69 protein-coding genes are annotated in these 53,217 nt (G+C 69.4%); 57 read left to right on the forward strand and 12 right to left on the reverse strand.

The features are described from left to right. Window positions 1-92 precede the first annotated feature (92 nt). From AB8A24_RS22825 to glmM, 38 genes are all read left to right on the forward strand, one after another. Entirely contained in the window at window positions 93-656 is a 564-nt protein-coding gene (locus tag AB8A24_RS22825) for a glycosyltransferase family 2 protein (protein WP_328962059.1), read from the forward strand. A 284-nt stretch (window positions 657-940) separates the two neighbouring features. Next, window positions 941-1,066 carry a hypothetical protein gene (locus AB8A24_RS22830; protein WP_328962058.1) on the forward strand — a complete coding sequence of 42 codons (126 nt, stop codon included), beginning with the start codon at window positions 941-943 and terminating at the stop codon, window positions 1,064-1,066. A gap of 562 nt (window positions 1,067-1,628) precedes the next feature. Continuing rightward, complete coding sequence (gene rpsJ, locus AB8A24_RS22835) at window positions 1,629-1,937, forward strand: 30S ribosomal protein S10 (protein WP_003948644.1); 309 nt, start codon at window positions 1,629-1,631, stop codon at window positions 1,935-1,937. 14 nt (window positions 1,938-1,951) lie between these two features. Next, window positions 1,952-2,596: a 50S ribosomal protein L3 gene (gene rplC, locus AB8A24_RS22840; protein WP_007265899.1), complete on the forward strand. Its 645-nt coding sequence runs from the start codon at window positions 1,952-1,954 to the stop codon at window positions 2,594-2,596. A 4-nt stretch (window positions 2,597-2,600) separates the two neighbouring features. After that, window positions 2,601-3,251, forward strand: coding sequence for a 50S ribosomal protein L4 (gene rplD, locus AB8A24_RS22845; RefSeq protein WP_030725940.1), 651 nt, complete (start codon window positions 2,601-2,603; stop codon window positions 3,249-3,251). Beyond that, window positions 3,251-3,574, forward strand: a complete 324-nt coding sequence (rplW, locus tag AB8A24_RS22850) for a 50S ribosomal protein L23 (RefSeq protein WP_030154694.1) — start codon at window positions 3,251-3,253, stop codon at window positions 3,572-3,574. The genes rplD and rplW overlap by 1 nt, the downstream gene beginning before the upstream one ends. Window positions 3,575-3,613: 39 nt before the next feature. Then, window positions 3,614-4,450 (forward strand): 50S ribosomal protein L2, encoded by an 837-nt coding sequence (rplB, locus tag AB8A24_RS22855; protein ID WP_008739715.1) that lies wholly within the window; start codon window positions 3,614-3,616, stop codon window positions 4,448-4,450. A gap of 12 nt (window positions 4,451-4,462) precedes the next feature. Next, window positions 4,463-4,744: a 30S ribosomal protein S19 gene (rpsS, locus tag AB8A24_RS22860; protein ID WP_008739713.1), complete on the forward strand. Its 282-nt coding sequence runs from the start codon at window positions 4,463-4,465 to the stop codon at window positions 4,742-4,744. A gap of 43 nt (window positions 4,745-4,787) precedes the next feature. Further along, window positions 4,788-5,135 (forward strand): 50S ribosomal protein L22, encoded by a 348-nt coding sequence (gene rplV, locus AB8A24_RS22865; RefSeq protein ID WP_007265904.1) that lies wholly within the window; start codon window positions 4,788-4,790, stop codon window positions 5,133-5,135. Then, window positions 5,135-5,977 carry a 30S ribosomal protein S3 gene (gene rpsC, locus AB8A24_RS22870; protein ID WP_008739710.1) on the forward strand — a complete coding sequence of 281 codons (843 nt, stop codon included), beginning with the start codon at window positions 5,135-5,137 and terminating at the stop codon, window positions 5,975-5,977. The genes rplV and rpsC overlap by 1 nt, the downstream gene beginning before the upstream one ends. Before the next feature lie 5 nt (window positions 5,978-5,982). Continuing rightward, entirely contained in the window at window positions 5,983-6,402 is a 420-nt protein-coding gene (gene rplP / locus AB8A24_RS22875; protein ID WP_008739704.1) for a 50S ribosomal protein L16, read from the forward strand. Further along, window positions 6,402-6,626: a 50S ribosomal protein L29 gene (gene rpmC, locus AB8A24_RS22880; RefSeq protein ID WP_008739703.1), complete on the forward strand. Its 225-nt coding sequence runs from the start codon at window positions 6,402-6,404 to the stop codon at window positions 6,624-6,626. Before rplP ends, rpmC begins: the two co-directional genes overlap by 1 nt. Further along, on the forward strand, window positions 6,626-6,907 hold the full coding sequence (rpsQ, locus tag AB8A24_RS22885) for a 30S ribosomal protein S17 (RefSeq protein ID WP_030008467.1): 282 nt from the start codon (window positions 6,626-6,628) through the stop codon (window positions 6,905-6,907). The genes rpmC and rpsQ overlap by 1 nt, the downstream gene beginning before the upstream one ends. A gap of 105 nt (window positions 6,908-7,012) precedes the next feature. Further along, on the forward strand, window positions 7,013-7,381 hold the full coding sequence (rplN, locus tag AB8A24_RS22890) for a 50S ribosomal protein L14 (RefSeq protein WP_008739701.1): 369 nt from the start codon (window positions 7,013-7,015) through the stop codon (window positions 7,379-7,381). Window positions 7,382-7,383: 2 nt separating this feature from the next. Then, the gene (rplX, locus tag AB8A24_RS22895; RefSeq protein WP_030008468.1) at window positions 7,384-7,695 is read left to right on the forward strand and encodes a 50S ribosomal protein L24; all 312 of its coding nucleotides are present in this window, start codon (window positions 7,384-7,386) and stop codon (window positions 7,693-7,695) included. Next, window positions 7,695-8,246: a 50S ribosomal protein L5 gene (gene rplE / locus AB8A24_RS22900; protein ID WP_030154702.1), complete on the forward strand. Its 552-nt coding sequence runs from the start codon at window positions 7,695-7,697 to the stop codon at window positions 8,244-8,246. Before rplX ends, rplE begins: the two co-directional genes overlap by 1 nt. 5 nt (window positions 8,247-8,251) lie before the next feature. Then, window positions 8,252-8,437, forward strand: a complete 186-nt coding sequence (locus AB8A24_RS22905) for a type Z 30S ribosomal protein S14 (protein ID WP_003956452.1) — start codon at window positions 8,252-8,254, stop codon at window positions 8,435-8,437. Between the two features lie 223 nt (window positions 8,438-8,660). Next, window positions 8,661-9,059: a 30S ribosomal protein S8 gene (gene rpsH / locus AB8A24_RS22910; protein WP_008739698.1), complete on the forward strand. Its 399-nt coding sequence runs from the start codon at window positions 8,661-8,663 to the stop codon at window positions 9,057-9,059. 20 nt (window positions 9,060-9,079) lie between these two features. Next, window positions 9,080-9,619 carry a 50S ribosomal protein L6 gene (rplF, locus tag AB8A24_RS22915; protein WP_109778528.1) on the forward strand — a complete coding sequence of 180 codons (540 nt, stop codon included), beginning with the start codon at window positions 9,080-9,082 and terminating at the stop codon, window positions 9,617-9,619. 2 nt (window positions 9,620-9,621) lie between these two features. Continuing rightward, on the forward strand, window positions 9,622-10,005 hold the full coding sequence (gene rplR, locus AB8A24_RS22920; RefSeq protein ID WP_189970613.1) for a 50S ribosomal protein L18: 384 nt from the start codon (window positions 9,622-9,624) through the stop codon (window positions 10,003-10,005). Between the two features lie 45 nt (window positions 10,006-10,050). Next, window positions 10,051-10,653 (forward strand): 30S ribosomal protein S5, encoded by a 603-nt coding sequence (rpsE, locus tag AB8A24_RS22925; RefSeq protein ID WP_073912880.1) that lies wholly within the window; start codon window positions 10,051-10,053, stop codon window positions 10,651-10,653. Beyond that, on the forward strand, window positions 10,653-10,835 hold the full coding sequence (gene rpmD, locus AB8A24_RS22930) for a 50S ribosomal protein L30 (protein WP_005313525.1): 183 nt from the start codon (window positions 10,653-10,655) through the stop codon (window positions 10,833-10,835). The genes rpsE and rpmD overlap by 1 nt, the downstream gene beginning before the upstream one ends. A gap of 2 nt (window positions 10,836-10,837) precedes the next feature. Continuing rightward, window positions 10,838-11,293, forward strand: coding sequence for a 50S ribosomal protein L15 (gene rplO, locus AB8A24_RS22935; protein ID WP_030008473.1), 456 nt, complete (start codon window positions 10,838-10,840; stop codon window positions 11,291-11,293). 187 nt (window positions 11,294-11,480) lie between these two features. Beyond that, a complete protein-coding gene (gene secY / locus AB8A24_RS22940) occupies window positions 11,481-12,794 on the forward strand; it encodes a preprotein translocase subunit SecY (RefSeq protein WP_266381428.1) in 1,314 nt (437 codons plus the stop codon). After that, on the forward strand, window positions 12,794-13,441 hold the full coding sequence (locus AB8A24_RS22945) for an adenylate kinase (RefSeq protein WP_030767309.1): 648 nt from the start codon (window positions 12,794-12,796) through the stop codon (window positions 13,439-13,441). The genes secY and AB8A24_RS22945 overlap by 1 nt, the downstream gene beginning before the upstream one ends. Before the next feature lie 103 nt (window positions 13,442-13,544). Beyond that, entirely contained in the window at window positions 13,545-14,396 is an 852-nt protein-coding gene (gene map, locus AB8A24_RS22950; RefSeq protein WP_161289540.1) for a type I methionyl aminopeptidase, read from the forward strand. Between the two features lie 138 nt (window positions 14,397-14,534). Then, on the forward strand, window positions 14,535-14,756 hold the full coding sequence (gene infA / locus AB8A24_RS22955) for a translation initiation factor IF-1 (RefSeq protein ID WP_003956442.1): 222 nt from the start codon (window positions 14,535-14,537) through the stop codon (window positions 14,754-14,756). Between the two features lie 73 nt (window positions 14,757-14,829). Further along, complete coding sequence (gene rpmJ / locus AB8A24_RS22960; protein ID WP_003956441.1) at window positions 14,830-14,943, forward strand: 50S ribosomal protein L36; 114 nt, start codon at window positions 14,830-14,832, stop codon at window positions 14,941-14,943. A 200-nt stretch (window positions 14,944-15,143) separates the two neighbouring features. Next, window positions 15,144-15,524: a 30S ribosomal protein S13 gene (rpsM, locus tag AB8A24_RS22965; RefSeq protein WP_007265919.1), complete on the forward strand. Its 381-nt coding sequence runs from the start codon at window positions 15,144-15,146 to the stop codon at window positions 15,522-15,524. A 54-nt stretch (window positions 15,525-15,578) separates the two neighbouring features. Next, a complete protein-coding gene (gene rpsK, locus AB8A24_RS22970) occupies window positions 15,579-15,983 on the forward strand; it encodes a 30S ribosomal protein S11 (protein ID WP_003956432.1) in 405 nt (134 codons plus the stop codon). 151 nt (window positions 15,984-16,134) lie between these two features. Then, window positions 16,135-17,157: a DNA-directed RNA polymerase subunit alpha gene (locus AB8A24_RS22975; RefSeq protein WP_008739666.1), complete on the forward strand. Its 1,023-nt coding sequence runs from the start codon at window positions 16,135-16,137 to the stop codon at window positions 17,155-17,157. A 141-nt stretch (window positions 17,158-17,298) separates the two neighbouring features. Further along, the gene (gene rplQ / locus AB8A24_RS22980; protein WP_030154710.1) at window positions 17,299-17,760 is read left to right on the forward strand and encodes a 50S ribosomal protein L17; all 462 of its coding nucleotides are present in this window, start codon (window positions 17,299-17,301) and stop codon (window positions 17,758-17,760) included. Window positions 17,761-17,859: 99 nt separating this feature from the next. After that, window positions 17,860-18,711, forward strand: a complete 852-nt coding sequence (gene truA / locus AB8A24_RS22985; RefSeq protein ID WP_328962057.1) for a tRNA pseudouridine(38-40) synthase TruA — start codon at window positions 17,860-17,862, stop codon at window positions 18,709-18,711. 57 nt (window positions 18,712-18,768) lie between these two features. Next, window positions 18,769-20,397 carry an ABC-F family ATP-binding cassette domain-containing protein gene (locus tag AB8A24_RS22990; RefSeq protein ID WP_369477406.1) on the forward strand — a complete coding sequence of 543 codons (1,629 nt, stop codon included), beginning with the start codon at window positions 18,769-18,771 and terminating at the stop codon, window positions 20,395-20,397. 74 nt (window positions 20,398-20,471) lie between these two features. Beyond that, window positions 20,472-21,782: a glycosyltransferase family 87 protein gene (locus AB8A24_RS22995; protein WP_369477408.1), complete on the forward strand. Its 1,311-nt coding sequence runs from the start codon at window positions 20,472-20,474 to the stop codon at window positions 21,780-21,782. 232 nt (window positions 21,783-22,014) lie between these two features. Beyond that, window positions 22,015-22,458, forward strand: coding sequence for a 50S ribosomal protein L13 (gene rplM / locus AB8A24_RS23000; RefSeq protein WP_030725911.1), 444 nt, complete (start codon window positions 22,015-22,017; stop codon window positions 22,456-22,458). Window positions 22,459-22,500: 42 nt separating this feature from the next. Then, a complete protein-coding gene (gene rpsI / locus AB8A24_RS23005; RefSeq protein WP_266381411.1) occupies window positions 22,501-23,022 on the forward strand; it encodes a 30S ribosomal protein S9 in 522 nt (173 codons plus the stop codon). Window positions 23,023-23,157: 135 nt separating this feature from the next. Continuing rightward, window positions 23,158-24,516, forward strand: coding sequence for a phosphoglucosamine mutase (glmM, locus tag AB8A24_RS23010; protein WP_328962055.1), 1,359 nt, complete (start codon window positions 23,158-23,160; stop codon window positions 24,514-24,516). Window positions 24,517-24,522: 6 nt separating this feature from the next. On the opposite strand, the gene AB8A24_RS23015 is transcribed toward glmM, so the two are convergent. Both AB8A24_RS23015 and coaA read right to left on the reverse strand, forming a co-directional pair. Then, the gene (locus tag AB8A24_RS23015; protein WP_328962054.1) at window positions 24,523-25,494 is read right to left on the reverse strand and encodes a DUF389 domain-containing protein; all 972 of its coding nucleotides are present in this window, start codon (window positions 25,492-25,494) and stop codon (window positions 24,523-24,525) included. A gap of 23 nt (window positions 25,495-25,517) precedes the next feature. Continuing rightward, window positions 25,518-26,567: a type I pantothenate kinase gene (gene coaA, locus AB8A24_RS23020; protein WP_030725900.1), complete on the reverse strand. Its 1,050-nt coding sequence runs from the start codon at window positions 26,565-26,567 to the stop codon at window positions 25,518-25,520. A gap of 299 nt (window positions 26,568-26,866) precedes the next feature. On the opposite strand from coaA, the gene AB8A24_RS23025 reads away from it, so the two are divergent. The 8 genes from AB8A24_RS23025 to AB8A24_RS23060 all read left to right on the forward strand — a co-directional run bounded on the left by AB8A24_RS23025 (window position 26,867) and on the right by AB8A24_RS23060 (window position 34,728). Continuing rightward, a complete protein-coding gene (locus tag AB8A24_RS23025; RefSeq protein ID WP_369477412.1) occupies window positions 26,867-27,640 on the forward strand; it encodes a hypothetical protein in 774 nt (257 codons plus the stop codon). 107 nt (window positions 27,641-27,747) lie between these two features. Beyond that, the gene (gene glmS, locus AB8A24_RS23030; protein WP_266381394.1) at window positions 27,748-29,595 is read left to right on the forward strand and encodes a glutamine--fructose-6-phosphate transaminase (isomerizing); all 1,848 of its coding nucleotides are present in this window, start codon (window positions 27,748-27,750) and stop codon (window positions 29,593-29,595) included. 21 nt (window positions 29,596-29,616) lie between these two features. After that, window positions 29,617-29,985 (forward strand): holo-ACP synthase, encoded by a 369-nt coding sequence (locus AB8A24_RS23035; RefSeq protein ID WP_328962051.1) that lies wholly within the window; start codon window positions 29,617-29,619, stop codon window positions 29,983-29,985. A 9-nt stretch (window positions 29,986-29,994) separates the two neighbouring features. Continuing rightward, window positions 29,995-31,404, forward strand: a complete 1,410-nt coding sequence (locus tag AB8A24_RS23040; RefSeq protein WP_369477415.1) for an NAD(P)H-hydrate dehydratase — start codon at window positions 29,995-29,997, stop codon at window positions 31,402-31,404. A gap of 165 nt (window positions 31,405-31,569) precedes the next feature. Next, window positions 31,570-32,706, forward strand: coding sequence for an alanine racemase (gene alr / locus AB8A24_RS23045; RefSeq protein WP_369477417.1), 1,137 nt, complete (start codon window positions 31,570-31,572; stop codon window positions 32,704-32,706). Between the two features lie 19 nt (window positions 32,707-32,725). Continuing rightward, the gene (locus tag AB8A24_RS23050) at window positions 32,726-33,910 is read left to right on the forward strand and encodes an alpha/beta hydrolase (protein ID WP_328962048.1); all 1,185 of its coding nucleotides are present in this window, start codon (window positions 32,726-32,728) and stop codon (window positions 33,908-33,910) included. Continuing rightward, entirely contained in the window at window positions 33,861-34,427 is a 567-nt protein-coding gene (gene tsaE / locus AB8A24_RS23055; RefSeq protein ID WP_328962047.1) for a tRNA (adenosine(37)-N6)-threonylcarbamoyltransferase complex ATPase subunit type 1 TsaE, read from the forward strand. Before AB8A24_RS23050 ends, tsaE begins: the two co-directional genes overlap by 50 nt. 115 nt (window positions 34,428-34,542) lie before the next feature. Then, window positions 34,543-34,728, forward strand: coding sequence for a hypothetical protein (locus tag AB8A24_RS23060; RefSeq protein ID WP_369477420.1), 186 nt, complete (start codon window positions 34,543-34,545; stop codon window positions 34,726-34,728). Between the two features lie 100 nt (window positions 34,729-34,828). Here AB8A24_RS23060 and AB8A24_RS23065 read toward each other — a convergent pair whose 3' ends face one another. Further along, window positions 34,829-35,383, reverse strand: a complete 555-nt coding sequence (locus tag AB8A24_RS23065; RefSeq protein WP_266381375.1) for a hypothetical protein — start codon at window positions 35,381-35,383, stop codon at window positions 34,829-34,831. Window positions 35,384-35,502: 119 nt separating this feature from the next. On the opposite strand from AB8A24_RS23065, the gene tsaB reads away from it, so the two are divergent. Genes tsaB through AB8A24_RS23085 form a run of 4 tightly spaced genes read left to right on the forward strand, consistent with a single transcriptional unit; the run spans window position 35,503 to window position 38,081 of the window. Beyond that, entirely contained in the window at window positions 35,503-36,165 is a 663-nt protein-coding gene (gene tsaB, locus AB8A24_RS23070) for a tRNA (adenosine(37)-N6)-threonylcarbamoyltransferase complex dimerization subunit type 1 TsaB (RefSeq protein ID WP_266381372.1), read from the forward strand. A 29-nt stretch (window positions 36,166-36,194) separates the two neighbouring features. Beyond that, on the forward strand, window positions 36,195-36,674 hold the full coding sequence (gene rimI / locus AB8A24_RS23075; protein WP_030725871.1) for a ribosomal protein S18-alanine N-acetyltransferase: 480 nt from the start codon (window positions 36,195-36,197) through the stop codon (window positions 36,672-36,674). Beyond that, window positions 36,667-37,812 carry a tRNA (adenosine(37)-N6)-threonylcarbamoyltransferase complex transferase subunit TsaD gene (gene tsaD / locus AB8A24_RS23080; RefSeq protein WP_328962046.1) on the forward strand — a complete coding sequence of 382 codons (1,146 nt, stop codon included), beginning with the start codon at window positions 36,667-36,669 and terminating at the stop codon, window positions 37,810-37,812. The genes rimI and tsaD overlap by 8 nt, the downstream gene beginning before the upstream one ends. Next, entirely contained in the window at window positions 37,809-38,081 is a 273-nt protein-coding gene (locus tag AB8A24_RS23085; protein WP_030725866.1) for a hypothetical protein, read from the forward strand. The genes tsaD and AB8A24_RS23085 overlap by 4 nt, the downstream gene beginning before the upstream one ends. Window positions 38,082-38,242: 161 nt before the next feature. Here AB8A24_RS23085 and AB8A24_RS23090 read toward each other — a convergent pair whose 3' ends face one another. Continuing rightward, a complete protein-coding gene (locus AB8A24_RS23090) occupies window positions 38,243-39,451 on the reverse strand; it encodes a methyltransferase domain-containing protein (protein ID WP_369477422.1) in 1,209 nt (402 codons plus the stop codon). A gap of 195 nt (window positions 39,452-39,646) precedes the next feature. On the opposite strand from AB8A24_RS23090, the gene AB8A24_RS23095 reads away from it, so the two are divergent. After that, entirely contained in the window at window positions 39,647-40,516 is an 870-nt protein-coding gene (locus AB8A24_RS23095) for a polysaccharide deacetylase family protein (protein ID WP_030725860.1), read from the forward strand. Then, window positions 40,513-41,400, forward strand: coding sequence for a polysaccharide deacetylase family protein (locus AB8A24_RS23100; protein ID WP_328962044.1), 888 nt, complete (start codon window positions 40,513-40,515; stop codon window positions 41,398-41,400). Before AB8A24_RS23095 ends, AB8A24_RS23100 begins: the two co-directional genes overlap by 4 nt. Window positions 41,401-41,667: 267 nt before the next feature. On the opposite strand, the gene AB8A24_RS23105 is transcribed toward AB8A24_RS23100, so the two are convergent. Beyond that, window positions 41,668-41,952, reverse strand: a complete 285-nt coding sequence (locus AB8A24_RS23105; protein WP_369477424.1) for a hypothetical protein — start codon at window positions 41,950-41,952, stop codon at window positions 41,668-41,670. Between the two features lie 66 nt (window positions 41,953-42,018). Between AB8A24_RS23105 and AB8A24_RS23110 the strand changes: the two genes are divergently transcribed. Further along, complete coding sequence (locus AB8A24_RS23110) at window positions 42,019-42,471, forward strand: hypothetical protein (protein WP_369477425.1); 453 nt, start codon at window positions 42,019-42,021, stop codon at window positions 42,469-42,471. A gap of 59 nt (window positions 42,472-42,530) precedes the next feature. Here AB8A24_RS23110 and AB8A24_RS23115 read toward each other — a convergent pair whose 3' ends face one another. Beyond that, window positions 42,531-43,289, reverse strand: coding sequence for a GntR family transcriptional regulator (locus tag AB8A24_RS23115; protein ID WP_328962041.1), 759 nt, complete (start codon window positions 43,287-43,289; stop codon window positions 42,531-42,533). A gap of 328 nt (window positions 43,290-43,617) precedes the next feature. On the opposite strand from AB8A24_RS23115, the gene AB8A24_RS23120 reads away from it, so the two are divergent. Further along, window positions 43,618-43,824 carry a hypothetical protein gene (locus tag AB8A24_RS23120; RefSeq protein WP_328962040.1) on the forward strand — a complete coding sequence of 69 codons (207 nt, stop codon included), beginning with the start codon at window positions 43,618-43,620 and terminating at the stop codon, window positions 43,822-43,824. Between the two features lie 292 nt (window positions 43,825-44,116). On the opposite strand, the gene AB8A24_RS23125 is transcribed toward AB8A24_RS23120, so the two are convergent. Beyond that, complete coding sequence (locus AB8A24_RS23125; protein WP_328962039.1) at window positions 44,117-45,556, reverse strand: FtsW/RodA/SpoVE family cell cycle protein; 1,440 nt, start codon at window positions 45,554-45,556, stop codon at window positions 44,117-44,119. Window positions 45,557-45,946: 390 nt separating this feature from the next. Then, entirely contained in the window at window positions 45,947-46,948 is a 1,002-nt protein-coding gene (locus AB8A24_RS23130) for a hypothetical protein (RefSeq protein WP_328962038.1), read from the reverse strand. 256 nt (window positions 46,949-47,204) lie between these two features. On the opposite strand from AB8A24_RS23130, the gene groES reads away from it, so the two are divergent. Together groES and groL are read left to right on the forward strand one after the other, a co-directional pair. After that, on the forward strand, window positions 47,205-47,513 hold the full coding sequence (gene groES / locus AB8A24_RS23135; RefSeq protein WP_030389102.1) for a co-chaperone GroES: 309 nt from the start codon (window positions 47,205-47,207) through the stop codon (window positions 47,511-47,513). Between the two features lie 112 nt (window positions 47,514-47,625). Continuing rightward, a complete protein-coding gene (gene groL / locus AB8A24_RS23140) occupies window positions 47,626-49,254 on the forward strand; it encodes a chaperonin GroEL (RefSeq protein ID WP_030712856.1) in 1,629 nt (542 codons plus the stop codon). Between the two features lie 103 nt (window positions 49,255-49,357). Here the strand turns inward: groL and AB8A24_RS23145 are convergent, their stop codons facing one another. From AB8A24_RS23145 to AB8A24_RS23155, 3 genes are all read right to left on the reverse strand, one after another. Then, the gene (locus AB8A24_RS23145) at window positions 49,358-50,068 is read right to left on the reverse strand and encodes an ester cyclase (protein WP_328962037.1); all 711 of its coding nucleotides are present in this window, start codon (window positions 50,066-50,068) and stop codon (window positions 49,358-49,360) included. A 96-nt stretch (window positions 50,069-50,164) separates the two neighbouring features. Beyond that, window positions 50,165-50,938 carry an SDR family oxidoreductase gene (locus AB8A24_RS23150; RefSeq protein WP_328962036.1) on the reverse strand — a complete coding sequence of 258 codons (774 nt, stop codon included), beginning with the start codon at window positions 50,936-50,938 and terminating at the stop codon, window positions 50,165-50,167. A 31-nt stretch (window positions 50,939-50,969) separates the two neighbouring features. Next, window positions 50,970-51,656 carry an MOSC domain-containing protein gene (locus tag AB8A24_RS23155; RefSeq protein WP_369477453.1) on the reverse strand — a complete coding sequence of 229 codons (687 nt, stop codon included), beginning with the start codon at window positions 51,654-51,656 and terminating at the stop codon, window positions 50,970-50,972. A gap of 90 nt (window positions 51,657-51,746) precedes the next feature. Here AB8A24_RS23155 and AB8A24_RS23160 point away from each other — a divergent pair, with 90 nt between their 5' ends. After that, on the forward strand, window positions 51,747-52,646 hold the full coding sequence (locus tag AB8A24_RS23160) for a LysR family transcriptional regulator (protein ID WP_369477429.1): 900 nt from the start codon (window positions 51,747-51,749) through the stop codon (window positions 52,644-52,646). 144 nt (window positions 52,647-52,790) lie between these two features. Here the strand turns inward: AB8A24_RS23160 and AB8A24_RS23165 are convergent, their stop codons facing one another. Further along, window positions 52,791-53,117, reverse strand: coding sequence for a WhiB family transcriptional regulator (locus tag AB8A24_RS23165; protein WP_030011164.1), 327 nt, complete (start codon window positions 53,115-53,117; stop codon window positions 52,791-52,793). Between the last annotated feature and the right edge of the window lie 100 nt (window positions 53,118-53,217).

Consider the following 53,217-nt stretch of genomic DNA (forward strand, 5'->3'; position numbering starts at 1 on the left):
GTACACGGGCGCCCCTCCGCCTTGCGAGGCACCGCACCGGACGACCCGGGCCCACCCGACAAGATCCGAAAGAGACGACCTAGGCGAAGAACATGTCGCGTTTCGAGATCCTCCTGCCGTACTACGGCGATGTCGCGCTGATGCAGGACGCCGTCCGCAGCGTCCTGGTCCAGGACGGCGACGACTGGCGCCTGACCGTCGTCGACGACGGCACCGAGCCGGGTGTCCCCGAGTGGTTCGAGCAGCTCGCCGACCCCCGGGTCCGCTACCTGCGCAACGAGCGCGACCTCGGTGTCACCGGCAACTTCAACCGCTGCGTCGAGCTCGCCGAGTACGAGTACCTGGTGCTCATGGGCTGCGACGACCTCATGCACCCGAACTACCTCCAGGTCGTGCGGGCGACCGCCGACCGCGAGCCGACCGCCGCGGTGATCCAGCCCGGCGTCCAGGTGATCGGCACCGACGGCCTGCCCTTCGACACCCTGGGCGACCGGACCAAGCGCAAGCTCTACGCGCCCAAGGGACCGGCCGCGCCCTGCTGGGCGGTGAGGAGCTGGCCACCAGCCTGCTGCGCGGGAACTGGCTGTACTTCCCGTCGATCTGCTGGCGCACCGAGGCGGTCAAGCGCTTCGGCTTCCGCACCGACCTCGGTGTGATCCAGGACCTCGCCCTGGTCGTGGACCTGCTCGTGGCGGGGGAGTCCCTGGCCACCACGCCGTCGTCCTCAAGCAGTTCATGACCACCTGGATGATCTCCCAGATCGACGGCGCCGCTCCGAGCCAGGTCGGCAACGCCGTGTTCGAGACGCTGGAGAACACCCGCCTGCTGCGCCGCACCATCATGCGGATGATCGGCCACCTGTGGTACTTCATGACCTCCACGTGGGGCCTGGGCGCGCTGGCCCTGGTGGAAGGACGACAGCCCTCCGGCCGATGCCGACGTGGCCGTGCTCGCCCTCAAGGACAAGAAGGCCGACGCCACCGAGAGCTGGCGCAACGCCCCGGCCGGCCGGCACGTCGACCGGGACGTCCGCGAGCACGAGTACGTGATCTGGCGCCGCGGCTGATCCCCGCGCCGCGGGGAACCGAGAACGGGTGGACCCCGGCCGCACCGGCCGGGGTCCACCCGTTCTCCGTCCGCGTGTTCCACGGCCACCTGACCTGGGGAGGGCCCGGCCGGGGGAAGCGCGTGGTGCGGTTTGACCACTCAGCGTGGCGGGGTATTCTCTTCGGCCCGATTGGCCAGGTACGTGCCTCGTATGGCAGACTACTCAAGTTGCTCGGCTGAGTGCCGATGCTGCGCGCCTCCCGCCGGGAGGACCGGAAGCGAGTCCCACAGTACTCGTCGTCCTTAATCTGCCTCTCGGGGCAGCAATGGGGGCGGACGTACGGGAATCTTCTGGGAAGTGTCAGCACGGTGCCCACCAGGCACTCGGTGGGTGTTTCTCCCCCGAATCGCGGTCACTGGGACCGTACCCCCTTGGACGAGGGAATTTCCGTATGGGAATTTTCTGTAGAGGGAGTGCGACACGCCCGACCGCGTGGGTCGGAGGAGAGGCCGCGGGATCCGTCCCGCAGCCGACCGAGAGCCAGAGCGTTTCCACATACAGACAGGACTACGGAGTAGCCATGGCGGGACAGAAGATCCGCATCCGGCTCAAGGCCTACGACCACGAGGTCATCGATTCCTCGGCGAAGAAGATCGTCGAGACGGTGACGCGCACTGGTGCGTCGGTCGCGGGCCCGGTGCCGCTGCCCACTGAGAAGAACGTGTACTGCGTCATCAAGTCGCCGCACAAGTACAAGGACTCGCGCGAGCACTTCGAGATGCGCACGCACAAGCGCCTGATCGACATCCTCGACCCGACTCCCAAGACCGTTGACTCGCTGATGCGCCTGGACCTTCCGGCCGGCGTTGACATCGAGATCAAGCTCTGAGAGGCGTCGAGAAGATGGCAAAGCAGATCAAGGGCGTCCTGGGCGAGAAGCTCGGCATGACCCAGGTCTGGGACGAGAACAACCGTGTCGTCCCGGTGACCGTGGTCAAGGCCGGACCCTGCGTCGTTACCCAGGTCCGTACGAACGACATCGACGGCTACGAGTCGGTCCAGATCGCCTTCGGCGAGATCGACCCGCGCAAGGTGAACAAGCCCCTCAAGGGCCACTTCGCCAAGGCCGACGTGACCCCCCGCCGCCACCTGGTGGAGCTCCGCACCTCCGACGCCAGCGAGTACACGCTCGGCCAGGAGATCACTGCTGAGGTGTTCGAGTCCGGCGTCAAGGTTGACGTCACGGGCAACAGCAAGGGCAAGGGCTTCGCCGGTGTCATGAAGCGGCACAACTTCCGGGGCCTCGGCGCCGGTCACGGTGTGCAGCGCAAGCACCGCTCCCCCGGTTCGATCGGTGGCTGCGCCACCCCTGGGCGTGTCTTCAAGGGCATGCGCATGGCCGGTCGTATGGGTAACGAGCGCGTCACCACCCAGAACCTGACCATCCACGCGGTTGACGCGGAGAAGGGTCTGCTCCTCATCAAGGGCGCAGTCCCCGGTCCGAACGGCGGCCTCGTCCTGGTCCGTACCGCGGCCAAGGGGGCTTGAGGTAATGAGCACCATTGACATCCTTTCGCCGGCAGGCGACAAGGCCGGTACCGTCGAGCTCCCCGCGGAGATCTTCGACGCGAAGACCAGCGTTCCGCTGATCCACCAGGTCGTTGTCGCTCAGCTGGCTGCTGCCCGTCAGGGCACGCACAAGACCAAGCGTCGTGGCGAAGTCCGTGGTGGTGGCCGCAAGCCGTACCGCCAGAAGGGCACCGGCCGCGCGCGCCAGGGTTCGACCCGCGCTCCGCAGTTCGTCGGCGGTGGCGTCGTCCACGGCCCGCAGCCGCGTGACTACTCCCAGCGGACCCCGAAGAAGATGAAGGCCGCCGCCCTCCGCGGTGCCCTCTCGGACCGTGCGCGTCACTCCCGCATCCACGTCATCACCGGCGTGGTCGAGGGTGCCGCCTCCACGAAGGCCGCCAAGACGCTGTTCGGCAAGATCTCGGAGCGCAAGAACCTGCTCCTGGTCGTCGACCGCGCCGACGAGGCCGCGTGGCTGTCCGCCCGCAACCTGCCCCAGGTTCACATCCTGGAGCCGGGCCAGCTGAACACGTACGACGTGATCGTCTCTGACGACGTGGTCTTCACTCAGGCCGCTTTCGAGTCCTTCGTGTCTGGCCCCAAGGCCGATGAGACCGAAGGGAGCGACGCCTGATGTCTGAGGCGACCGTTACCAGCAAGACCTTCACCGACCCGCGCGACCTGCTGATCAAGCCGGTTGTCTCGGAGAAGAGCTACGCGCTGCTGGACGAGAACAAGTACACGTTCATCGTCGCGCCCGGCTCCAACAAGACCCAGATCAAGCAGGCCGTGGAAGCGGTCTTCGGGGTCAAGGTCACCGGGGTCAACACGATCAACCGTCAGGGTAAGCGCAAGCGCACCAAGACCGGTTTCGGCAAGCGCGCTGACACCAAGCGCGCCATCGTGACCCTCGCTGAGGGCGACCGAATCGACATCTTCGGCGGCCAGGCCTCCTAACGGAGGTCTAGTCGTCCGGAATCGGACGAGGACTGAGAAATGGGTATCCGCAAGTACAAGCCGACGACCCCGGGCCGTCGTGGCTCCAGCGTCGCCGACTTTGTCGAGATCACGCGGTCCACGCCGGAGAAGTCGCTGGTTCGCCCCCTGCACAGCAAGGGCGGCCGTAACAACACCGGTCGGATCACCGTTCGCCACCAGGGTGGTGGACACAAGCGCGCCTACCGCGTGATCGACTTCCGTCGTCACGACAAGGACGGCGTGCCGGCCAAGGTCGCGCACATCGAGTACGACCCCAACCGCACCGCGCGCATCGCGCTCCTGCACTACGCGGACGGCGAGAAGCGTTACATCATCGCGCCGAAGGCTCTGAAGCAGGGCGACCGGATTGAGAACGGCCCCACTGCCGACATCAAGCCCGGTAACAACCTCGCGCTTCGCAACATCCCGGTCGGTACCACGATCCACGCGATCGAGCTCCGTCCCGGTGGTGGCGCCAAGTTCGCCCGTTCCGCGGGTGCCTCCGTGCAGCTGCTGGCGAAGGAGGGCACCATGGCCCACCTTCGTATGCCGTCCGGTGAGATCCGTCTCGTCGACGCGCGCTGCCGCGCCACGGTCGGCGAGGTCGGCAACGCCGAGCAGTCGAACATCAACTGGGGCAAGGCCGGCCGTATGCGCTGGAAGGGCGTTCGCCCGTCCGTCCGCGGTGTCGCGATGAACCCGGTTGACCACCCGCACGGTGGTGGTGAGGGCAAGACCAGTGGTGGTCGCCACCCGGTCTCCCCGTGGGGTCAGAAGGAGGGTCGTACTCGCTCGCCGAAGAAGGCTTCGAGCAAGTACATCGTCCGCCGCCGCAAGACGAACAAGAAGCGCTAGGAGCGGGTTTAGATGCCGCGCAGTCTCAAGAAGGGGCCCTTCGTCGACGACCACCTCGTAAAGAAGGTGGACGTCCAGAACGAAGCCGGCACCAAGAACGTCATCAAGACCTGGTCCCGTCGCTCGATGATCATCCCCAGCATGCTGGGTCACACCATCGCGGTGCACAACGGCAAGACCCACGTCCCGGTGTTCGTCACCGAGTCGATGGTCGGCCACAAGCTCGGCGAGTTCTCGCCGACTCGCACCTTCCGCGGCCACGTCAAGGACGACCGGAAGTCGAAGCGCCGCTAAAGGCGGGGTGGTTATGACTATGACTTACACCGAAGGGACAACCATGGAAGCCAGGGCCCAGGCGCGGTACATCCGCGTCACGCCCATGAAGGCCCGCCGAGTGGTGGACCTTATCCGTGGCATGGATGCCACGGAGGCTCAGGCGGTCCTGCGTTTCGCCCCGCAGGCCGCGAGCGTGCCGGTCGGCAAGGTGCTGGACAGCGCCATTGCCAACGCCGCACACAACTACAACCACCCGGACGCCTCCACGCTGGTCATCAGCGAGGCGTACGTGGACGAGGGCCCGACCCTGAAGCGGTTCCGTCCGCGTGCCCAGGGCCGTGCCTACCGGATCCGCAAGCGGACCAGCCACATCACCGTGGTCGTCAGCAGCAAGGAAGGTTCCCGGTAATGGGCCAGAAGGTAAACCCGCACGGGTTCCGGCTCGGCATCACCACCGACTTCAAGTCGCGTTGGTACGCCGACAAGCTGTACAAGGACTACGTCAAGGAAGACGTCGCCATCCGCAGGATGATGACGTCCGGCATGGAGCGCGCCGGCATCTCGAAGGTTGAGATCGAGCGCACCCGTGACCGCGTGCGTGTGGACATCCACACCGCTCGTCCGGGCATCGTCATCGGCCGCCGTGGCGCCGAGGCCGACCGCATCCGCGGTGACCTCGAGAAGCTCACGGGCAAGCAGGTCCAGCTGAACATCCTCGAGGTCAAGAACCCCGAGCTCGATGCCCAGCTGGTCGCCCAGGCCGTTGCCGAGCAGCTCTCCTCCCGCGTCTCCTTCCGTCGCGCCATGCGTAAGAGCATGCAGGGCACGATGAAGGCCGGCGCCAAGGGCATCAAGATCCAGTGTGGCGGCCGTCTCGGCGGCGCCGAGATGTCCCGCTCCGAGTTCTACCGCGAGGGTCGTGTGCCGCTGCACACGCTGCGCGCGAACGTGGACTACGGCTTCTTCGAGGCCAAGACCACCTTCGGCCGTATCGGTGTGAAGGTCTGGATCTACAAGGGCGACGTCAAGAACATCGCCGAGGTTCGCGCCGAGAACGCTGCAGCCCGTGCGGGTAACCGCCCGGCCCGTGGCGCGCAGGGCGCTGGCGACCGTCCCGCCGGCCGTGGTGGCCGTGGTGGCGAGCGCGGCGGCCGTGGTGGCCGCAAGCCGCAGCAGGCTGCTGGTGCCGAGGCCCCCAAGGCCGACGCTCCCGCCGCCGCTCCGGCCGAGAGCACCGGAACGGAGGCCTGACCGACATGCTGATCCCTCGTAGGGTCAAGCACCGCAAGCAGCACCACCCGAAGCGCAGCGGTATGGCCAAGGGCGGTACTGAGGTCACGTTCGGCGAGTACGGTATCCAGGCGCTGACCCCGGCGTATGTGACGAACCGTCAGATCGAGGCGGCTCGTATTGCGATGACCCGCCACATCAAGCGTGGCGGCAAGGTCTGGATCAACATCTACCCGGACCGCCCGCTGACGAAGAAGCCTGCCGAGACCCGCATGGGTTCCGGTAAGGGTTCTCCTGAGTGGTGGATCGCCAACGTGCACCCGGGCCGGGTCATGTTCGAGCTGTCCTACCCGAACGAGAAGATTGCTCGTGAGGCGCTCACCCGCGCTGCTCACAAGCTTCCGATGAAGTGCCGGATTGTTCGGCGCGAGGCAGGTGAGTCGTGATGGCGACGGGAACCAAGGCGTCCGAGCTGCGTGAGCTCGGCAACGAGGAGCTCGTTGGCAAGCTGCGCGAGGCCAAGGAGGAGCTGTTCAAGCTCCGCTTCCAGGCGGCCACGGGTCAGCTGGAGAACAACGGCCGGCTCAAGTCCGTCCGTAAGGACATCGCTCGCATCTACACCCTGATGCACGAGCGTGAGCTCGGTATCGAGACGGTGGAGAGCGCCTGATGAGCGAGAACAACGTGACTGAGAAGACCGAGCGCGGTTTCCGCAAGACCCGTGAGGGTCTGGTCGTCAGCGACAAGATGGACAAGACCGTCGTCGTCGCCGTCGAGGACCGCGTGAAGCACGCCCTGTACGGCAAGGTCATCCGCCGTACGAACAAGCTCAAGGCTCACGACGAGCAGAACGCTGCCGGCGTCGGCGACCGCGTCCTCATCATGGAGACGCGTCCGCTGTCGGCGAGCAAGCGCTGGCGCATCGTCGAGATCCTCGAGAAGGCCAAGTAATTATCTGAGGGGTTTCCCTCAGGTTCGTTCCGCCAGGCTCGGTGGGGGCGACGCTCTCCGGAGTGAAGCCCCCGCCGGGAACCGGCAGACAAACAGGAGATACACGTGATCCAGCAGGAGTCGCGACTGCGTATCGCCGACAACACTGGTGCCAAGGAAATCCTTTGCATCCGTGTTCTCGGTGGTTCCGGTCGCCGCTACGCGGGCATCGGTGACGTCATCGTCGCCACCGTCAAGGACGCGATCCCCGGTGGCAACGTGAAGAAGGGTGACGTCGTCAAGGCGGTCATCGTTCGCACCGTCAAGGAGCGTCGCCGCCAGGACGGCTCGTACATCCGCTTTGACGAGAACGCCGCCGTCATTCTGAAGAACGACGGCGACCCTCGCGGCACCCGTATCTTCGGCCCGGTGGGCCGTGAGCTGCGCGAGAAGAAGTTCATGAAGATCATCTCGCTCGCGCCGGAGGTGCTGTAAGCATGAAGATCAAGAAGGGCGACCTGGTCCAGGTCATCACCGGTAAGGACAAGGGCAAGCAGGGCAAGGTCATCGTTGCCTTCCCCGCCGACAACCGTGTCCTCGTCGAGGGTGTCAACCGGGTCAAGAAGCACACCAAGGCTGCGCAGAACCAGGCCGGTGGCATTGTGATCACCGAGGCCCCGGTCCACGTCAGCAACGTTCAGCTGGTTGTGGAGAAGGACGGCAAGAAGGTCGTCACCCGCGTCGGCTACCGCTTCGACGACGAGGGCAACAAGATCCGCGTTGCCAAGCGGACGGGTGAGGACATCTGATGGCTACCACTCCGCGTCTCAAGACGAAGTACCGCGAGGACATCGCGGGCAAGCTGCGTGAAGAGTTCTCCTACGAGAACGTCATGCAGATCCCCGGCCTCGTGAAGATCGTGGTCAACATGGGTGTGGGCGACGCCGCCCGCGACTCCAAGCTGATCGACGGCGCCATCCGCGACCTGACGACGATCACCGGTCAGAAGCCGGCCGTCACGAAGGCCCGCAAGTCCATCGCGCAGTTCAAGCTGCGTGAGGGTCAGCCGATCGGCTGCCACGTCACCCTCCGTGGTGACCGCATGTGGGAGTTCCTGGACCGTACGCTGTCGCTCGCGCTGCCGCGTATCCGTGACTTCCGTGGTCTGTCGCCGAAGCAGTTCGACGGCCGCGGTAACTACACCTTCGGTCTCACGGAGCAGGTCATGTTCCACGAGATCGACCAGGACAAGATCGACCGTACCCGGGGTATGGACATCACCGTGGTCACCACGGCGACCAACGACGCTGAGGGCCGCGCGCTCCTTCGTCACCTCGGCTTCCCCTTCAAGGAGGCGTAAGCGAGATGGCGAAGAAGGCTCTCATCGCGAAGGCTGCCCGCAAGCCCAAGTTCGGTGTGCGTGCGTACACCCGCTGCCAGCGCTGCGGTCGCCCCCACTCCGTGTACCGCAAGTTCGGCCTGTGCCGCGTGTGCCTTCGTGAGATGGCTCACCGTGGCGAGCTGCCGGGCGTGACCAAGAGCTCCTGGTAATTCCCTTCCGTCCGTAAGGACTTGGGGAGCACCAGGCACTCTCGGTAAGCATCTGGACGGTGGGTGCCCAGCCGCGCATGCCTTAGGCTTGTGTGGTTGGGCGTCCGCCGCCCATAACGACTTACTACGCCGTAGGTCCCCGCACCGCACCCGTCCCGCCACTGAGTGGGGAGAGGGATGGTGCATACAGGAAACCCCGGCGAGAGAGGCCGAAGGCCACTTCATGACCATGACTGACCCGATCGCAGACATGCTCACGCGTCTGCGTAACGCTAACTCGGCGTACCACGACTCCGTCGTGATGCCGCACAGCAAGATCAAGTCGCACATCGCAGAGATCCTCAAGCAGGAGGGTTTCATCACCGGCTGGAAGGTCGAGGACGCCGAGGTCGGCAAGAACCTCGTCCTCGAGCTGAAGTTCGGGCCGAACCGCGAGCGCTCCATTGCGGGCATCAAGCGGATCTCGAAGCCCGGTCTGCGCGTGTACGCGAAGTCCACCAACCTGCCGAAGGTGCTCGGCGGCCTGGGCGTGGCGATCATCTCCACGTCGCACGGTCTGCTCACCGGCCAGCAGGCAGGCAAGAAGGGCGTAGGTGGGGAAGTCCTCGCCTACGTCTGGTAGTCGGGAACGGAGGAAAAGCAATGTCGCGAATCGGCAAGCTCCCCATCCAGGTTCCCGCCGGTGTGGACGTCACCATCGATGGCCAGACGGTCGCTGTGAAGGGCCCCAAGGGTTCCCTCGCGCACACCGTCAAGGCGCCCATCGCAATCGTCAAGGGTGAGGACGGCGTTCTGAACGTCACCCGCCCGAACGACGAGCGTCAGAACAAGGCCCTGCACGGCCTGTCCCGCACGCTGGTGGCGAACATGATCACCGGTGTGACCACGGGGTACGTCAAGGCTCTCGAGATCAGCGGTGTCGGTTACCGTGTCCTGGCGAAGGGCTCCAACCTGGAGTTCCAGCTGGGTTACAGCCACCCGATCCTGGTGGAGGCGCCCGAGGGCATCTCCTTCAAGGTCGAGTCGCCGACCAAGTTCTCGGTCGAGGGCATCGACAAGCAGAAGGTCGGCGAGGTCGCCGCCAACATCCGCAAGCTGCGGAAGCCCGACCCGTACAAGGCCAAGGGTGTCAAGTACGCCGGCGAAGTCATCCGCCGCAAGGTCGGAAAGGCTGGTAAGTAGCCATGGCATACGGTGTGAAGATCGCCAAGGGCGACGCGTACAAGCGCGCTGCCAAGGCACGCCGCCACATCCGCATCCGCAAGAACGTCTCGGGTACGGCGGAGCGTCCGCGCCTCGTCGTGACGCGTTCCAACCGCAACATCGTTGCTCAGGTCATCGACGACCTCCAGGGTCACACCCTGGCGTCGGCGTCGACCCTGGACGCTTCGATCCGCGGTGTGGAAGGCGACAAGAGCGCCCACGCCCAGGCTGTCGGCGCGCTCGTCGCCGAGCGTGCCAAGGCTGCGGGTGTCGAGACCGTCGTGTTCGACCGCGGTGGCAACCGATACGCCGGGCGCATTGCCGCTCTGGCTGACGCCGCCCGCGAAGCCGGGCTGAAGTTCTAAGCCCCGGTTCCGGGACTCACGGACGTAACAGAGAGAGGTAATCCAATGGCTGGACCCCAGCGCCGCGGAAGCGGTGCCGGTGGCGGCGAGCGGCGGGACCGGAAGGGTCGCGACGGTGGCCCTGCCGCCGAGAAGACCGCTTACGTTGAGCGCGTTGTCGCGATCAACCGCGTCGCCAAGGTTGTCAAGGGTGGTCGCCGCTTCAGCTTCACCGCGCTGGTCGTGGTGGGCGACGGTGACGGCACTGTAGGTGTCGGATACGGCAAGGCCAAGGAAGTTCCCGCGGCCATCGCCAAGGGTGTCGAGGAAGCCAAGAAGAGCTTCTTCAAGGTTCCGCGCATCCAGGGCACCATCCCTCACCCGATCACGGGCGAGCGTGCCGCGGGCGTCGTGCTCCTGAAGCCGGCTTCCCCCGGTACCGGTGTTATCGCCGGTGGCCCGGTGCGCGCCGTTCTGGAGTGCGCCGGCGTTCACGACATCCTGTCGAAGTCGCTCGGCTCGTCGAACGCGATCAACATCGTGCACGCGACCGTGGCAGCGCTCAAGGGCCTGCAGCGTCCCGAGGAGATCGCGGCTCGCCGTGGTCTGCCCCTCGAGGACGTCGCCCCCGCGGCTCTGCTTCGTGCACGTGCCGGGGCGGGTGCGTAATGGCTCGCCTCAAGATCACGCAGACGAAGTCGTACATCGGCAGCAAGCAGAACCACCGCGACACGCTGCGTTCGCTCGGGCTCAAGCGCCTGAACGACGTCGTCGTCAAGGAGGACCGCCCCGAGTTCCGCGGAATGGTGCACACCGTCCGCCACCTCGTGACGGTTGAGGAGGTTGACTAATCATGGCTGAGAACAGCCCGCTGAAGGCTCACAACCTCCGTCCCGCCCCCGGCGCCAAGACCGCGAAGACCCGTGTCGGTCGTGGTGAGGCGTCGAAGGGTAAGACGGCTGGTCGTGGTACGAAGGGCCAGAAGGCCCGTTACCAGATCCCGCAGCGCTTCGAGGGTGGGCAGATGCCCCTCCACATGCGTCTGCCGAAGCTCAAGGGCTTCAAGAACCCGTTCCGCACCGAGTTCCAGGTTGTCAACCTGGACAAGCTCGGCGCTCTCTACCCCGAGGGTGGAGAAGTCACGGTGGCCGACCTGGTCGCCAAGGGCGCGGTTCGCAAGAACAGCCTCGTCAAGGTCCTGGGCCAGGGCGAGATCTCCGTGGCGCTGCAGGTTTCGGTTGACGCCGTCTCCGCCTCCGCCAAGGAGAAGATCGCCGCTGCCGGCGGCACCGTCACCGAGCTCGTCTAAGACGATTTCAGTGGCTGAATAGCTCGAAACCCGACCGGGGATGCCTCACATATGGGGCATCCCCGGTCGGTCGTTCCACGGAAGGCACACTCGCCGGTAAGGTGGCGTGCACCTTTGCTTTGTCGTATTCGTCGATCCCTCAGACCGTCACCTCTGACGCAGTAGCGCGGGGGTCGCAGGAGGCACCGTGCTCACCGCGTTCGCCCGGGCGTTCAAGACGCCCGACCTGCGCAAGAAGCTGCTCTTCACGCTCGGCATCATCGTGCTGTTCCGGCTCGGGTCCCACGTCCCGGTACCCGGCGTGAGCTACAAGAACGTTCAGATCTGTGTGGAGCAGGCAGGCAGCAGCAATGGGCTGTTCGGCCTGGTCAACATGTTCAGCGGCGGTGCGCTGCTGCAGATCACGATCTTCGCGCTCGGCATCATGCCCTACATCACGGCGAGCATCATTCTGCAGCTGCTGACCGTGGTCATCCCGAAGCTGGAGGCCCTCAAGAAAGAGGGCCAGGCCGGTACGGCGAAGATCACTCAGTACACGCGCTATTTGACGGTCGCCCTCGCGATTCTGCAGGGCACCGGCCTTGTCGCCACCGCTCGCACGGGTGCTCTTTTCGGGACCTGTCAGGTCGGTCGCGAGATCGTCCCGGACCGCTCGATCTTCACCACGGTCGTCATGGTGATCACCATGACCGCCGGTACCTGCGTCGTCATGTGGCTCGGTGAGCTCATCACCGACCGCGGCATCGGCAACGGCATGTCGATCCTCATGTTCATCTCGATCGCCGCCGGCTTCATCGGCGCCCTCTGGCAGATCAAGCTCCAGGGCAAGATCGCGGACGGCTGGGTCGAGTTCGGTGTCGTGATGCTCGTCGGCCTCGCGATGGTGGGCCTGGTGGTCTTCGTCGAGCAGGCGCAGCGCCGGATCCCGGTCCAGTACGCGAAGCGCATGATCGGCCGCCGTGCGTACGGCGGTACCTCGACCTACATCCCGCTCAAGGTGAACCAGGCGGGCATCATCCCCGTCATCTTCGCCTCGTCGCTGCTCTACATCCCGGCGCTGGTCGTGCAGTTCAGCGGGTCCCAGGCCGGCTGGGCCACCTGGATCCAGAAGCACTTCGTCAAGGGCGACCACCCGTACTACATCGCCGCCTACTTCCTCCTGATCGTTTTCTTCGCGTTCTTCTACGTGGCGATCTCGTTCAACCCCGAGGAAGTTGCAGACAACATGAAGAAGTATGGTGGGTTCATCCCGGGCATCCGCGCCGGTCGGCCCACCGCCGAGTACCTCAGCTACGTACTCAACCGGATCACCTGGCCGGGGTCGCTGTACCTGGGTCTCATCGCTCTTGTGCCGACGATGGCGTTGGCCGGCTTCGGAGCGAACCAGAACTTCCCGTTCGGCGGGACGAGCATCCTGATCATCGTGGGTGTGGGTCTGGAAACCGTGAAGCAGATCGAGAGCCAGCTCCAGCAGCGTAATTACGAAGGGTTCCTCCGCTGATGCGAATCGTCCTCGTTGGACCGCCCGGTGCGGGCAAGGGAACGCAGGCCGCGTTCCTTGCCAAGAACCTGTCGATTCCGCACATCTCCACGGGCGACCTGTTCCGGGCCAACATCAGCCAGGGCACCGACCTGGGCAAGCAGGCGAAGGCGTACATGGACGCCGGCGACCTGGTGCCCGACGAGGTGACCATCGGCATGGCGAAGGACCGTATGGAGCAGCCGGACGCCGTGAACGGCTTCCTGCTCGACGGATTCCCGCGCAACGTCTCGCAGGCCGAGGCGCTCGACGTGATGCTCCAGGCCGAGGGCATGAAGCTCGACGCCGTCCTCGACCTGGAGGTCGAGGAGGACGAGGTCGTCAAGCGGATCGCCGGTCGGCGCATCTGCCGCAACGACTCCTCGCACGTCTTCCACGTGACGTACGCCCCGCCGAAGGCCGAGGGTGTCTGCGACACCTGCGGTGGCGAGCTGTACCAGCGCGGCGACGACTCCGAGGCCACGGTGCGCAACCGGCTCGAGGTCTACCACACGCAGACCGAGCCGATCATCGACTACTACAAGGCCCAGGGCCTGCTGGTGACCATCCCGGCCCTCGGTGAGGTCGCGGACGTCACGAAGCGCGCGATGGACGCCCTCAAGAAGTAGTAACCCTTTGTGTGCAGGTACGGCCGCGGTGTCCCCAGGGCATCGCGGCCGTACTGTTGAGAAGACCTGAACAACGCAGATCCGAAGGTGGAAGGCATTTCCCATGGTCCAGATCAAGACCCCCGAGCAGATCGCGAAGATGCGCGAGGCAGGGCTGGTCGTCGCCGCGATCCACGCTGCGACCCGTGAGGCGGCCGTGCCGGGCGCCACGACGCGGGATCTGGACATGGTGGCCCGCAAGGTCATCGCCGACGCCGGTGCCAAGTCGAACTTCCTCGGCTACGGCGGCTTCCCCGCGACGATCTGCACCTCGGTGAACGAGGTCGTCGTCCACGGCATCCCGGACGACAAGACGGTCCTCAAGGACGGCGACATCATCTCGATCGACGCCGGCGCGATCGTCGACGGCTGGCACGGCGACGCCGCGTACACCGCCTTCGTCGGCACCGGGCACGCCCCTGAGCTCGTGGAGCTGTCCCGGGTGACCGAGGAGTCCATGTGGGCCGGTATCGCCGCCATGAAGCTCGGCAACCGCCTCGTGGACATCTCCAAGGCGATCGAGACGTACATCAAGCGCCAGCCCCGCCCGTCCACCGGTGAGCACAGCCTCGGCAAGTTCGGGATCATCGAGGACTACGGCGGCCACGGCATCGGGACCGAGATGCACATGGATCCCCACCTGCTGAACTACGTCTCGCGCAAGCGGGGCAAGGGGATCAAGCTCGTGCCGGGCATCTGCCTGGCGATCGAGCCCATGGTCTCCCTGGGCACCGCCCAGACGGAGGTCCTTTCGGACGACTGGACGGTCATCACGACGGACGGCACCTGGTCCTCGCACTGGGAACACTCCATCGCACTGACGGAGGCCGGGCCCATCGTCCTGACCAGCCCGGACTGCGGCAAGGCGAAGCTGGCGGAGTACGGAGTCACCACGGCTCCGGACCCCCTCGGTTAATGATCTAGACTCTGGGGCAAACTTTCCGGATTCGTCTTTCTGGGTGCCCTGACGTAGACTGACTCGTCGGCTCTCGTGCACTTCCATGCCTGCATGGCGCACTGAGCCGATCAAGGTAGCCGATTCGAAAGGCGAAGCGTGGCCAAGAAGCAAGGTGCCATCGAAATCGAGGGCACCGTGATCGAGTCCCTCCCGAACGCGATGTTCAAGGTGGAACTCCAGAACGGTCACAAGGTCCTCGCGCACATCAGCGGCAAGATGCGTATGCACTACATCCGCATCCTCCCGGATGACCGGGTCGTTGTGGAGCTGTCTCCGTACGACCTGACGCGTGGCCGGATCGTCTACCGATACAAGTAGATCTTGCTCTCACTCCTGCCTGGGCATCCGTCCCGGTGCGGGTGGTGGCACTGACCCGGAGAACCTCACCAACATGAAGGTCAAGCCGAGCGTCAAGAAGATCTGCGACAAGTGCAAGGTGATCCGCCGTCACGGCCGGGTCATGGTCATCTGCGACAACCTGCGCCACAAGCAGCGCCAGGGCTGACGCACGCCGACCGACCTGCCTTCCGCAGTTCTTCGCGCGACGTAAGAAAACGTACATACGCAGAACCCGCCCAGCCCTGTACGGGGCCGGCGGTACCTCCGGCGGGGGCCGGGGACCCGGGCGTACCATCACCCACTTTCGGGTGGTCGGCGGTCGGGGTCGGTTCTGCTGAAGACCCCCGAACACACAGGAGCCATTGAATGGCACGCGTTTCCGGTGTTGACATCCCGCGCGAAAAGCGCGTGGAGATCGCACTCACCTACGTCTTCGGTATCGGGCGCACCCGGTCCAAGGAGATCCTCGCCTCCACCGGCGTGAACCCGAACACCCGCGTTCGTGACCTGGCCGAAGAGGACCTCGTCAAGATCCGCGAGTACGTGGACGCCAACCTCCGTACCGAGGGTGACCTCCGCCGCGAGATCCAGGGCGACATCCGCCGCAAGATCGAGATCCAGTGCTACCAGGGCATCCGCCACCGTCGTGGCCTGCCGGTGCACGGTCAGCGCACCAGCACCAACGCGCGTACCCGCAAGGGCCCGCGTCGCGCGATCGCCGGTAAGAAGAAGCCGGGCAAGAAGTAGTCCTGTTCAGCGGTCTTGCGCTGTAGGACCGACCACCTCCCGTAGGAGATTTAGATGCCCCCCAAGGGTCGTCAGGGCGCTGCCAAGAAGGTGCGCCGCAAGGAAAAGAAGAACGTCGCTCACGGGCACGCCCACATCAAGAGCACGTTCAACAACACCATCGTTTCGATCACCGACCCCTCGGGCAACGTGATCTCCTGGGCCTCCGCCGGCCACGTCGGCTTCAAGGGCTCGCGCAAGTCCACCCCCTTCGCCGCGCAGATGGCCGCCGAGTCGGCCGCCCGTCGCGCGCAGGAGCACGGCATGCGCAAGGTTGACGTCTTCGTGAAGGGTCCGGGCTCCGGCCGCGAGACCGCGATCCGCTCCCTCCAGGCCACCGGCCTCGAGGTCGGCTCGATCCAGGACGTCACCCCCACCCCGCACAACGGCTGCCGCCCGCCGAAGCGCCGCCGCGTCTGACGCAGCGGACGCACCTGTGCGTTCTTGAGTGTCCGGGCGGTACGACCCCTTCGGGGGACGTGCCGCCCGTACCCTTGCAGTAGCCGTACCCCTGGTACGGCATCCCGTCGGGCGTCAAATAGTGGGCGTCCACGAATGAAGGAACACAGACATGCTTATCGCTCAGCGTCCTTCGCTGACCGAAGAGGTCGTCGACGAGTACCGCTCGCGGTTCGTGATCGAGCCGCTGGAGCCGGGCTTCGGTTACACCCTCGGCAACTCCCTGCGCCGTACCCTCCTGTCCTCCATCCCGGGTGCCGCTGTCACCAGCATCCGCGTGGACGGCGTCCTGCACGAGTTCACCACCGTGCCGGGCGTCAAGGAAGACGTCACCGACATCATCCTCAACATCAAGCAGCTGGTCGTCTCCTCGGAGCACGACGAGCCGGTCGTGATGTACCTGCGCAAGCAGGGTCCCGGCCTGGTCACCGCTGCCGACATCGCGCCCCCGGCCGGTGTCGAGGTGCACAACCCGGACCTGGTCCTCGCCACGCTCAACGGCAAGGGCAAGCTGGAGATGGAGCTGACCGTCGAGCGCGGTCGCGGCTACGTCTCCGCCGTCCAGAACAAGCAGCTGGGCCAGGAGATCGGCCGCATCCCGATCGACTCCATCTACAGCCCGGTCCTCAAGGTCACCTACAAGGTCGAGGCGACCCGAGTCGAGCAGCGCACCGACTTCGACAAGCTGATCGTCGACGTCGAGACCAAGCAGGCCATGCGCCCGCGTGACGCCATGGCGTCCGCCGGTAAGACCCTGGTCGAGCTGTTCGGTCTGGCGCGCGAGCTCAACATCGACGCCGAGGGCATCGACATGGGCCCGTCCCCCACGGACGCCGCCCTGGCCGCCGATCTGGCGCTGCCGATCGAGGAGCTCGAGCTCACGGTCCGCTCGTACAACTGCCTCAAGCGCGAGGGCATCCACTCCGTGGGTGAGCTCGTCGCCCGCTCCGAGGCCGACCTGCTCGACATCCGCAACTTCGGTGCGAAGTCGATCGACGAGGTCAAGGCGAAGCTGGCCGGCATGGGCCTGGCCCTCAAGGACAGCCCGCCCGGATTCGACCCGACCGCCGCCGCCGACGCCTTCGGCGCCGACGACGACGCGGACGCCGGTTTCGTCGAGACCGAGCAGTACTGATCCATCCCGCCGCCGGCGGCCGAGGTCCGCGGACCGTGGTCGCCGGCCGGGCTTGGAACCAAGACTTTCCCGCGGCATCCGCCTCGGGGGAACTGACACCGGTACCTGACACGGCCGGTGCAGATATGAAGGAGTAACACCATGCCGCGTCCCGCAAAGGGTGCCCGTCTGGGCGGTTCCGCCGCGCACGAGAAGCACCTCCTCGCGAACCTCGCGAAGGCGCTCTTCGAGCACGGCCGCATCACCACCACCGAGGCCAAGGCCCGTCGCCTGCGTCCCTACGCCGAGCGTCTGGTCACCAAGGCCAAGAAGGGCGACATCCACAACCGTCGCCTGGTGCTGCAGACGATCACGGACAAGAGCATCGTGCACACGCTGTTCACCGAGATCGCCCCGCGCTACGAGAACCGCCCCGGTGGTTACACGCGCATCACCAAGATCGGCAACCGTCGTGGCGACAACGCCCCGATGGCCGTGATCGAGCTGGTCGAGGCCCTTACGGTCGCCCAGCAGGCCACCGGTGAGGCCGAGGCCGCCACCAAGCGCGCGGTCAAGGAGGCGGAGGCTGTCGAGACCCCCGCCGAGGAGACCAAGGAGGCCTGATCCCTCGGGATCACGCTTGCTTGAACGGCTCTGAACGGGCCCGCCCCCTTCCGGGGCGGGCCCGTTCTGCATATGGGTGCTTCTGAGAGGATCGGTCACGTGAGTGACGAGGTGGAACCCGGGCACGTCCGGGTGCGGCTGGACCTGAGCTACGACGGCAAGGACTTCTCCGGCTGGGCGAAGCAGCGCGTGCTGCGGACCGTCCAGGGCGAGCTGGAGTCGGCCCTGCGGACCGTGATGCGGCTGTCCGAGCCGGTCGAGCTGACCGTGGCCGGGCGGACCGACGCGGGGGTGCACGCCCGCGGGCAGGTCGCACAGTTCGACCTCGCCGAGGAGGTCTGGGCCGAGCACCACGACAAGCTGCTGCGCCGCCTCGCCGGCCGGCTGCCGCACGACGTACGGGTGTGGAAGGTCGCCGAGGCCCCCGAGGGCTTCAACGCGCGGTTCTCCGCGATCTGGCGCCGCTACGCCTACCGCGTCGGTGACCACCAGGGCGGCGTCGACCCGCTGCGCCGCGGGCACGTGCTGTGGCACCAGTGGCCGCTCGACGTGGACGCCATGAACGAGGCCGCGGCCCCGCTGCTCGGCGAGCACGACTTCGCCGCGTACTGCAAGAAGCGCGAGGGCGCCACGACCATCCGGACCCTCCAGCAGCTCAGCTGGGAGCGCGCCGAGGACGGGATCATCACCGCGACCGTCCGCGCCGACGCCTTCTGCCACAACATGGTCCGCTCGCTGGTGGGCGCGCTGCTGCACGTCGGCGACGGGCACCGGCCCACCGACTGGCCCGGCAAGGTGCTCGCGGCCGGCGTACGGGACTCCTCGGTGCACGTGGTCAAGCCGCACGGCCTGACCCTGGAGGAGGTCGGCTACCCGGCGGACGAGCTGCTGGCCGCCCGCAGCAAGGAAGCGCGCAACATGCGGACCCTGCCGGGCGCCGGCTGCTGCTGACCGCCCCCGCGGGCGTACGGCTAATCCGTTTGGGCGGATCGGCGCCGGACCGGGACAATGCCCGGCATGGGACATCTCGAAGCCAGCCACATGGAGTACTACCTTCCCGACGGGCGGGTACTGCTCCCTGACGTCTCCTTCCGCGTGGGGGAGGGGTCGGTCGCCGCGCTCGTCGGGGCGAACGGGGCCGGCAAGACCACCCTGCTGAAGATGATCTCCGGCGAGCTCCAGCCGCACGGCGGCGGCATCACCGTCTCCGGCGGCCTCGGCGTGATGTCGCAGTTCGTGGGCTCGGTGCGGGACGAGACGACCGTACGGGACCTGCTGGTCTCGGTGGCCCAGCCGCGCATCCGGGAGGCCGCGAAGGCCGTGGACCGCGCCGAGCAGCTGATCCTGACGGTGGACGACGAGGCCGCCCAGATGGCCTACGCGCAGGCGCTGAGCGACTGGGCGGACGTCCAGGGGTACGAGGCGGAGACGCTGTGGGACGTCTGCACCATGGCCGCGCTGGCGATCCCGTACGACACCGCGCAGTTCCGCGAGGTGCGCACGCTGTCCGGCGGTGAGCAGAAGCGGCTCGTGCTGGAGGCGCTGCTGCGCGGGCCCGACGAGGTGCTGCTGCTCGACGAGCCGGACAACTATCTGGACGTCCCCGGCAAGCGCTGGCTGGAGGAGCAGCTGAAGGCCACCCGCAAGACGGTGCTCTTCGTCTCCCACGACCGGGAGCTGCTGACCCAGGCGGCCGAGAAGATCATCAGCCTGGAGGCGAGCCCGACGGGCTCCGACGTCTGGGTGCACGGCGCGGGCTTCGCCACGTACCACGACGCCCGCAAGGAGCGCTTCGCGCGCTTCGAGGAGCTCAAGCGGCGCTGGGACGAGGAGCACGCGCGGCTGAAGGCGCTGGTGCTGCGGCTGCGCAACCAGGCCGCGAGCAGCCCCGACATGGCCTCGCGGTACCGGGCGATGCAGACCCGCTTCCAGAAGTTCGAGGAGGCCGGCCCGCCGCCGGAGCCGCCGCGCGAGCAGGACATCAGGATGCGCCTCAAGGGCGGGCGGACCGGCGTGCGCGCCCTGACCGTGGAGAACCTGGAGCTGACCGGCCTGATGAAGCCCTTCTCCCTGGAGGTCTTCTACGGGGAGCGGGTCGCGGTCCTCGGCTCGAACGGCTCGGGCAAGTCGCACTTCCTGCGCCTGATGGCGGGCGAGGACGTCAAGCACACGGGTACGTGGAAGCTGGGCGCGCGGGTGGTTCCCGGCCATTTCGCGCAGACCCACGCGCACCCGGAGCTGTTCGGGCGGACCCTCGTCGACATCCTGTGGACGGAGGCGGCCAAGCCGCTGGGGCAGGCGATGGGCGCCCTGCGCCGGTACGAGCTGGAGCGCCAGGGCGACCAGCCGTTCGAGAAGCTCTCGGGCGGGCAGCAGGCGCGCTTCCAGATCCTGCTGTTGGAGCTGGCGGGCACCACGGCGCTGCTGCTGGACGAGCCGACGGACAACCTGGACCTGGAGTCGGCGGAGGCCCTGCAGGACGGTCTGGAGGCGTACGACGGCACTGTGCTGTGCGTCACGCACGACCGGTGGTTCGCGCGCACATTTGACCGTTACCTGGTCTTCGGTTCGGACGGTGTTGTGCGGGAGACTCAGGAACCCGTCTGGGACGAACGTAGAGTCGAACGCAAGCGCTAGGGGGGAGACCGACCGTCGACCCCTCGGTCGAGTGAGGGGCAGGCGTCGTGGGGCTGCGGCCTAGCATCTGGCTGATGAAGTGGGAGAACCAGGGCGTCAGGAACCGGGGCGCCGGGGACGGGGGCGACGGGGACGGGGCGACGGGGGTCGGGGGGACCGGCAGCAGGCTGATCGACTGGTTGCTGCAGCCGGCCGCCCGGTCCTGGCAGGTGGTCTCCCTCGCGGTGCTCCTCGGGATCGCCGTCTCCACGAGCCTGCGGGCGAACTGGGGCTCCGACAACGCGTTCGTGGTCAAGGCCGCGGAGACGTTGCTGGCGGGCGGGTCCCCGTACGAGGACAAGCGCTTCCTCTATCTGCCCAGTGCCGTGCTCATGGCGGTTCCGGAGGCCCTGCTGCCGCGTGAGGTGTTGCGGTGGGTGCTGCCGCTCGGGATGTCGGGGCTGCTGGGCGTCGGCTGGCTGGCCGCGCTGCGGATGTTCGCGGTGCCGCTGCGCTCGCGCCTCGCCGTCGGCGGTCTCGCGGTGTTCGCCCTCCTCTACAAGCCGTACATCAACCTCGTGCTGATCGGGAACTGGACCGCCATCTCGGCGGCCGCCCTGCCCGTGGCGCTGCTGCTCGCCCACCGGAGCAGGTGGGGGTCGGCCGGGCTGGTGGTGGGGCTCGCGATCGCGTGCAAGCCGATGCTGGTGCCCCTGGGGCTGCTCTTCCTGGTCGCCCGGCGGTGGCGCGCTCTGGCCGCGGCCGTGCTGGTGCCGCTGGGGTTCTCGCTGGCCGGCGCGCTGGTGATGCCGAGCCCGTCGCTGTTCTTCACCAAGACCCTGCCCTTCCTGCTCCACGGGCAGGACTCGTACGCGCTGCCGTGGGACGCCTCGCCGATCGCCGTGCTGCCACGGCTGGGCGTGCCCGCGTCGGTGGCGGTGCCGGTGGCCTTCGCCGGGGCCTGCGCGGGTCTGTGGGCGGCCTGGGTGCGGTGGCGGCGGGAGGACACCGACGGAGGTGAGCTGCGCCTGGTGGAGACGGCCTGCATGGTGATGCTCGCCGCATTCCTGGTGTCGCGGCCGTCCTTCGACCACTACCTGCTGGTGGTCCTGCCGCTGCTGATGGCCTCGGTGGTGCGGTCGGACTCGGCGGCGCGTTCGCCCTGGTTCTGGGCGGTGCTGGGGCCCCAGGTGGCGGGCGTTCCGTGGCCGTCCGAGCTGGAGGCCAAGCGGCGGGCGTTCAAGGACTGCGCCACCCTGTGCGGGCTCATGATCGTGCTGGCGTGTCGTGCGGTGCGCTCCGGGCGGGTTACTCTGGAGCTCGTAACAACTGCGGGGTCCCCACCCAGGACCGAACCGGAGTGCGCCGCGACGCCAGCAGAATCGGCATCGCGGACCGCGTTTTGACCCGTACGGGTCTGCTTGGGTATCCTGCTGGTTTGTTATGCGTATTGGCTTTCTCATTCTCACGTGAAAGGGCCTTGCGCCGGTCCACCGGACCGATGACCAGCAGTTCACACGGGTTGCGTCCCCGTTGTGAATGAGGGCTGTCGTGATCGTCCGTGGTGACCCTGTCAGGACCTTCCCGTTGGGGCTTGCGCCCTTGGGATACCACCACCGAAGAAGCGAAGGCATACGCGTGCGTACGTTCAGCCCCAAGCCCGGCGACATCTCGCGCCAGTGGCTCGTCATCGACGCCCAGGACGTTGTCCTCGGCCGTCTGGCGACCCAGGCCGCAGCTCTCCTGCGCGGCAAGCACAAGCCGACTTACGCCCCCCACATGGACATGGGCGACTTCGTCATCATCGTCAACGCCGACAAGGTTCACCTGTCCGGCAACAAGGCGTCGCAGAAGATGGCGTACCGCCACTCCGGCTACCCGGGCGGTCTCCGCTCCGTGCGCTACGACGACCTCCTGGCGAACAACCCGGAGAAGGCCGTCGAGAAGGCCATCAAGGGCATGCTCCCCAAGAACACCCTGGGCCGTCAGATGCTCTCGAAGCTGAAGGTCTACTCGGGCGATGTGCACCCCCACGCTGCTCAGCAGCCGGTGCCGTTCGAGATCACCCAGGTCGCGCAGTAGTTCCGGCCACCCCCTAAGACGTAGAAAATTCTGAGGAGCATCGTGGCCGAGACCACCGCCGAGACGACCCCCGTCGAAGAGTTCGAGGGCAACGTCGAGGAGTACACCACCGAGTCGGACGTCGTCGTCGAGGGCGACTACACCTCCGAGTCCCTTGCCGGCCGCTTCGGCGACCCCCAGCCGGCCGCCGGCCTGGGCCGTCGCAAGAACGCCATCGCCCGCGTCCGGATCGTTCCGGGCACCGGCAAGTGGAAGATCAACGCCCGCACCCTTGAGGACTACTTCCCCAACAAGGTGCACCAGCAGGAAGTCAACGAGCCCTTCAAGCTCCTCGAGCTCGACGGTCGCTACGACGTCATCGCCCGCATCTCGGGTGGCGGCGTGTCCGGCCAGGCCGGCGCCCTGCGCCTCGGCGTGGCCCGTGCGCTGAACGAGGCGGACGTGGACAACAACCGCCCGGCGCTGAAGAAGGCCGGCTTCCTCTCCCGCGACGACCGTGCGGTCGAGCGCAAGAAGGCCGGTCTCAAGAAGGCCCGTAAGGCTCCGCAGTACAGCAAGCGTTAATCTGCGCCTGCTGTTCTGCAACGAAACCGCCCCGGCAGCACTCTCTGTGCTGTCGGGGCGGTTCGTTTACCGCCACAAGCGGCAAATACCTGTCACAAGCGGTCATACGCGAAGCGGAAACTCGGGAGGACAACAGTGGGACGACTCTTCGGGACGGACGGTGTACGCGGCGTTGCCAACGCGGATCTGACGGCGGAGCTCGCGCTCGGCCTCTCCGTGGCGGCTGCCCACGTACTCGCCGAGGCGGGCACCTTCGAAGGCCACCGGGCGACCGCCGTGGTCGGCCGGGATCCCCGCGCCTCCGGCGAATTCCTGGAGGCCGCGGTCGTGGCCGGCCTCGCGAGCGCGGGCGTGGACGTCCTGCGCGTCGGTGTGCTGCCCACCCCGGCGGTGGCGTATCTCACCGGTGCGCTGGGCGCCGACCTCGGCGTGATGCTCTCGGCCAGCCACAACGCCATGCCCGACAACGGCATCAAGTTCTTCGCGCGCGGCGGCCACAAGCTCGCCGACGAGCTGGAGGACCGCATCGAGTCGACCTACGAGCAGCACCGCACCGGCGCGCCCTGGGACCGACCCACCGGCTCCGGCGTCGGCCGCGTCTCCGACTACACCGAGGGCTTCGACCGGTACGTCGCCCACCTCATCGGTGTCCTCCCGAACCGCCTCGAAGGCCTGAAGGTCGTCCTGGACGAGGCCCACGGCGCGGCCGCGTACGTCTCGCCCGAGGCCTTCACCCGGGCCGGCGCGGAGATCGTCACGATCGGCGCCGAGCCCAACGGCCTCAACATCAACGACGGCTGCGGCTCCACCCACCTCGGCCTGCTCAAGGCGGCCGTGGTCGAGCACGGCGCCGACTTCGGCATCGCGCACGACGGCGACGCCGACCGCTGCCTGGCCGTGGACGCCTCCGGCGAGGAGATCGACGGCGACCAGATCCTCGCCGTGCTGGCCCTCGCCATGCGCGAGGCCGGCCAGCTGCGCGAGAACACCGTGGTCGGCACCGTGATGTCCAACCTGGGCTTCAAGCTGGCCATGGAGGGCGAGGGCATCCAGGTCGTGCAGACCGGGGTCGGCGACCGCTACGTGCTGGAGTCGATGAAGCAGAACGGCTACGCGCTCGGCGGCGAGCAGTCCGGCCACGTGATCATCCTCGACCACGCGACGACCGGCGACGGCACGCTGACCGGCCTGCTGCTCGCGGCGCGCGTCGCGGCCACCGGCAAGTCCCTCGCCGAGCTGGCGGGCGTCATGCAGCGGCTGCCGCAGGTGCTCGTCAACGTTCCCGACGTGGACAAGTCCCGCGTCACCACCTCCGCCGAGCTGGCGGCGGCGGTCGCCGACGCCGAGCGCGAGCTGGGCACCACGGGACGGGTGCTGCTGCGTTCGTCCGGCACGGAGCCGCTCGTACGGGTGATGGTCGAGGCCGCCGACATCGAGCAGGCCCGCTCGATCGCCGGCCGCCTCGCGGACGTCGTGAAGTCCGCGCTCGGCTAGGCCCTGCTAGAGCCCGCTGCCCGGCCTGTGTGGCGCACCCGGTTTCCGGATCATCCGGCTCTCCTGGGTGCGCCACAGCAGTTTCCAGCAGATGAGGGTGAGCGTCCCGGAGAGGATGATGCCGCCCAGGTTCACGGCCAGCTGCACGGCCGAGCCCCACATCTGGGAGAAGTCGCCGTAGCTGAGGGCCACCGCCGCGTTCGCGCCCGCCGGGACGGTGGTGACGGAGATCGCCACGCCCACCAGCGCACCGGCCTTCGCCGAGGTCAGCGACAGCATGCCGGCCACACCGGCGAGCAGCGCCACGACGAAGGAGAACGGGTCGGGCTGCCAGATGAAGCTGGTGTTCGGCCGGGGATTCTCCAGCATTCCCTCCTGGAACAACCCGAGCGCGTTCATCCCCAGACTGAAGACCGTCGTCGCCACGATCGCCGCCGTGAAGCCGATGAACAGCGCGAAGAGCGAGCGGCCGGCCAGCCTGCGACGGCGCTGCACCAGGCCGGTACAGATACCGGCGAGCGGGCCGAACTCCGGGCCGACCGCCATGGCGCCCACGATCAGGATCGCGTTGTCCAGGACCACACCGCAGGCCGCGATCATCGTCGCCACGATCATGAAGGCGGCGTAGGTGATCGTGAGGGTGGACTCCTCGTGCGTCGACTCGGCCAACTGCTCCCAGACCACGGCGTCGGCGGCCTCGCCCGGCGCTTCCTCCTCGGCGTCGTCGGCGCGTCTGGAGATGGACAGGTCGATGTTCTCCACGGCGATCGAGCCGGTCTGATCGATACCGAGGTGGCGCATCGCCTGCAGGAGCTCGTCCGCCGCCTCGCGGGCGACGTCGCACAGGACGAGATCGCCCTCGGGGTCGCGGGCGGCGCCGGGCAGCACGACCAGATGGGTGGTTCCGACCGTCCGGTCGATCAGCGCCACCACCTGCTCGGTGAGGTGATGGGGGGTGATCATCCGCAGATGCAGCATTTTCGCACCCTAGCGACTGCGCGCTAGAGCTTGCGGAGGCTCAGCTTCTGCACCTTGTGATCGGGCCCCTTGCGGACGACGAGGGTGGCCCGGCCGCGGGTGGGCGCCACGTTCTCCAGCAGGTTGGGGCGGTTGATCGTCCGCCACATCGTCTGCGCGTACTCCATGGCCTCCTCCTCGGAGACCTGGGTGTACTTGCGGAAGTACGAGAAGGGGTTCTGGAACGCGGTCGCGCGCAGCTTCCGGAACCGGTTCAGGTACCAGCGCTCGATGTCCTCGGGGCGGGCGTCCACGTACACGCTGAAGTCGAAGTAGTCGGCGAGGGCGACGCGGGTACGGCCGTCGGTACCGGGGAGGGCCGGCTGGAGCACGTTGAGGCCCTCGACGATGAGGATGTCCGGGCGGCGGACGACGAGCTCCTCACCGGGGACGATGTCGTAGATCAGGTGCGAGTAGACCGGGGCCCGGACCTCGTCCTTGCCGGCCTTGATGTCGGCGACGAAGCGGGTGAGCGCGCGGCGGTCGTAGGACTCCGGGAACCCCTTGCGGGAGGTCAGCCCACGCCGCTGGAGCTCCTTCATCGGGTACAGGAAGCCGTCGGTGGTGACCAGTTCCACGCGCGGGTGCTCGGGCCAGCGGGCCAGCAGGGCCTGCAGCAGGCGGGCCACGGTGGACTTGCCGACGGCGACCGAGCCGGCGACCCCTATGACGAAGGGGGTGCCCTGTTGGGCGCCGTGCCCGTTGCCCGCGTCGCCGAGGAAGGTGTTGAGGGTGCCGCGGAGGTTGCTGGTGGCGCCGACGTAGAGGTTGAGGAGCCGGGACAGCGGCAGGTAGACGTCGCGGACCTCGTCGAGGTCGATGACGTCGCCGAGGCCGCGCAGCCGCTCCACCTCGTCGGCGGTCAGCGGGAGCGGGGTCCGCTCCCGTAGCGCGCTCCACTCGGCGCGGGTGAGGTCGACGTAGGGCGAGGCCTCGGGGCCCCGGCGGTGTCCGGGGCGTGTGGGGTGCCCGTCCCGGCCGGTGCGCTCCGTTGCGTTGTCCGGCGTGTTGCTTCGTGGCGGCGAAGTGATCACACCGCCATTGTCGGGGCTCCGGGGCGGTTGTGGGTGGTGTGGTCGGTCACGTGCCGGACCACAGGGACGGCTACCGGACCAGGGCCCGGCCCGTGGGCGTGAGGTTGTACGCGCACTGGTTGCGATTGGAAATTCTTGGGGTCTCGTCCGGGTCACGATCGGCGGCGAACGCCGCCCCGGGCCACGCGGTGATCGATTGGCCCGTACATTGTTGATCATCGCAGCCATACCCACGCCCCCGCTTCGGGGGCGCGGTTCGGGCTGCCCTTTCGCAGCCGTCTCCATGGGGGAGTCTTCTCGTGCGCAACACTCTCGTCCGTCGTACCGTCCTGACCGCGTCCGCGGTGTCCCTGGCCCTGCTGGCGACCGCCTGCGGCTCCGACAAGAAGGACGACGCCAAGGCGGACGCCAAGCCGTCCGGGGCCTCCTCCGCTCCCGCCGCGACCAAGGGCAAGACGGACGCCGAGCTGGCGCCCCTCCTGCTGACCCAGGCCGAGGCCCCCAAGGACAGCCTCGTCAAGGCGCCCTCCGCGGACCAGCTCAAGAACCTCGCGGCCACCACCGACAAGGCCGAGTGCAAGCCGCTGGGCCAGGCCGCGTCGATGGAGCCCCAGGGCACCTCCACCGGTGTGGCCCGCACCCAGGTCGGCGGTACCTCCGGCAAGGCGGCCGACCCCAACGCCTCGGAGGCGGACAAGCTGAAGGCCGGCCTCGAGATGCTCACCGGCGCCACCGGCACCTCGGTGACCCTGACCTCCTACGACGGCAAGGGCGCCGAGGAGGCGTTCGCCGCCTTCAAGAAGGCGGGCACCGCCTGCGCGGGCGGGTACACGATGACGCAGGACGGCGAGACCCTCAAGGTCAACAAGGTCGTCGCGGGCGACGCCGTCACGGCCGGCGACGAGTCCGTCTCCTTCCTGGCGGACTTCGGTGACGCCGAGATGCCGATGGCCGGCCAGGTGGTCATGGTGCGCAAGGGCAACACCCTCGCCACGTTCTCGGTGCAGAACATGGGCGGCAAGCCGGTGCTCTCGAAGGAGATCGTCGAGGCGCAGGTCAAGAAGCTCGGCTGACGCCTGCCCGAAGACACGTCAACCCGCCCCGGCGCACGCGCCGGGGCGGCTTTTTCGTCTTGTTCCGCTACGGGGCGGACAGCCAACTACGGCGTACGCTGCGGCCTATGTGCGGAATTGTGGGTTACGTGGGAGCGCAGTCGGCGCTCGATGTGGTCATCGCCGGACTCAAGCGGCTGGAGTACCGCGGCTACGACTCGGCCGGGGTCGCCGTGCTCGCGGACGGCGGTCTGGCGGCCGTCAAGAAGGCCGGGAAGCTGGTCAATCTGGAGAAGGAGCTGGTCGGGCACCCGCTGCCGTCCGGTTCCACGGGGCTCGGGCACACCCGATGGGCGACCCACGGCGGCCCCACCGACGCCAACGCCCACCCGCACCTCGACAATTCGGGGCGCGTCGCCGTCGTGCACAACGGCATCATCGAGAACTTCGCCGCGCTGCGGGCCGAGCTGGCCGAGCGCGGACACCGCCTGGAGTCCGAGACGGACACCGAGGTCGTCGCGCACCTGCTGGCGGAGCAGTTCTCGGCCACCGGCGATCTCGCGGAAGCCATGCGGCAGGTGTGCCGGCGGCTGGAAGGCGCCTTCACCCTCGTCGCCGTGCACGCCGACGAGCCCGACGTGGTCGTCGGCGCCCGCCGGAACTCGCCCCTGGTGGTCGGCGTCGGAGAGGGCGAGAACTTCCTCGCCTCGGACGTGGCCGCGTTCATCGCCCACACCCGGTCCGCGATCGAGCTGGGGCAGGACCAGGTCGTCGAGCTCCGCCGCGAGGGCGTCACGGTGACCAACTTCGACGGCACCGCCGCGACCGTGCGGGCGTACCACGTGGACTGGGACGCCTCGGCGGCCGAGAAGGGCGGCTACGACTACTTCATGCTCAAGGAGATCGCCGAGCAGCCGAAGGCCGTCGCCGACACCCTCCTGGGCCGGATCGACGCGAGCGGCTCGCTGACCCTGGACGAGGTACGCATCCCCGTCTCGGTGCTCAGGGAGGTCGACAAGGTCGTGATCGTGGCGTGCGGTACGGCGTACCACGCGGGCATGATCGCGAAGCTGGCCATCGAGCACTGGACCCGCATCCCGTGCGAGACGGAGCTGGCGAGCGAGTTCCGCTACCGCGACCCGATCCTGGACCAGCGGACGCTGGTCGTCGCGATCTCGCAGTCCGGCGAGACCATGGACACCCTGATGGCGCTGCGCCACGCGCGCGAGCAGGGCGCCAAGGTGCTGGCCATCTGCAACACGAACGGGTCGACGATCCCGCGCGAGTCGGACGCCGTGCTCTACACGCACGCCGGTCCCGAGGTGGCCGTCGCCTCGACGAAGGCCTTCCTGACCCAGCTGGTGGCCTGCTACCTGGTCGCGCTCTACCTCGGCCAGGTCCGGGGTACGAAGTGGGGCGACGAGATCGAGGCCGTCATCCGCGAACTGTCGGACATCGCCGCGGCCGTGGACACGGTCCTGGAGACCATGGAGCCGGTACGGGAACTCGCGCGCTCCCTCGCCGACAAGAACACCGTGCTGTTCCTGGGCCGGCACGTCGGATACCCGGTGGCGCTGGAGGGCGCGCTCAAGCTTAAGGAGCTGGCGTACATGCACGCCGAGGGCTTCGCGGCGGGCGAGCTCAAGCACGGGCCGATCGCGCTGATCGAGAAGGACCTGCCGGTGGTGGTGGTCGTGCCGTCGCCGCGCGGCCGGTCTGTGCTCCACGACAAGATCGTCTCGAACATCCAGGAGATCCGGGCGCGCGGGGCGCGGACCATCGTGATCGCGGAGGAGGGCGACGAGGCGGTCGTCCCGTACGCCGACCACCTGATCCGGATCCCGGCGACGCCGACGCTGCTCCAGCCGCTGGTGGCGACGGTTCCGCTGCAGGTGTTCGCGTGCGAGCTGGCGACGGCGCGCGGCAACGAAGTGGATCAGCCGCGTAACCTCGCCAAGTCGGTGACCGTGGAGTAGTAGGCGGCTGGAGTTGTCGTTGTGATTATCGGCGTCGGGATCGACGTAGCGGAGATCGAGCGGTTCGGCGCGGCACTGGAGCGCACCCCGAACCTGGCCGGGCGGCTGTTCGTCGACGCCGAGTTGACGCTGCCGAGCGGCGAGCGGCGCGGGGTCGCCTCGCTCGCCGCGCGGTTCGCCGCCAAGGAGGCCCTCGCCAAGGCGCTGGGCGCGCCCGCCGGGCTGCTGTGGACCGACGCCGAGGTGTACGTCGAGGACAGCGGACAGCCCCGGCTGCGGGTGTCCGGGACGGTCGAGGCGCGGGCGCTGGAGCTGGGCGTCAAGTCCTGGCACATCTCGCTCAGCCACGACGCCGGTGTCGCCTCCGCCGTGGTGATCGCAGAAGGGTAGGGGCAGTCCGTGCGTACTGCTTACAGCATGGAGACCGTACGGGCCGCCGAGCGGGAGCTGATGGCCCGGCTGCCCGAAGGCGCCCTGATGCAGCGGGCGGCGGCCGGCCTCGCCGCCGCCTGCGCCGGGCTGCTGCGGCGGGCCCGGGGCGGGGTGTACGGGGCCCGGGTCGTGCTGCTCGTCGGCCCCGGGGACAACGGCGGCGACGCGCTGTACGCGGGCGCCCGGCTGGCCCGGCGCGGGGCCGGGGTGACGGCCGTGCCGATGGACCCCGAGCGGATGCACCCGGGCGGGCTGGCCGCGCTGCGGGCCGCCGGGGGACGGGTGGAACGGGCCGTACCGCAGCGGGCGGACCTCGTACTGGACGGGCTGCTCGGGATCGGCGGCAAGGGCGGGCTGCGCCCGGCGGCCGCGACCCTGGTGGAGCGGATCCCGCCGGGGGTCCCCGTGGTCGCGGTGGACCTGCCGAGCGGGGTGGACGCGGACACCGGGGAGGTGGCGGGGCCGGCCGTGACCGCCGAGGTGACGGTGACCTTCGGGGCGTACAAGCCCGGCCTGCTGATCGACCCCGGGGCCTCGCGGGCGGGCGCGGTGCACCTCGTGGACATCGGGCTGGAACTCCCGTCGCCGCAGGTGCAGGCGCTGCAGCACGCGGATGTGGCGGGGCTGCTGCCGGAGCCGACGGCGACGAGCGACAAGTACCGGCGGGGTGTGGTCGGGATCGTCGCCGGGTCCGCCCAGTACCCCGGCGCGGCGGTGCTCGCCGTGGCGGGAGCGCTGCGCGGCGGCGCGGGTGCGGTGCGGTACGTGGGGCCGGCGGCCGTCCAGGAGGCGGTGCTCGCCCGCTACCCCGAGACGCTGATCGGGCCCGGCCGGGTGCAGGCGTGGGTGGTCGGCCCGGGGCTGGGTGCGGGGCGCGCGGGGGAGGTCGCGGAACTGCTGGCGGGGGACACGGCGGTGCTGGTCGACGCGGACGGGCTGCGCGGACTGGACCCGGCGGCGCTGCGGGCCCGGACGGCCCCCACCCTGCTGACCCCGCACGCGGGGGAGGCGGCCGCGCTGCTGGGGGTGGAGCGGAAGGCGGTGGAGGCGGGCCGGCTGGACGCGGTAAGGACGCTGGCGCGGCGGTACGGGGTGGCCGTGCTGCTGAAGGGCTCGACGACACTGGTCGCCTCCGGCGGGGAGACCGCCGTTCGGGTGAACCCGACGGGCACCCCGTGGCTGGCCACCGCGGGCAGCGGTGACGTGCTGTCCGGGCTGGCCGGGTCGCTCCTGGCCGGCGGGCTGTCCGGGGCCGACGCGGGCGCGGTGGGCGCGTACCTCCACGGCCTGGCGGCGCGCCGCGTCGGTGGCCCCCTGCTGGCCCACCAGGTCGCCGAAGCCCTCCCGGAAGCCTGGCGCGACACCCGCCACCCCTGACCCCGCCGGGGCCGCGCGCCTCACAGACCGGGGCTCCGCCCGGGACCCCGCGCCTCAACGCCGGCGGGGCTGAATCGCCGGCCGCGCCGACCAGCCGGACGACATGCGCCCCCGGTACGCCCAGCCCCCGCAGGGCCCGGCGGGGGTTCTGAGAGACTGACCCCGATGAACGAGACAGCGACGCGCGTGTACGCCGAGATCGATCTTGACGCCGTACGGGCGAACGTGCGCGCACTGCGCGAGCGGGCGCCCCGAGCCGAGTTGATGGCCGTGGTCAAGGCGAATGCCTATGGGCACGGGGCCCTGGAGTGCGCCAAGGCCGCCCAGGAGGCCGGAGCCACCTGGCTCGGTACCGCCACGCCCGACGAGGCCCTCGCGCTCCGCGCCGCCGGGATCCAGGGGCGCCTGATGTGCTGGCTCTGGACCCCGGGCGGGCCCTGGCGGGAGGCCGTCGAGGCCGACATCGACGTCTCCGTCAGCGGAATGTGGGCCCTCGACGAGGTGCGCGGGGCCGCCCGTGCGGCCGGCCGCACCGCGCGCATCCAGCTCAAGGCCGACACCGGCCTCGGCCGCAACGGCTGCCAGCCCGCCGACTGGGAGGCGCTGGTCGCAGCGGCCGTCGCCGCCCAGGCCGAGGGAACCGTCCAGGTCACCGGCGTCTGGTCGCACTTCGCCTGCGCCGACGAGCCCGGGCACCCCTCGATCCAGCTCCAGCTGGCCGCCTTCCGCGACATGCTCGCGTACGCCGAGAAGGAGGGCGTCGAGCCCGAGGTCCGGCACATCGCCAACTCGCCGGCCACCCTCACCCTGCCCGAGTCGCACTTCGACCTGGTGCGCTGCGGGTTGGCCGTCTACGGGGTCTCGCCCGCCCCCGAGCTCGGCACCCCGGCCCAGCTGGGCCTGCGGCCCGCGATGACCCTCAAGGCCTCCCTCGCGCTGGTCAAGACGGTCCCCGCCGGGCACGGGGTGAGCTACGGCCACCACTACGTCACCGACGCCGAGACGAACCTCGCGCTGATCCCGGCCGGCTACGCCGACGGCATCCCGCGGCAGGCCTCCGGCCTCGGCCAGGTGCTCGTCGGCGGCAAGATCCGCCAGGTCGCCGGGCGCGTCGCGATGGACCAGTTCGTGGTCGACTTGGGAGAGGACCACGCCCGCGCGGGTGACCAGGCCGTCATCTTCGGGGACGCGGAGCGCGGTGAACCGACCGCCGAGGACTGGGCACGAGCGGCGCACACGATCGCGTATGAGATCGTCACCCGTATCGGTGCACGTGTACCCCGGGTGTACCTGGGCGGCTGAGCGGAGTGAGGGCGGCGGCGTGAGCGAGAACTGGCGCAAGGCCGGCTGGGCAGGCGCCGCCATCGGCGTGATAGCCGCGGGCGCGGCGGCCGGTGTCGCGGTCGAACGGATCACCGTCGGGCGCGGCATGCGGATGAAGGCACGCCTCGCCCTCGACGCGGCCGGGGACTACGGGTCCCTGCGCGGTGCCGAGGGGATCTGCCGGGCCGAGGACGCCACCGAGCTCTACTACGAGGTCGACGAGCTCCCCGAGGACGGCAAGCGGCGGCGGCTGCGGCGCAAGGCCGAACCCCAGGCCACCGTCGTCTTCTGTCACGGCTACTGCCTCGGCCAGGACTCCTGGCACTTCCAGCGGGCCGCCCTGCGCGGCGTGGTCCGCGCGGTCTACTGGGACCAGCGCAGCCACGGCCGCAGCGCCCGCGGCCTCGCCCAGGCCGACGGCGAGCCGGTGAGCATCGACCAGCTCGGCCGGGACCTCAAGGCCGTCATCGACGCGACCGCCCCCGAGGGGCCGCTGATCCTGGTGGGTCACTCGATGGGCGGAATGACCATCATGGGATTCGCGGAGCAGTACCCCGAGCTCGTCCGCGACCGCGTCGTCGGAGTCGCCCTGGTCGGCACGTCCAGCGGCCGGCTCGACGAGGTGACCTACGGGCTTCCGGCCGTCGGCATGGGGGCCGTGCGCCGGCTCCTGCCGGGCGTGCTCAAGGCGCTCGGCTCGCAGGTGGAGCTGGTGGAGAAGGGCCGGCGGGCCACCGCGGACCTCTTCGCCGGAATGATCAAGATGTACTCGTTCGGCTCCCGGGACGTGGACCCGGGCGTCGCGCGGTTCGCGGAGCGGCTGATCGAGGCCACGCCCATCGACGTGGTCGCCGAGTTCTACCCGGCCTTCCAGACCCACGACAAGACCTCCGCGCTCCAACTGTTCGCGGACCTTCCGGTCACGGTCATCGCCGGGGACACGGACATGATCACCCCGGCCGCGCACAGCGTCGCCATCAAGGAGGCGCTCCCCGGCGCCGACCTCGTGGTCCTGGAGTCCACCGGGCACCTGATGATGCTGGAACGCCCGGAGACCGTGACGCGGCTGCTCACCGAGCTGCTGGTGCGCACCGGGGCGGCGGCCGTCCCCGCAGCGACTAACGTTGGCGGGCATGGAAGAAGTACCGCTGGAAGCACAGCGCAGCCAGGCGCCGGCACCTGAGGCCGCGGCCGGCGCGGAGACCCGGATCACCATCGACTCCCCGGACGCCATGCAGGAGTTGGGCCGCGGGATCGCCGCCCTGCTGCGCCCCGGCGACCTCGTCCTGCTGACCGGCGAGCTGGGCGCGGGCAAGACGACGCTCACCCGGGGCCTCGGCGAGGGCCTGGGCGTGCGCGGGGCCGTCACCTCGCCGACCTTCGTGATCGCCCGTGTGCACCCCTCGCTGACCGGCGGACCGGCGCTGGTGCACGTGGACGCGTACCGCCTGGGCGGCGGGCTGGACGAGATGGAGGACCTGGACCTCGACGTCTCGCTGCCCGAGTCCGTGGTCGTCGTGGAATGGGGCGACGGCAAGGTGGAGGAGCTCTCCGACGACCGGCTGCACGTGGTGATCGCGCGGGCGGTCGGCCACGAGGAGGTCCTGGACGACGTACGGGAGGTCGTGGTGCGCGGGGTCGGGGAGCGCTGGAGCGCCGGCGCCGGACTCGACGCCCTGGCCGGGGCCCTCTCGGAGTAAACGTACCGACAACTCGTCGGCAAGATATTGCGCTGTCGGCGGCCCTCGTGGTGACATGGTACCGAGAGTTTCTTAGGTATGCCTAAGTACGGTGTCCCGGGTCCAGGAGGCAGCCATGTCGGCACCAGCAGGAGCACATCGCGAACCCCGCCCGTCCACCGTCTCCATGTGGACGCTCCTCGCCGCCGGCGTGGCCGCCACCGCCGTCTCGACGCCACCCGCGCGGGAGTACGGCACCGGCCCCGCCGGGCCGGTGGACACCGCACACGAAGAGGCCGCTCCGGAGTCCGAAGCGGCCTGAGGGGCGTCCTGGGGGTGTCCGCGGGCGTCCGGGGCGGCCCGGCGCCTCACCCGGTCGGGTGAACGAGCGGGCGCCCCGCCCGTGATCCGTCAGCGGTCCGTCAGGGGACGACGACGACCTTCGCCGCGATCGTCGCGAACGCCCACATCGCGTCGCCGTCGGCACGGGTCATCCGGATGCCGCCGGTCTTCTTGTTCGGGTCGGGCTCCGGCAGCGCGCCGTCCGTGCGGGCGCTGAAACCGACCGCCACGCCCTCCGTGCTCGCGAACCGCACGACGTGCTCGATCGGCACGCCGTCCGAGCCGGTGACCGAACCCGAGCGCGAACCGACCGTGTAGCTGCCCGGCTTCGGGTGCACCGTGCTCGGCATCACCGTGAACGACTTCGGCGGCTGCGCGGGGTCGCCCACCAGCCACACCCGCTTCTGACCCACCGAGTACACGACGCGCACCCCGGTGCCGGAACCCTCGGGCACGGCCACCGGCTTCGCCGGATCCTGCTTGGCGGCCGGGCTCGCGGCGGGGGCCGGCTCCTGCGCGACCGCCTTCGGAGGGTGCGCGGGCGCCGTGGCGGAAGCCTGGTAGCCGAGGAAGCCGACGACGGCCACTGCCGCGGCGGTGAGCCCGGCCACGATTCCCGAGCTGCTGCGTGCCACCTTGCTCCACCTTTCCGCGCCGACCGATACCACGTCAGGTACCCCGTCGAAAGGTAGCAGCCGCCCTGCTGCGAGACCGGCCGCAAGGGGTGCGGCCGCCGGAGTCGTAGGCTGTTCGCGTGCTCTTGCTCGCCGTAGATACCGCCACGCCCGCCGTCACCGTCGCCCTGCACGACGGTGAGTCCGTCGTCGCCGAGTCGAACCAGGTCGACGCCCGCCGCCACGGGGAGCTCCTGCTGCCCTCCGTGGACAAGGTCCTCGCCGAGGCCGGGGTCACGCTCGAAGCCGTCACCGGCGTCGTCGTCGGTGTCGGCCCCGGCCCCTACACCGGGCTGCGCGTCGGCCTCGTCACCGCCTCCACCTTCGCCGCCGTGCTGGGCGTGCCCGTGCACGGCCTGTGCACGCTCGACGGCCTCGCGTACGCCGCCGGCGCCGCCGGCATCGAGGGCCCCTTCATCGTCGCCACCGACGCGCGGCGCAAGGAGGTCTACTGGGCCCGGTACGAGGACCCGCGCACCCGCGTCGGCGAGCCCGCCGTGGACCGCCCCGCCGACATCGCCGAGCAGGTCGCGGGCCTGCCCGCCGTGGGCCAGGGCGCGCTCCTCTACCCCGAGGTCTTCACGGACGCGCGGAACCCCGAGCACCAGTCCGCCGCGGCCATGGCCTCGCTGGCCGCGGAACGACTGGCGGCGGGCCTGGAGTTCCTGCCTCCGACCCCGCTCTACCTGCGCCGGCCCGACGCCCAGGTGCCGAAGAACTACAAGGTGGTCACCCCACAGTGACCCCGGCGACCCCCCACACCGTGCGCGAGATGCGCTGGTGGGACATCGGGCCCGTGCTGGAACTGGAGCACGAGCTGTTCCCCGAGGACGCCTGGTCCGCCGGGATGTTCTGGTCCGAACTCGCCCACGCCCGCGGCCCCCAGGCCACGCGCCGCTACATCGTCGCCGAGGACGCGGCGGGCCGCCTGGTGGGCTACGCCGGACTGGCCGCCGCCGGTGACCTGGCCGACGTACAGACCATCGCGGCCGCCCGCGACCAGTGGGGGACCGGGCTCGGCGCCCGGCTCCTGACCGACCTGCTGCGCGCCGCCACCGCGTTCGAGTGCGCCGAGGTGCTGCTGGAGGTACGGGTGGACAACACCCGCGCCCAGAAGCTCTACGAGCGCTTCGGCTTCGAGCCCATCGGCTTCCGGCGCGGCTACTACCAGCCCGGCAACGTCGACGCGCTCGTCATGCGACTGACCGACCCCGCACAAGCACGAACTGAGAGCAGTGAGAGCAATGGCTGACGAACCGCTCGTCCTCGGCATCGAGACCTCCTGCGACGAGACCGGCGTCGGCGTCGTCCGCGGCACCACCCTGCTCGCGGACGCGATCGCGTCGAGCGTCGACGAGCACGCCCGCTTCGGCGGCGTCGTGCCCGAGGTGGCCTCGCGGGCCCACCTGGAGGCGATGGTCCCCACCATCGAACGCGCCCTGAAGGAGGCCGGGGTCAGTGCCCGCGACCTCGACGGCATCGCGGTCACCGCCGGTCCCGGCCTCGCGGGCGCGCTGCTCGTGGGCGTCTCGGCGGCCAAGGCCTACGCGTACGCGCTCGGCAAGCCGCTGTACGGGGTGAACCACCTGGCCTCCCACATCTGCGTCGACCAGCTGGAGCACGGCCCGCTGCCGGAACCCACGATGGCGCTGCTGGTGTCCGGCGGGCACTCCTCGTTGCTGCTGGCCCCGGACATCACCTCCGACGTCCGGCCGCTCGGCGCGACCATCGACGACGCGGCGGGCGAGGCCTTCGACAAGATCGCGCGCGTGCTCCAGCTGGGCTTCCCCGGCGGCCCGGTCATCGACCGGCTCGCACGCGAGGGAGACCCGAAGGCGATCAACTTCCCGCGCGGGCTGACGGGCCCGCGCGACGCCGCGTACGACTTCTCCTTCTCCGGGCTCAAGACGGCCGTCGCCCGCTGGATCGAGGCGAAGCGCAAGGCGGGCGAGGAGGTCCCGGTGCGCGATGTGGCGGCGTCCTTCCAGGAGGCCGTGGTGGACGTCCTGACGCGCAAGGCGATCCGCGCGTGCAAGGACGAGGGCGTCGACCACCTGATGATCGGCGGCGGTGTGGCGGCCAATTCCCGGCTGCGCTCGCTGGCGCAGGAGCGGTGCGACGACGCGGGGATCATCCTGCGGGTGCCGCGGCCGAAGCTGTGCACGGACAACGGCGCGATGGTCGCGGCCCTGGGCGCGGAGATGGTCAAGCGGAACCGGCCCGCGTCCGACTGGGACCTGTCGGCCGACTCCTCGCTGCCGGTGACGGACCCGCACGTGCCGGGCACCGCGCACGAGCACGGGAGCGGCCACGGGAGCGGTCACGGCCACGGGCACAGTCACGATCACGACCACGTGCACGAACTGAGCAAGGACAACCTGTACTCGTGAGCACCGTCGCGCTGATGTGGGAGGCCCGGGCCGCCGACGGCCGGGGCAACGAGCTGCTGGAGTGGGCCCGCGCCCAGGTCCTCGCCCGGGAGCCGGTGCGCCGCGAGGTGTTCCGGGCCCCGCAGGACCGGGTCCTCGTGATCACCTGGTGGGAGGCCGCCGAGGGCGTCGCGGCCGACCTCCCCGAGCTGCCGGAACCCGCCGCCGACCTGATCACCCGGGCGGTCCACCGCTGGCGGTTCGAGTCGGTGGAGGTCGACGGGGGCTGAGCGGGGCCGGAGGCCGGGCCCGCGGCGCGGGCCCTGACCGGCACATGCCACCCCGGCCGGGGACGGTCCGTATCGCCCGTCCGCCCGGCCACCGCCGGGCCCGCACGGCAGGTCGCTGCCCGCCCCCGTAAGGGCCCGGCGGGTAGCGCCGGACCCGCGTCTCACCGGTCGAGCGTCGCCGCAGGCGGCCCGGCAGGCGGGGTGGCCGGGGCGCCGATCAGCATCGAGGGGGCTCCCGCCACCCGGGTCAGGAAGACGGTCGCGGAGTTCGGTCCCTGCGGCTTGACCTTCTTGCGCAGCTCCTCGGGCTCGATCGCCGAGCCGCGCTTCTTCACGGTCAGGATCCCGACGCCGCGCTCGCGCAGCAGCGCCTTCAGCTTCTTCAGGCCGAAGGGCAGCACATCGGTGATCTCGTACGCCGTCGCGTACGGCGTCGCGCGCAGCTCGTCGGCGGTGATGTAGGCGATGGTCGGGTCGATCAGCCGGCCGTCCAGCCGCTCGGCGACCTCGGCGACCAGATGGGCGCGGATGACGGCGCCGTCGGGCTCGTAGAGCCAGCGGCCGACCGGTCCGGCCTCCGGATCCGGCAGCGGATCGGCGGTCTGCAGCTCGCGCGGCCCGGGGAGCAGGGTGGCGCGCACCGTCCCCGGCGCGGTCCCGAACCAGAGCACGGCCTCCTTGACGTCCCCCTGGTCGGAGATCCACTCGGCCTCGGCCTCCGCGGGCACGGCCTCGTGCGGGATCCCGGGCGCGATCTTGATGGCGGCGTACTTCGCCGCACGGGCCGTCTCCACCGCCCACGACAGCGGCGGCGAGTACGACTCCGGGTCGAAGATCCGGCCGCGCCCCCCGCGCCGGGCCGGGTCGATGAAGACGGCGTCGTAGCCGGCGGTGTCCACCTCCGTCACATCCGCCTCCCGGACCTCGATCAGGTCCGCCAGCCCCAGCGCCTCGGCGTTGGCCCGCGCGACGGCGACCGTGAGCGGGTCGTGGTCCACCGCGAGCACCCTGATGCCGAGCCGGGCCAGCGCGAGGGCGTCCCCGCCGATGCCGCAGCACAGGTCCGCGAGGCTGCGTACGCCGAGGGCGGCGAGCCGCTCGGCCCGGTACGAGGCCACGGACGCGCGGGTGGCCATCTCGCCGCCGCCGGGCGTGAAGTACATCCGGAAGGCGTCCTCGGCGCCGAACTTCGCCACCGCGCGCTGCCGCAGCCGGGCCTGCCCGAGCGCGGCGGAGACCAGGGCGGCGGGGTGCTCGCGGCGCAGCCGGGTGGCGACGGCCAGCTCCTGGGAGGGGTCGTAGTCGCGGAGCGCGTCGAGGAGGGCGCGGCCCTCGGGGGCGAGGAGGGCGGCGAAGTCTTCGGGGGTCACGGGTCCATTGTCGGCGACGGGGCGGACGCGGCCGGTGTGGGCCAGTCGAAGGAAGGTGGGACCGCGTTCGCGGTGTCTTCCGGGGAGGCCGTGTGTCGGGTGTCAGGATGCGCTGCTATGCAGCTAGTACGACAAAAGGGAAATAAGTCGCAACAGGGTCACCGGTACGCGGCAGGTCCGCGCGGCCGGTTCGGGGTGGCCGTGGCGGCCCTGCTCGTCGCCGCCCTCGGTACGGCGTGCGGCTCCGGGGACTCCGGGCCGGACAAGGCCGCGAAGGAGAAGGCCGCCAAGGCTGCGGAGGCGGGCGCCGCGGGCGCGCTCAGCGCCGCCGAGAAGGCCAAGGCGGCCCAACAGGCGCGCGTCGTCGCGGCCAAGAAGTGGGGACTGCGCAAGACCCCGCTCGCCGCCCCGCCGGCACCGAAGGAGAAGCCCGAGATCCACACGCGCGACGGCTTCGAGGTGGAGGACCAGGAGGAGTACCCGAACGTCTTCACCACCGTCCCGACCGAGGACAAGGTCGTCTTCCTGACGATCGACGACGGCTCGGAGAAGGACCCCGAGTTCCTGAAGATGATGCAGGAGCTGAAGATCCCGTACACGGCCTTCCTCAGCGACTACGTCGTACGGGACAACTACCCGTACTTCAAGAAGATGCAGGACGCGGGCGTCACCCTGAACAACCACACGCTCAACCACCGCTACATGCCCGGCCTGTCCTACGAGCAGCAGCGCGAGGAGATCTGCGGCCAGCAGGACACCATCCAGAAGCAGTTCGGCAAGCGACCGACCCTCTTCCGGCCGCCGTACGGCAACTACAACCAGGACACGCTGCGCGCGGCGAAGTCCTGCGGCATCAAGGCGGTCCCGCTGTGGAACGCGGAGGCGTTCACCAACCGCATGGACTACCGGGAATGGGACCGTGATCTGCACCCCGGTGACATCATCCTCACTCACTTCCGGGGCAAGGAGGACTGGAAGGGAACGATGCCTGACATGATCCGTCATGTCATGAAGACCGTCACGGACAAGGGATACGCCGTGGCTCGCCTGGAGGACTATCTGTGAAGCACGCGCGCCGGTTGGTAGCCGGAACGCTGGCGGCCGGCGCGCTCGCGCTGTCCCTGACGGGGTGCGGGGACAGCGCGGACCCCACCGAACGACTGGCCGCCAAGACGGCGCAGCCGACTGCCGAAGCAGGCGGCGCCACGCCGTCGACGGCGTCGCAGTCACCGTCGCCGGCGCCGGGGGGCGCATCCGACGAGGCGTACAAGAAGTGGGGCCTGACGGCCCCCCTCCCGTACGCGCCCAAGCCGGCCCAGAAACCGCAGATCCCGAAGGCCGGGCCGGGCAAGGTCCCGGTGATAGACCGAATACCCGTCCCGGCCGACGACAAGGTCGTCTTCCTGACCTTCGACGACGGCGCGGAGAAGGACCCCGAGTTCCTGAAGATGGCGGCCGACCTGAAGCTGCCGATCAGCATGTTCCTCACGGACAGCGTGGCCTCGGCGGACTACGGACACTTCGAGAAGATCCGCGACAACGGCTCCGCGAGCACGATAAACAACCACACGCTGACGCACCCGAATCTGCGGACCCTCTCTTTCGAGGGGCAGAAGAAGGAGATATGCGGCCAGCAGGAACGCCTGGAGAAGCGCTTCGGCAAGCGCCCGCCGCTTTTCCGCCCGCCCTTCGGCAACTACAACGACGACACCCTCCGGGCGGCCTCGGAGTGCGGAGTCTCGTCCCTGGTGCTGTGGCGGGTCTCGATGCAGATCAACAACTTCCAGTACGCCGAGGGCTCCGCCCTCAAGCCGGGCGACATCATCCTGGCCCACTTCCGCGGCCCGTCCGAACTCAAGGGCGCGACGGAGATCCAGATGACCACCCGCATGCTCCAGCGCATCCAGGAACAGGGCTACCGCATCGGGCGCCTGGAGGACTACCTGTAGGGCGGGGGTACGGAGCGCGGGAGCCGCTCGGCCGGCATCAGGGACGTGACGGGTACGGGGCTTCCCGACAGAACGAGCCGGTCGAAGGTACGAAGGACGAGGACACCACAGACGCCCAGGCCCGGTCCCGGTGGGGCGATCCCCGGACGAGGCCAGGACAGCCACCGGCCGGGCCGGGGGAAGCGCGCCAAATCGCTACGCGCTCCCCACGTCTCCGCGTCCGACGACCGCCCTGGGCTCACCTGTTCAAGGCGCGTGGTGGGGAGGTCAGGCGGAGGCGACGACCTCGCCGGCTGTCACCTGCGGCGGGTTGGGCAGGTACCGGGCCAGGTTGTCGCGCACGAAGAGCGCGGCCCGCTCGATCGACTCGTCGGCGCCCGCACGGTCCCGGAAGACGCTGGTGGACACCATCACCCCACCTCCGGCGTCGACCCAGTAGTACGCCACGAATCCGGGGACCTGGCGCATGAGCGCCACGAACCCCTCGTCGACGAGGCGCCCGGCCTCGGCCGGGTCGGTCACGCCTTCGTACCGCCGGACTGCTGCGTACATGGTCGATCTCCTCAACGCTGCTCGGGTTCGTCGTCGCAAGGACGGCTTACCCGGCCCGGCAGGTACGTGGCTCGCGCGGCGCCCGGTTGTCACCGGAAGGGACCTAGTCCGGTCGCGCGAACGGGCGGCGCCGCCGAGGGCCGCGCCGAGGAGGGCCTCGCCCACCTCGACGCGCTCAAGGCCCGGCGGGGCCGGGAGGAGTGGGAGATCCACCGACTGAGGGCGCCGCTCATGGCCGCCTGCGGCCGGCTCGACGAGGCGATCGCGGACGCCAAGTCCCACCCCCAGGGCGGAGGTCCGTACGCGCTGGAAGGCCTGGCCCGCCTCCTGGCCGAAGCGGGACGCCCGGAAGATGCCGTGGCCCTCCTGGACACGGACCGCCTGGAGCACACCTGGCTCCTCGGCCCGCTCCTGGTGGAGCTGGGCCGGATCGAGGAAGCGATGTCCCTGCTCCGGACACCCCGCCCCCAGGCCCCGCCACCGCCGCCGATCGGCTACAGCGACTGCCCGCCCTTCTAGGCCGTCTCTTTCGGATCCTGTCGGGCCCGGCCCCTCCGACAGGATTCGAAAGAGACGGCCTAGGCGTCGAAGTCGTACTCCAGCACGTAGGAGGCGGAGTCCAGCGTCATCTCGTTGACCTCGACGACCCGCCCGCCCTGGGCGAACGCGGTGCGGACGATGTGGATGACGGGCGTACCCATGGCGAGCGAGAGCCGCTCCGCCTCGTCGGCCGAGGGCATCCGGGACCGGATCTCCTCCCGGAAGTGCACGGGCGCGAAGCCCAACTCGGCCAGCCGCGCGTACGTCCCACCGGGACCGGTGTCGACCTGCGTGACGGCCGAGTCCGCGACGATGTCCGACGGCAGGTGGGACAGGGCGAACAGCACGGGTTTGCCATCGAGCACGAAGCGGCGACTGCGTGCCCACACACGAGTCCCTGCGGGAACGTCGAGCGCGTCGCAGACGCGGCCGTCCGCCTCTTCCTCGCGCACGTCGATCTGATCGACGACCAGCTCCCGCTCCTCGGATTCCTCGGACCAGATCGACCGGCCCGCGCCCCACTGCTCGCGCGCCAGCCGCTCGATACCGCGTCGACGCAAGGGCTTGAACGCCCGCACGAAGACACCGGCACCCTTCCGTGCCTCCGCGAGACCCTCGTTCTGCAACACTCCGAGGGCTTGGCGCGCGGTCATCCGGGCGACCTCGTAAGTGGCCATGAGGTCGTTCTCACCGGGCAGCCGATCACCCGGGCCGTATTCGCCCGCTTGGATGGCCGTCCTCAGCGCATCAGCGATCCGCTGGTACTTCGGCTGACGGGTGCCGCCCTGGCTGGTCATGAAAACCGATCACTTCCTCTCCTCTCTAGACACCCTAGGGCCAGAGATGCGTCACCGCACGAACCTGCGCCAGGCCCCTGCCGGCGACATATCTAGAGATCTCTTGACGAGTCGCGTCCGAGTCGGTTGTACTGAATGCATCTCTAGAGAGGCTGTCTGGCGGTGGCCTCGCAAGTGAGGGTGATTGGTATGTCGCATGTGTCCGGCATCGATGCCGATGACGCCCCGTTGGTCAGGGCTTCGGGCATCGGTGAGCCCAGTTCGGATCTGTTGGACCGGGCGTTGGTCGGGTGGGAGCGCTTCCTCGCCACCTTGCGTGGGGTGACGGATGAGTGATCGGTACGAGTACCTGCCGCACCGACTCCTGCGCCGCCGGGTCAGGGACATCGCCTCGGGGGTCGAAGGTGAGTTGATGGCCGTGGTCAATGAGAACGTCTCAAGCGCAGGCGTGGAGCGTTGGATGGAACTCGCCTACATCCGTGCCGCCTCTGGCCGGGAGTTCACTACCTCGGTCGCCAATGTGGAGCCTGCCTGATGAGGGGGCACCAGAGTCCTGACGGGCGTCGGGCGCGTGAGTGAGGAGCGCCGGCCGGTCGTGGGCGGCTCATGTCCGGCCAGGGCGGTCGCCGGACGCTTGGACGTCAGGAGCGCGTAGCGATCGGGCGCGCCTCACCCGACCCGGGGCTGGGTCGGGTGGGTCTCGTCTCGGGATCGTCGCCCATGCCGACCGGGTCGGGCATGGGCGACCGCTCCGTCCCTGAAGGCATGGACCGGCCCGGCCCGGAGGGGCGATGGGACTGACGGGGAACGCCCGACCGCGTCACCGGCTACCGCCCCAGTGGCTCCCGTACGCCGGAGCCGTCCCCGTCCGGTGTCGCCGTCAGCACCGGCGTGATCGTCGTTTCCACCGGGCCGTGGGTTTCCGCCTCGCGTTGGCGTTCCGCGCTGTCGCTGATGCGCAGGAGCAGGGCGATCATGATCCAGTTGGCCAGGAGGGACGAGCCGCCCTTGGCCAGGAAGGGCAAGGCCTTGCCTGTCAGGGGAATGAGGCCGGTGACGCCGCCCGCCACCACGAAGACCTGCAGGGCCAGCGCCGCCGCCAGGCCCACCGCGAGCAGCTTCCCGAACGGGTCGCGGGCCCCGAGGGCCATCCGCAGCCCCCGCTGCACGAGGAGCGCGTAGAGGATCAGTACGGCCATCACCCCGGCCAGGCCCAGCTCCTCGCCCACCGTCGTCAGGATGAAGTCGCTGCGCCCGGCGAACGCGATCAGCTCGGGGTGACCCACGCCCAGGCCCGTGCCGGAGATGCCGCCCGTGCCGAAGCTGAACAGGGCCTGCGCCGACTGGTCCGAGGTGACTCCCTCCGGCCGGTTCTCCCAGTAGTAAGACAGCGGGTTGAGCCACGCGGCCACGCGCGCCTTGACGTGCGGCTCCGTCGAGCCGACCACGAAGGCGCCCACCGAGGCCATGAGCAGGCCGCAGACGATCCAGCTGGTGCGTTCGGTGGCGACGTACAGCATCACCACGAACACCCCGAAGAAGATCAGCGAGGTGCCGAGGTCGCGCTCGAAGACCAGCACCAGCATCGAGACGATCCACACCGTGACGATCGGGCCGAGCTGACGCATCGGGGGCAGCCGCATGCCCAGGAACCTGCGGCCCGTCAGGGCCAGCGAGTCGCGGTGGACGACCAGGTACCCGGCGAAGAAGATCGCGATCATGATCTTCACGAACTCGCCCGGCTGGAGCGAGAAACCGAAGAGTTTGATCCAGCGCTTCGCGCCGTAGGTGTCCGCGCCGAAGAAGGCGGGAGCGATCAGCAGCACCAACGCGACGGCCATGGTGATGTAGATGAACCGCTGCAGCAGCCGGTGGTCGCGCAGCAGCGCCAGCACCAGCAGGCAGGCGGCGACCCCGACCACCGTCCACATCAGCTGGCCGGGGGCGTTCGCATCCGAGTTCCAGCGCTCGATGTAGCTCTGGTCGAGACGGTGCAGCAGCACCAGTCCGAGGCCGGTCAGCAGCATGGCGAGCGGGAAGATCAGCGGGTCCGCGTAGGCCGCGAAGCGGCGTATGCCCAGGTGCCCCACCAGCGACAGCAGGGTCATGCTGATGGCGAAGTCGATGAATTTGGGTGGCAGCTCGCCGTTCATGGCAAGGCCCGCACAGGCGTGGCCGAGGACGGCGATGGCGATGACGAAGACCAGGAGCAGCCCCTCGGTGCGCCGCCGGGCGACCGCCGACGTCAGCGGTTTCAGTCCACGCACGGGACGCCGCCACCGTCCTGGGGGGTGGACGGCGAGGGTGACGGCGGGGGCGCCGCCTCGGGTGAGGACGTGGCGCCCTGTGCGCCGGGGGCGGCGGAAGCTTTGGGTCCGATCTGCTCGGCAATGAGGCGCTTTATCTTCATATCATCTACGACGTTGATGTCCTCCCCATAGTTCCTTCCGACGCGCTCGACGGGAAGGGTCATGAAGCGCACCTTTCCGCCGGACAGGTTCTTCGCCCCCTCCTGCGCGCCCCCACCCCACACCACCGAGCCCCGCCGGCGTTTGAGGCGCCGCCCCGGGCGCAGCCCGACCCGAGCGGCACACACCGCCGAGCACACCGCCGAGCACACCGCCGAGCACCCCGCAGGGGCCCCCGCAGGGGACCGGTCACCGTGACGGGAGGGGGCCCCACGAGTTGGGGTCGGCGGGGCCGTTGTCCGCCGGGGCGGTTCGGCGGCGTCTGCGGCGGTCGAGGGCGTCGCGGGTGGCCGCCGTCAGCGCCCAGGCCGGGAACGCGAAGGCGGTCAGCCCCAGGCCTATCGGCGCGAGCGAGCCGGCGACGTCCATCTGCACCGCATGTTCGGCCGACGGGCCGCTGACGCGGGCCCGCACCGGCGCCTTCGGTCGGTCGTCGAACGAGCCGTCGATCTTGATCCCGCCGAGGGTGAACGAGCCGTCTGAGGCGGTGAAGTCCCCCGTGCACTTCATCGTCCGGTCCCCGTCGGGATCGGGCTCCTCCCATACGCAGCGCTCGGCGCGGAAGGTGCCCTCGACCCCGGTCAGTTGGGTGATCAGCCGCGGTACGGCCACATGGCACATGAAGATCCCGCCGGCGATGCTGACGGCGATCGGGACGGCGTGGATCCAGCGCACCCCGGAGTTCGTCCTCGTCGTACCGGCGACGGCGGCGGGCACCGCGGGGCTCGCGGCCGGCGTCGTATCGGCCCCCCGGCGGCGTCTTCGGCGGGCCAGGAGGTCGCGGGTGACCGCGACCAGGACCCACAGGGGGTACGCGAAGCCGATCAGGCCGATGCCCAGGAGGGGCGCCAGCGACATGAGACCCGGCTGCACGGCCTCGTCGGCCGACGGTCCGTCGACCCGGGAGGCCACCGGCCCGGCCGGATCGGTTTCGAACAGGCCTTCGGCCGCGATCGGGTGGATGGTGAAGGACCCGTCGGCGGCGGTGAAGGAACCGGCGCACGCCCGTTTCCGGACCCCGTCCCAGTCCTCCTGCCACTCGCACTGTTCCGCGCGGAAGCTGCCTTCCACCCCCGTCAGCTTGGTCGTCAGCCGCGGTCCGGCCAACGAGAACGCGGAGATCCCGATCGCTAGGCCCACGGTGATCGATATGAGGTCGCGCCAGCGGAGCTGCGCGTTTCGCCAGGTCATGGGCTGGAGACTAGTGATCCCCGCCGTCTGTGAGCCCCGTCGGGTGGCGTTCCGACGCCGGTCCGCGCAACGCCGGGTGGCAAGAATTGGCACTCCGCTTGACCGAGTGCTAATCGCCGGAATAGTCTCGCACCTGGCACTCACCCCTGGTGAGTGCCAACACAGCGACAGGCAGATCCGGCACCCGCGACGACGGATCGACCTGGTCGCCACCTCAGACAGTTAACCCCGGATCTCCGAAGGGGGAGGTCGGATCGTGACGACCACCAGCTCCAAGGTTGCCATCAAGCCGCTTGAGGACCGCATTGTGGTCCAGCCGCTGGACGCCGAGCAGACCACGGCTTCCGGCCTGGTCATCCCGGACACCGCGAAGGAGAAGCCCCAGGAGGGCGTCGTCCTCGCGGTGGGCCCGGGTCGCTTCGAGGACGGCCAGCGTCTCCCGCTGGACGTCACCGTCGGCGACATCGTGCTCTACAGCAAGTACGGCGGCACCGAAGTGAAGTACAGCGGCGAGGAGTACCTCGTCCTCTCTGCTCGCGACGTGCTCGCGATCGTCGAGAAGTAATTCTCTTCATCAGTACTGCTTTGAGCTGCGCCCCTGGTCACCCCGCTGATTGCCGGGCGGCGAGGGGCGTAGCTCGTTAAACCCGAGTTTTCGAGAGGGCTGAACCGCTCCCATGGCGAAGATCCTGAAGTTCGACGAGGACGCCCGTCGCGCCCTCGAGCGCGGCGTCAACAAGCTTGCCGACACGGTCAAGGTGACGATCGGCCCCAAGGGCCGCAACGTCGTCATCGACAAGAAGTTCGGCGCCCCCACCATCACCAACGACGGTGTCACCATCGCTCGCGAGGTCGAGCTGGACGACCCGTACGAGAACCTGGGCGCGCAGCTCGTGAAGGAGGTGGCGACCAAGACCAACGACATCGCGGGTGACGGCACCACCACCGCCACCGTGCTGGCCCAGGCGCTGGTCCGCGAGGGTCTGCGCAACGTCGCCGCGGGTGCTTCCCCGGCCGCCCTGAAGAAGGGCATCGACGCCGCGGTCAAGGCCGTGTCCGAGGAGCTCCTCGCGACCGCCCGCCCGATCGAGGACAAGTCCGACATCGCCGCCGTGGCCGCGCTCTCCGCGCAGGACCAGCAGGTCGGCGAGCTCATCGCCGAGGCGATGGACAAGGTCGGCAAGGACGGTGTCATCACCGTCGAGGAGTCCAACACCTTCGGCCTGGAGCTGGAGTTCACCGAGGGCATGGCCTTCGACAAGGGCTACCTCTCGCCGTACATGGTCTCCGACCAGGAGCGTATGGAGGCCGTCCTCGACGACCCGTACATCCTGATCAACCAGGGCAAGATCTCCTCGATCCAGGACCTGCTGCCGCTGCTGGAGAAGGTCATCCAGGCCGGCGCCTCCAAGCCGCTGCTGATCATCGCCGAGGACGTCGAGGGCGAGGCGCTCTCCACCCTCGTCGTCAACAAGATCCGCGGCACCTTCAACGCGGTGGCCGTCAAGGCCCCGGGCTTCGGTGACCGTCGCAAGGCGATGCTCCAGGACATGGCCACCCTCACCGGTGCCACCGTCATCGCCGAGGAGGTCGGCCTCAAGCTCGACCAGGCCGGTCTGGACGTGCTGGGCTCCGCCCGCCGCGTGACCATCTCCAAGGACGACACCACCATCGTCGACGGTGGCGGCAGCCACGACGAGGTCGTCGGTCGCGTCAACCAGATCAAGGCCGAGATCGAGTCCACCGACTCGGACTGGGACCGCGAGAAGCTGCAGGAGCGCCTGGCGAAGCTCGCCGGTGGCGTCTGCGTCATCAAGGTCGGCGCCGCCACCGAGGTGGAGCTCAAGGAGAAGAAGCACCGTCTCGAGGACGCCATCTCGGCGACCCGCGCCGCGGTCGAGGAGGGCATCGTCTCCGGCGGTGGCTCCGCGCTCGTCCACGCCGTCAAGGTCCTCGAGGGCAACCTCGGCCTGTCGGGCGACGAGGCCACCGGTGTCGCGGTCGTGCGCCGCGCCGCCGTCGAGCCGCTGCGCTGGATCGCCGAGAACGCCGGTCTCGAGGGTTACGTCATCACCTCGAAGGTCGCCGAGCTCGACAAGGGCCAGGGCTTCAACGCCGCCACCGGCGAGTACGGCGACCTGGTCAAGGCCGGCGTCATCGACCCGGTGAAGGTCACCCGTTCCGCGCTGGAGAACGCCGCTTCCATCGCCTCGCTGCTGCTCACGACCGAGACCCTGGTCGTCGAGAAGCCGGCCGAGGACGAGGGCGACGCCGGTCACGGCCACGGCCACGGTCACAGCCACTGATCGCACGCACCACGCCGGGAAGGCCCCGCTCCGCAGCCGCGGAGCGGGGCCTTGCCGTTCTTCCTTGCCGTGTGCCTTGCCGTTGACCTCCCGTGACGGGGCCTCAGGTTCCGTACGGGGAGCCCGATCCGCCCATCTGCTGCTGCAGGGCGCCGGGGTTGTAGTGCCACCAGCCCTCGACGATCTCTCCGTCCAGGCACCGGAAGGTGGTGCTCCCGGACATCTCGTACGTCTTCCCGGTCGGTGCGACCCCCATGAACGGGCCCTTGTGGGTACCGCGCCAGTTCCACACCGTCGTGACCATGTCGCCCTCGGCCAGCTGGGCCATCGGCTCGAAGGACATGTCGAAGGCGGCGCGCCACGTCTCCATGTCCGACCGCATGGCCTCGCGTCCGATGACGGTGGACTCCACCTTGCTGACGTCGTGGTCGATGTAGTTCGTCGCGAAGCACTCGTCGAGGACGCCCATGTTTCCGCCCATGGCCGCTTCCTCGAACACCCGCCGGGCGAGCTGCTTGTTGAGGTGCTCGTCGCGGACCACGTCGAGGTTCATGAACTTCGGCATGCCTTCGCAGAGAGCCACCATCTCCTGGAACATCCGGTCCGTCTCGGGGAGCTGGGAGTTCTTCATGGCCTCCTCGTACGAGGCGAACTCCACCATGTCCACGTAGTGGTTCCGGGCCTCGCGGTCCTGGCCGATCATCGTGTGCGTGGCGGTGCGCCTGCCGCTGCTCTGCTCCGCCCAGCGGTCGATGAGCGCGTTCATCTCGTCGAACCGCCTGGTCTCATAATCGATCACTTGTACGAATGTCATCGCGTCGCCTCCCGCGCTGGATGGGACAGGTCCAGTTTAGGGAGATTTCACCCGATCGGCCGCTTGTGGTAGGCCCTGTCGGGGTACCCTCCAGGGCTACTGGGGGCCGTACTTGCGGCCCGTGCGCGAGGACATCCCGCCCAGCAGTCCGCGCGGGGTCAGCTTCACCACGCCCATCAGCGCCTTGTACCGCGGGTCCGGGATCGACACCGTCTTCCCGCGGGCCAGGTCGGCCAGGGCCGTGGCCACCAGCTTGTCGGCGTCCAGCCACATCCAGCCGGGGATGTTGTCCGTGCCCATGCCGGCCCGCTGGTGGAACTCCGTCCGGACGAACCCGGGGCACAGCGCCATCAGCCGCACCCCGGAGCCCGCCAGGTCCCGCGCCGCGCCCTGGGTGAACTGCACGACCCAGGCCTTGCTCGCCCCGTAGGTACCGCGCGGTACGAAGGCGGCCACGGAGGCCACGTTGATGACGCCGCCACGGCCCCGCGAGCGCATCGATTCCGTGGCCGCCGAGGTCAGCCGCAGGACCGCCTCGATGTGCACCTTCAGCATGGTCAGCTCGTCGGCCATGGAGACTTCGAGGTAGCGGCCCTTGTTGCCGAAGCCCGCGTTGTTGACCAACAGGTCCACCGGGTGGGTGCGGTCGCCGAGGCGCTGCTCGACCGCCGCGATGCCCGCCTCCGTGGAGAGGTCGGCGACCAGTACGTCGGCCTCGATGCCGTGCCGGTCGTGCAGTTCGGTGGCCTGCTCGCCGAGCCGTTTCGTGTCGCGTGCCACCAGCACCAGATTGTGCCCCTGGGCGGCCAGCCGCCGGGCGAAGGCGGCGCCGATGCCCGCCGTGGATCCCGTAATCAACGCAGTCGTCATAGGCGCAACCTAGCTTCCCCCGATGGTGGCGCTACCTCGCCCCGGCCCCAGCCCCGTACTTCTCCACGTACAGGCGAACCCGCTCGTGGGCGCCCGGCTCCATCGCCTCGCCCGCGGCGAGGGTGAGCGGCAGCAGGGCCCGCTCGGTGGTGAAGGCGCGGAACCACAGCTGCACCGTCACCTCGTGGTCCGGCCGGTGGATGATCTCGATCGGGTCGCCGGGGGAGATCGAACCTTCCTCGATCACCCGCAGGTACGCGCCCGGCCGGGCCTCCTGCGTGAACCGCTTGACCCAACCGGTCTCGCCCATGGCCCCCTGGAAGGTCCGGCACGGGATGCGGGCCGAGGCCACTTCGAGGACGAGGTCCGCGCCGACCCGCCAGCGGTCGCCGATCCGCGCGCTGTTCAGGTCGATGCCGGAGGTGGTGAGGTTCTCGCCGAACAGCCCGCCGGGCAGCTCGCGACCCAGCATGTGCTCCCACAGGTCCAGGTCCTCGCGGGCGTACGCGTAGACGGCCTGGTGGTCGCCGCCGTGGTGGCGTCGGTCGCAGACGGCGTCGCCCTCCAGGCCGCTGCCGAGGCCGGAGGCCTTGGGGCCCGGGGCGAGGACGTGGACCGGTCCGGGGACGGGGCGCTTGCCGATGCCCGTCACCCCGCCCTCCGCGTCCGTGTGGTCGACGGCCGTGGCGCGGCCGAGGTTCACGGAGATCAAGTGCATGGAGCTCATGGGACCACGCTATCCGGAGGCCGCCCCAAAGTGACATCGGTAGATTTTCCCGGCAATCAAAGTAGGGCTTATGCTCGAAGGGTGATCGAAGCACGCCATCTCCGGGTCCTGCGCGCCGTCGCCGGGACCGGGTCCTTCTCCGCCGCCGCCCGCGAACTCGGCTGTACCCAGCCCGCCGTCTCCCAGCAGATGAAGGCGCTGGAGCAGTCGGCCGGCACCCCGCTGCTCATCCGCACCGGCCGCGAGATGCGGCTGACCCAGGCGGGCGAGGCGCTGGTCCGTCATGCCGCGGGGATCCTGGCCGGGCTGACCGCCGCCGAGGAGGAGGTCGCGGCCATCGCCGGGCTGCGCGCGGGCCGGGTCCGGCTCGTGTCCTTCCCCAGCGGCAGCTCGACGCTGGTGCCCACCGCACTCGCGGCGATGCGCGCCGAGCACCCGGGGACCCGCATCTCGCTGGTCGAGGCGGAGCCGCCGCGGTCGGTGGAGATGCTGCGGGAGGGCGACTGCGACCTGGCGCTGGCCTTCCGCTACGGCGGCGCGTCCCATTCCGCCGCGGAGTGGGACGACCTCGTGGTGCGGCCGCTGCTGACCGACCGGCTCGTCGGGCTGGTCCCGGAGGGGCACCGGCTGGCCGGGGCGGAGCGCGTGGGCATGGCGGAGCTGGCGGACGAACCCTGGATCGCGGGCTGTCCGCGCTGCCGCCGCCATCTGGTGGAGGTGTGCGAGGGCGTGGGCTTCACCCCGCGCATCGACTTCGCCACCGACGACTACCCGGCCGTGGTCGGCCTGGTCGGCGCGGGGCTGGGCGTGGCCGTGCTGCCGGAGCTCGCGGTGGAGTCCGTACGGGCCAAGGGCGTGAGCGCGGTGGCGGTGGAGCCGGCCGTCGAGCGGGAGGTCGTGGCGCTGACCCTGCCCGACCTGGCCCGGGTGCCGGCCGTGGCCGCGACCCTGACCGAACTGGAGCGGGCGGCCGCGCGCTGACCCGCGTCCGCCCCCGGCGGCGGCCGGGGGCGTACACGTCGGACGGCCCGGTACGGCCGAACGGGTGAAACGCGGGCCGGGCGGCGACACGCCCGGGCGTGCTGGTGATTCGAAGAAACGTTCCTTCGGACGCTTCGTCGGCTCTCAGTTCGGCGCGATCGGTCCGATCGCACTCGACGCGGGGATCAGGCGATGCCGGGCGCGGCCCATCAGTTCCTCGCGTTCGTCCTCGGTGAGGCCGCCCCACACCCCGTAGGGCTCTCGGACGGCGAGTGCGTGCGCGGCGCATTCCGAACGCACCGGGCATCTCATGCAGACCTCTTTAGCCGAGGCCTCGCGCGCGCTCCTGGCCGCGCCCCGCTCGCCTTCCGGGTGGAAGAAGAGGGAGCTGTCGACCCCGCGGCAGGCGGCTAGCAGCTGCCAGTCCCAGAGGTCGGCGTTCGGTCCGGGGAGGCGGGAGAAATCTGCCATTGGTAGTCCCTCTTGGTGCCGGTACTGAGGCGGATACGGTCCATGTCTCCACACCTACTGTCGGAGTAGATGTAAATATGACTCATTGGGAATCTAGCCT

The sequence above is a fragment of the Streptomyces sp. BF23-19 genome, assembly GCF_041106355.1.
Taxonomy (GTDB): Bacteria; Actinomycetota; Actinomycetes; order Streptomycetales; family Streptomycetaceae; genus Streptomyces; species Streptomyces virginiae_A.

Bases quoted from the DNA above. Each gene is read 5' to 3' on its own strand.
- AB8A24_RS22825 (WP_328962059.1), top strand. From the start codon at position 93: ATGTCGCGTTTCGAGATCCTCCTGCCGTACTACGGCGATGTCGCGCTG.
- rpsJ (WP_003948644.1), top strand. From the start codon at position 1,629: ATGGCGGGACAGAAGATCCGCATCCGGCTCAAGGCCTACGACCACGAG.
- rplC (WP_007265899.1), top strand. From the start codon at position 1,952: ATGGCAAAGCAGATCAAGGGCGTCCTGGGCGAGAAGCTCGGCATGACC.
- rplD (WP_030725940.1), top strand. From the start codon at position 2,601: ATGAGCACCATTGACATCCTTTCGCCGGCAGGCGACAAGGCCGGTACC.
- rplW (WP_030154694.1), top strand. From the start codon at position 3,251: ATGTCTGAGGCGACCGTTACCAGCAAGACCTTCACCGACCCGCGCGAC.
- rplB (WP_008739715.1), top strand. From the start codon at position 3,614: ATGGGTATCCGCAAGTACAAGCCGACGACCCCGGGCCGTCGTGGCTCC.
- rpsS (WP_008739713.1), top strand. From the start codon at position 4,463: ATGCCGCGCAGTCTCAAGAAGGGGCCCTTCGTCGACGACCACCTCGTA.
- rplV (WP_007265904.1), top strand. From the start codon at position 4,788: ATGGAAGCCAGGGCCCAGGCGCGGTACATCCGCGTCACGCCCATGAAG.
- rpsC (WP_008739710.1), top strand. From the start codon at position 5,135: ATGGGCCAGAAGGTAAACCCGCACGGGTTCCGGCTCGGCATCACCACC.
- rplP (WP_008739704.1), top strand. From the start codon at position 5,983: ATGCTGATCCCTCGTAGGGTCAAGCACCGCAAGCAGCACCACCCGAAG.
- rpmC (WP_008739703.1), top strand. From the start codon at position 6,402: ATGGCGACGGGAACCAAGGCGTCCGAGCTGCGTGAGCTCGGCAACGAG.
- rpsQ (WP_030008467.1), top strand. From the start codon at position 6,626: ATGAGCGAGAACAACGTGACTGAGAAGACCGAGCGCGGTTTCCGCAAG.
- rplX (WP_030008468.1), top strand. From the start codon at position 7,384: ATGAAGATCAAGAAGGGCGACCTGGTCCAGGTCATCACCGGTAAGGAC.
- rplE (WP_030154702.1), top strand. From the start codon at position 7,695: ATGGCTACCACTCCGCGTCTCAAGACGAAGTACCGCGAGGACATCGCG.
- AB8A24_RS22905 (WP_003956452.1), top strand. From the start codon at position 8,252: ATGGCGAAGAAGGCTCTCATCGCGAAGGCTGCCCGCAAGCCCAAGTTC.
- rpsH (WP_008739698.1), top strand. From the start codon at position 8,661: ATGACCATGACTGACCCGATCGCAGACATGCTCACGCGTCTGCGTAAC.
- rplF (WP_109778528.1), top strand. From the start codon at position 9,080: ATGTCGCGAATCGGCAAGCTCCCCATCCAGGTTCCCGCCGGTGTGGAC.
- rplR (WP_189970613.1), top strand. From the start codon at position 9,622: ATGGCATACGGTGTGAAGATCGCCAAGGGCGACGCGTACAAGCGCGCT.
- rpsE (WP_073912880.1), top strand. From the start codon at position 10,051: ATGGCTGGACCCCAGCGCCGCGGAAGCGGTGCCGGTGGCGGCGAGCGG.
- rpmD (WP_005313525.1), top strand. From the start codon at position 10,653: ATGGCTCGCCTCAAGATCACGCAGACGAAGTCGTACATCGGCAGCAAG.
- rplO (WP_030008473.1), top strand. From the start codon at position 10,838: ATGGCTGAGAACAGCCCGCTGAAGGCTCACAACCTCCGTCCCGCCCCC.
- AB8A24_RS22945 (WP_030767309.1), top strand. From the start codon at position 12,794: ATGCGAATCGTCCTCGTTGGACCGCCCGGTGCGGGCAAGGGAACGCAG.
- map (WP_161289540.1), top strand. From the start codon at position 13,545: ATGGTCCAGATCAAGACCCCCGAGCAGATCGCGAAGATGCGCGAGGCA.
- rpmJ (WP_003956441.1), top strand. From the start codon at position 14,830: ATGAAGGTCAAGCCGAGCGTCAAGAAGATCTGCGACAAGTGCAAGGTG.
- rpsM (WP_007265919.1), top strand. From the start codon at position 15,144: ATGGCACGCGTTTCCGGTGTTGACATCCCGCGCGAAAAGCGCGTGGAG.
- rpsK (WP_003956432.1), top strand. From the start codon at position 15,579: ATGCCCCCCAAGGGTCGTCAGGGCGCTGCCAAGAAGGTGCGCCGCAAG.
- AB8A24_RS22975 (WP_008739666.1), top strand. From the start codon at position 16,135: ATGCTTATCGCTCAGCGTCCTTCGCTGACCGAAGAGGTCGTCGACGAG.
- rplQ (WP_030154710.1), top strand. From the start codon at position 17,299: ATGCCGCGTCCCGCAAAGGGTGCCCGTCTGGGCGGTTCCGCCGCGCAC.
- AB8A24_RS22990 (WP_369477406.1), top strand. From the start codon at position 18,769: ATGCCCGGCATGGGACATCTCGAAGCCAGCCACATGGAGTACTACCTT.
- AB8A24_RS22995 (WP_369477408.1), top strand. From the start codon at position 20,472: ATGAAGTGGGAGAACCAGGGCGTCAGGAACCGGGGCGCCGGGGACGGG.
- AB8A24_RS23015 (WP_328962054.1), bottom strand. From the start codon at position 25,494: ATGCTGCATCTGCGGATGATCACCCCCCATCACCTCACCGAGCAGGTG.
- glmS (WP_266381394.1), top strand. From the start codon at position 27,748: ATGTGCGGAATTGTGGGTTACGTGGGAGCGCAGTCGGCGCTCGATGTG.
- alr (WP_369477417.1), top strand. From the start codon at position 31,570: ATGAACGAGACAGCGACGCGCGTGTACGCCGAGATCGATCTTGACGCC.
- tsaE (WP_328962047.1), top strand. From the start codon at position 33,861: ATGGAAGAAGTACCGCTGGAAGCACAGCGCAGCCAGGCGCCGGCACCT.
- AB8A24_RS23060 (WP_369477420.1), top strand. From the start codon at position 34,543: ATGTCGGCACCAGCAGGAGCACATCGCGAACCCCGCCCGTCCACCGTC.
- rimI (WP_030725871.1), top strand. From the start codon at position 36,195: ATGCGCTGGTGGGACATCGGGCCCGTGCTGGAACTGGAGCACGAGCTG.
- tsaD (WP_328962046.1), top strand. From the start codon at position 36,667: ATGGCTGACGAACCGCTCGTCCTCGGCATCGAGACCTCCTGCGACGAG.
- AB8A24_RS23105 (WP_369477424.1), bottom strand. From the start codon at position 41,952: ATGTACGCAGCAGTCCGGCGGTACGAAGGCGTGACCGACCCGGCCGAG.
- AB8A24_RS23115 (WP_328962041.1), bottom strand. From the start codon at position 43,289: ATGACCAGCCAGGGCGGCACCCGTCAGCCGAAGTACCAGCGGATCGCT.
- AB8A24_RS23120 (WP_328962040.1), top strand. From the start codon at position 43,618: ATGAGTGATCGGTACGAGTACCTGCCGCACCGACTCCTGCGCCGCCGG.
- AB8A24_RS23130 (WP_328962038.1), bottom strand. From the start codon at position 46,948: ATGACCTGGCGAAACGCGCAGCTCCGCTGGCGCGACCTCATATCGATC.
- groL (WP_030712856.1), top strand. From the start codon at position 47,626: ATGGCGAAGATCCTGAAGTTCGACGAGGACGCCCGTCGCGCCCTCGAG.
- AB8A24_RS23145 (WP_328962037.1), bottom strand. From the start codon at position 50,068: ATGACATTCGTACAAGTGATCGATTATGAGACCAGGCGGTTCGACGAG.
- AB8A24_RS23150 (WP_328962036.1), bottom strand. From the start codon at position 50,938: ATGACGACTGCGTTGATTACGGGATCCACGGCGGGCATCGGCGCCGCC.
- AB8A24_RS23155 (WP_369477453.1), bottom strand. From the start codon at position 51,656: ATGCACTTGATCTCCGTGAACCTCGGCCGCGCCACGGCCGTCGACCAC.
- AB8A24_RS23165 (WP_030011164.1), bottom strand. From the start codon at position 53,117: ATGGCAGATTTCTCCCGCCTCCCCGGACCGAACGCCGACCTCTGGGAC.